This is a genomic window from Faecalicatena contorta, assembly GCF_021531895.1.
GTDB lineage: Bacteria > Bacillota > Clostridia > Lachnospirales > Lachnospiraceae > JAFBIX01.
Window position 1 is genome coordinate 1 of the sequence record NZ_JAFBIX010000022.1, and the last position, 56,520, is coordinate 56,520.

General features: G+C 40.2%; 58 protein-coding genes, 1 other RNA gene, 2 pseudogenes and 1 other annotated feature. Of the genes and pseudogenes, 50 read left to right on the forward strand and 11 right to left on the reverse strand.

Annotated elements, in window-relative coordinates:
• Window positions 1-121 precede the first annotated feature (121 nt).
• The 9 genes from JQM81_RS09640 (at window position 122) to JQM81_RS09680 (ending at window position 8,321) form a co-directional block, all read left to right on the forward strand.
• Entirely contained in the window at window positions 122-1,348 is a 1,227-nt protein-coding gene (locus tag JQM81_RS09640) for a M20 metallopeptidase family protein (protein WP_235233304.1), read from the forward strand.
• Window positions 1,349-1,394: 46 nt separating this feature from the next.
• A complete protein-coding gene (locus JQM81_RS09645; RefSeq protein ID WP_235233306.1) occupies window positions 1,395-2,105 on the forward strand; it encodes a DUF5058 family protein in 711 nt (236 codons plus the stop codon).
• A gap of 15 nt (window positions 2,106-2,120) precedes the next feature.
• Window positions 2,121-2,906, forward strand: a complete 786-nt coding sequence (locus JQM81_RS09650) for a hypothetical protein (protein ID WP_235233308.1) — start codon at window positions 2,121-2,123, stop codon at window positions 2,904-2,906.
• Between the two features lie 97 nt (window positions 2,907-3,003).
• Entirely contained in the window at window positions 3,004-3,159 is a 156-nt protein-coding gene (locus JQM81_RS09655; protein WP_235233310.1) for a rubredoxin, read from the forward strand.
• Between the two features lie 87 nt (window positions 3,160-3,246).
• Window positions 3,247-3,849, forward strand: a complete 603-nt coding sequence (locus tag JQM81_RS09660; RefSeq protein WP_235233312.1) for an SGNH/GDSL hydrolase family protein — start codon at window positions 3,247-3,249, stop codon at window positions 3,847-3,849.
• Window positions 3,850-3,925: 76 nt separating this feature from the next.
• Window positions 3,926-4,200: a binding site (T-box leader), on the forward strand.
• 121 nt (window positions 4,201-4,321) lie between these two features.
• Window positions 4,322-5,545: a tyrosine--tRNA ligase gene (gene tyrS, locus JQM81_RS09665; RefSeq protein WP_235233314.1), complete on the forward strand. Its 1,224-nt coding sequence runs from the start codon at window positions 4,322-4,324 to the stop codon at window positions 5,543-5,545.
• Window positions 5,546-5,582: 37 nt separating this feature from the next.
• On the forward strand, window positions 5,583-6,398 hold the full coding sequence (locus JQM81_RS09670; RefSeq protein ID WP_235233317.1) for an N-acetylmuramoyl-L-alanine amidase: 816 nt from the start codon (window positions 5,583-5,585) through the stop codon (window positions 6,396-6,398).
• Window positions 6,399-6,441: 43 nt separating this feature from the next.
• Window positions 6,442-6,951, forward strand: a complete 510-nt coding sequence (locus tag JQM81_RS09675) for a flavin reductase family protein (protein ID WP_235233319.1) — start codon at window positions 6,442-6,444, stop codon at window positions 6,949-6,951.
• Window positions 6,952-6,956: 5 nt separating this feature from the next.
• The gene (locus JQM81_RS09680; protein WP_235233321.1) at window positions 6,957-8,321 is read left to right on the forward strand and encodes an ADP-ribosylglycohydrolase family protein; all 1,365 of its coding nucleotides are present in this window, start codon (window positions 6,957-6,959) and stop codon (window positions 8,319-8,321) included.
• A 129-nt stretch (window positions 8,322-8,450) separates the two neighbouring features.
• Here the strand turns inward: JQM81_RS09680 and JQM81_RS09685 are convergent, their stop codons facing one another.
• Entirely contained in the window at window positions 8,451-9,758 is a 1,308-nt protein-coding gene (locus JQM81_RS09685; RefSeq protein ID WP_235233323.1) for an alpha-amylase family glycosyl hydrolase, read from the reverse strand.
• A 253-nt stretch (window positions 9,759-10,011) separates the two neighbouring features.
• On the opposite strand from JQM81_RS09685, the gene rplM reads away from it, so the two are divergent.
• The 10 genes and pseudogenes from rplM to JQM81_RS09730 all read left to right on the forward strand — a co-directional run bounded on the left by rplM (window position 10,012) and on the right by JQM81_RS09730 (window position 16,127).
• Window positions 10,012-10,440, forward strand: a complete 429-nt coding sequence (gene rplM, locus JQM81_RS09690) for a 50S ribosomal protein L13 (protein WP_235233325.1) — start codon at window positions 10,012-10,014, stop codon at window positions 10,438-10,440.
• A gap of 26 nt (window positions 10,441-10,466) precedes the next feature.
• On the forward strand, window positions 10,467-10,859 hold the full coding sequence (rpsI, locus tag JQM81_RS09695) for a 30S ribosomal protein S9 (protein WP_235233327.1): 393 nt from the start codon (window positions 10,467-10,469) through the stop codon (window positions 10,857-10,859).
• Between the two features lie 171 nt (window positions 10,860-11,030).
• On the forward strand, window positions 11,031-11,534 hold the full coding sequence (locus tag JQM81_RS09700; protein ID WP_235233329.1) for a YkgJ family cysteine cluster protein: 504 nt from the start codon (window positions 11,031-11,033) through the stop codon (window positions 11,532-11,534).
• Window positions 11,531-12,523 (forward strand): SWIM zinc finger family protein, encoded by a 993-nt coding sequence (locus tag JQM81_RS09705; protein ID WP_235233331.1) that lies wholly within the window; start codon window positions 11,531-11,533, stop codon window positions 12,521-12,523. The genes JQM81_RS09700 and JQM81_RS09705 overlap by 4 nt, the downstream gene beginning before the upstream one ends.
• A gap of 14 nt (window positions 12,524-12,537) precedes the next feature.
• Complete coding sequence (locus tag JQM81_RS09710; RefSeq protein WP_235233332.1) at window positions 12,538-13,251, forward strand: hypothetical protein; 714 nt, start codon at window positions 12,538-12,540, stop codon at window positions 13,249-13,251.
• Window positions 13,252-13,332: 81 nt separating this feature from the next.
• Complete coding sequence (locus JQM81_RS13815; RefSeq protein WP_334302618.1) at window positions 13,333-13,473, forward strand: DUF4160 domain-containing protein; 141 nt, start codon at window positions 13,333-13,335, stop codon at window positions 13,471-13,473.
• Between the two features lie 12 nt (window positions 13,474-13,485).
• Complete coding sequence (locus tag JQM81_RS09720; protein WP_235233334.1) at window positions 13,486-13,761, forward strand: DUF2442 domain-containing protein; 276 nt, start codon at window positions 13,486-13,488, stop codon at window positions 13,759-13,761.
• 294 nt (window positions 13,762-14,055) lie between these two features.
• Window positions 14,056-14,406: pseudogene (locus JQM81_RS13895) on the forward strand (IS1096 element passenger TnpR family protein); the annotation flags it as partial.
• Between the two features lie 267 nt (window positions 14,407-14,673).
• Window positions 14,674-15,744 (forward strand): DUF7309 domain-containing protein, encoded by a 1,071-nt coding sequence (locus JQM81_RS13900; protein WP_420370576.1) that lies wholly within the window; start codon window positions 14,674-14,676, stop codon window positions 15,742-15,744.
• A gap of 155 nt (window positions 15,745-15,899) precedes the next feature.
• On the forward strand, window positions 15,900-16,127 hold the full coding sequence (locus JQM81_RS09730) for a tautomerase family protein (RefSeq protein WP_235233336.1): 228 nt from the start codon (window positions 15,900-15,902) through the stop codon (window positions 16,125-16,127).
• Between the two features lie 54 nt (window positions 16,128-16,181).
• On the opposite strand, the gene JQM81_RS09735 is transcribed toward JQM81_RS09730, so the two are convergent.
• Genes JQM81_RS09735 through JQM81_RS09745 form a run of 3 tightly spaced genes read right to left on the reverse strand, consistent with a single transcriptional unit; the run spans window position 16,182 to window position 19,252 of the window.
• On the reverse strand, window positions 16,182-17,561 hold the full coding sequence (locus JQM81_RS09735; RefSeq protein WP_235233338.1) for an aldehyde dehydrogenase: 1,380 nt from the start codon (window positions 17,559-17,561) through the stop codon (window positions 16,182-16,184).
• Window positions 17,548-18,783, reverse strand: a complete 1,236-nt coding sequence (locus JQM81_RS09740) for an iron-containing alcohol dehydrogenase (RefSeq protein WP_235233339.1) — start codon at window positions 18,781-18,783, stop codon at window positions 17,548-17,550. The genes JQM81_RS09735 and JQM81_RS09740 overlap by 14 nt, the downstream gene beginning before the upstream one ends.
• Window positions 18,776-19,252: a MarR family winged helix-turn-helix transcriptional regulator gene (locus tag JQM81_RS09745; protein ID WP_235233341.1), complete on the reverse strand. Its 477-nt coding sequence runs from the start codon at window positions 19,250-19,252 to the stop codon at window positions 18,776-18,778. Before JQM81_RS09745 ends, JQM81_RS09740 begins: the two co-directional genes overlap by 8 nt.
• A 189-nt stretch (window positions 19,253-19,441) precedes the next feature.
• Here JQM81_RS09745 and greA point away from each other — a divergent pair, with 189 nt between their 5' ends.
• The 7 genes from greA (at window position 19,442) to JQM81_RS09780 (ending at window position 24,501) form a co-directional block, all read left to right on the forward strand.
• A complete protein-coding gene (gene greA / locus JQM81_RS09750) occupies window positions 19,442-19,945 on the forward strand; it encodes a transcription elongation factor GreA (protein WP_235233342.1) in 504 nt (167 codons plus the stop codon).
• Window positions 19,946-19,972: 27 nt separating this feature from the next.
• Entirely contained in the window at window positions 19,973-20,617 is a 645-nt protein-coding gene (gene thiE / locus JQM81_RS09755; RefSeq protein ID WP_235233343.1) for a thiamine phosphate synthase, read from the forward strand.
• Complete coding sequence (locus JQM81_RS09760) at window positions 20,611-21,273, forward strand: HAD family hydrolase (protein ID WP_235233345.1); 663 nt, start codon at window positions 20,611-20,613, stop codon at window positions 21,271-21,273. Before thiE ends, JQM81_RS09760 begins: the two co-directional genes overlap by 7 nt.
• Before the next feature lie 112 nt (window positions 21,274-21,385).
• Window positions 21,386-22,201 (forward strand): bifunctional hydroxymethylpyrimidine kinase/phosphomethylpyrimidine kinase, encoded by an 816-nt coding sequence (thiD, locus tag JQM81_RS09765; protein ID WP_235233347.1) that lies wholly within the window; start codon window positions 21,386-21,388, stop codon window positions 22,199-22,201.
• 1 nt (window position 22,202) lies between these two features.
• Window positions 22,203-23,381 (forward strand): putative hydroxymethylpyrimidine transporter CytX, encoded by a 1,179-nt coding sequence (cytX, locus tag JQM81_RS09770; protein WP_235233348.1) that lies wholly within the window; start codon window positions 22,203-22,205, stop codon window positions 23,379-23,381.
• 99 nt (window positions 23,382-23,480) lie between these two features.
• Complete coding sequence (locus JQM81_RS09775; RefSeq protein ID WP_235233350.1) at window positions 23,481-23,801, forward strand: MGMT family protein; 321 nt, start codon at window positions 23,481-23,483, stop codon at window positions 23,799-23,801.
• Window positions 23,802-23,919: 118 nt separating this feature from the next.
• Entirely contained in the window at window positions 23,920-24,501 is a 582-nt protein-coding gene (locus JQM81_RS09780; protein WP_235233351.1) for a DUF3841 domain-containing protein, read from the forward strand.
• Here the strand turns inward: JQM81_RS09780 and JQM81_RS09785 are convergent.
• Together JQM81_RS09785 and JQM81_RS09790 are read right to left on the reverse strand one after the other, a co-directional pair.
• Entirely contained in the window at window positions 24,498-25,556 is a 1,059-nt protein-coding gene (locus JQM81_RS09785; protein ID WP_235233352.1) for an acyltransferase family protein, read from the reverse strand. The genes JQM81_RS09780 and JQM81_RS09785 overlap by 4 nt on opposite strands.
• 150 nt (window positions 25,557-25,706) lie before the next feature.
• Window positions 25,707-26,798, reverse strand: a complete 1,092-nt coding sequence (locus JQM81_RS09790; RefSeq protein ID WP_235233354.1) for a hypothetical protein — start codon at window positions 26,796-26,798, stop codon at window positions 25,707-25,709.
• Window positions 26,799-26,964: 166 nt separating this feature from the next.
• On the opposite strand from JQM81_RS09790, the gene JQM81_RS09795 reads away from it, so the two are divergent.
• The 6 genes from JQM81_RS09795 (at window position 26,965) to glmM (ending at window position 33,300) form a co-directional block, all read left to right on the forward strand.
• Entirely contained in the window at window positions 26,965-27,678 is a 714-nt protein-coding gene (locus JQM81_RS09795) for an IMP cyclohydrolase (RefSeq protein WP_235233355.1), read from the forward strand.
• Window positions 27,679-27,688: 10 nt separating this feature from the next.
• Window positions 27,689-28,867: a phosphoribosylaminoimidazolecarboxamide formyltransferase gene (locus JQM81_RS09800; protein WP_235233357.1), complete on the forward strand. Its 1,179-nt coding sequence runs from the start codon at window positions 27,689-27,691 to the stop codon at window positions 28,865-28,867.
• Window positions 28,868-29,080: 213 nt separating this feature from the next.
• Window positions 29,081-29,659 carry a manganese efflux pump MntP family protein gene (locus tag JQM81_RS09805; RefSeq protein ID WP_235233358.1) on the forward strand — a complete coding sequence of 193 codons (579 nt, stop codon included), beginning with the start codon at window positions 29,081-29,083 and terminating at the stop codon, window positions 29,657-29,659.
• Between the two features lie 48 nt (window positions 29,660-29,707).
• Window positions 29,708-31,111 (forward strand): radical SAM protein, encoded by a 1,404-nt coding sequence (locus JQM81_RS09810; protein WP_235233360.1) that lies wholly within the window; start codon window positions 29,708-29,710, stop codon window positions 31,109-31,111.
• An 88-nt stretch (window positions 31,112-31,199) separates the two neighbouring features.
• Window positions 31,200-31,781 (forward strand): TetR family transcriptional regulator, encoded by a 582-nt coding sequence (locus tag JQM81_RS09815; RefSeq protein WP_235233362.1) that lies wholly within the window; start codon window positions 31,200-31,202, stop codon window positions 31,779-31,781.
• Window positions 31,782-31,953: 172 nt separating this feature from the next.
• Window positions 31,954-33,300 carry a phosphoglucosamine mutase gene (gene glmM, locus JQM81_RS09820; RefSeq protein WP_235233367.1) on the forward strand — a complete coding sequence of 449 codons (1,347 nt, stop codon included), beginning with the start codon at window positions 31,954-31,956 and terminating at the stop codon, window positions 33,298-33,300.
• A 27-nt stretch (window positions 33,301-33,327) separates the two neighbouring features.
• Here glmM and JQM81_RS09825 read toward each other — a convergent pair whose 3' ends face one another.
• Window positions 33,328-34,170 carry a YitT family protein gene (locus tag JQM81_RS09825; RefSeq protein WP_235233370.1) on the reverse strand — a complete coding sequence of 281 codons (843 nt, stop codon included), beginning with the start codon at window positions 34,168-34,170 and terminating at the stop codon, window positions 33,328-33,330.
• Between the two features lie 137 nt (window positions 34,171-34,307).
• Here JQM81_RS09825 and JQM81_RS09830 point away from each other — a divergent pair, with 137 nt between their 5' ends.
• The 7 genes from JQM81_RS09830 (at window position 34,308) to JQM81_RS09860 (ending at window position 40,733) form a co-directional block, all read left to right on the forward strand.
• A complete protein-coding gene (locus JQM81_RS09830; RefSeq protein WP_235233371.1) occupies window positions 34,308-35,423 on the forward strand; it encodes a 4-hydroxybutyrate dehydrogenase in 1,116 nt (371 codons plus the stop codon).
• 73 nt (window positions 35,424-35,496) lie between these two features.
• On the forward strand, window positions 35,497-36,792 hold the full coding sequence (gene eno / locus JQM81_RS09835) for a phosphopyruvate hydratase (RefSeq protein WP_235233373.1): 1,296 nt from the start codon (window positions 35,497-35,499) through the stop codon (window positions 36,790-36,792).
• 138 nt (window positions 36,793-36,930) lie between these two features.
• On the forward strand, window positions 36,931-37,173 hold the full coding sequence (gene secG, locus JQM81_RS09840; protein ID WP_235233375.1) for a preprotein translocase subunit SecG: 243 nt from the start codon (window positions 36,931-36,933) through the stop codon (window positions 37,171-37,173).
• Between the two features lie 122 nt (window positions 37,174-37,295).
• On the forward strand, window positions 37,296-39,455 hold the full coding sequence (gene rnr / locus JQM81_RS09845) for a ribonuclease R (protein ID WP_235233376.1): 2,160 nt from the start codon (window positions 37,296-37,298) through the stop codon (window positions 39,453-39,455).
• Window positions 39,436-39,903 carry an SsrA-binding protein SmpB gene (gene smpB, locus JQM81_RS09850; protein WP_235233378.1) on the forward strand — a complete coding sequence of 156 codons (468 nt, stop codon included), beginning with the start codon at window positions 39,436-39,438 and terminating at the stop codon, window positions 39,901-39,903. Before rnr ends, smpB begins: the two co-directional genes overlap by 20 nt.
• A gap of 18 nt (window positions 39,904-39,921) precedes the next feature.
• Window positions 39,922-40,161 (forward strand): hypothetical protein, encoded by a 240-nt coding sequence (locus tag JQM81_RS09855; protein ID WP_235233380.1) that lies wholly within the window; start codon window positions 39,922-39,924, stop codon window positions 40,159-40,161.
• A gap of 26 nt (window positions 40,162-40,187) precedes the next feature.
• The gene (locus JQM81_RS09860) at window positions 40,188-40,733 is read left to right on the forward strand and encodes a DUF4870 domain-containing protein (protein WP_235233381.1); all 546 of its coding nucleotides are present in this window, start codon (window positions 40,188-40,190) and stop codon (window positions 40,731-40,733) included.
• Window positions 40,734-40,867: 134 nt separating this feature from the next.
• On the opposite strand, the gene JQM81_RS09865 is transcribed toward JQM81_RS09860, so the two are convergent.
• Both JQM81_RS09865 and JQM81_RS09870 read right to left on the reverse strand, forming a co-directional pair.
• The gene (locus JQM81_RS09865) at window positions 40,868-41,290 is read right to left on the reverse strand and encodes an Hsp20/alpha crystallin family protein (RefSeq protein ID WP_235233382.1); all 423 of its coding nucleotides are present in this window, start codon (window positions 41,288-41,290) and stop codon (window positions 40,868-40,870) included.
• A 324-nt stretch (window positions 41,291-41,614) separates the two neighbouring features.
• Window positions 41,615-43,006 (reverse strand): citrate/2-methylcitrate synthase, encoded by a 1,392-nt coding sequence (locus JQM81_RS09870; protein WP_235233384.1) that lies wholly within the window; start codon window positions 43,004-43,006, stop codon window positions 41,615-41,617.
• Between the two features lie 275 nt (window positions 43,007-43,281).
• Between JQM81_RS09870 and ssrA the strand changes: the two genes are divergently transcribed.
• Window positions 43,282-43,630, forward strand: a transfer-messenger RNA (tmRNA) gene (ssrA, locus tag JQM81_RS09875).
• A gap of 688 nt (window positions 43,631-44,318) precedes the next feature.
• Here the strand turns inward: ssrA and JQM81_RS13905 are convergent.
• Window positions 44,319-44,528, reverse strand: a pseudogene (locus JQM81_RS13905) (recombinase zinc beta ribbon domain-containing protein); the annotation flags it as partial.
• 44 nt (window positions 44,529-44,572) lie between these two features.
• On the opposite strand from JQM81_RS13905, the gene JQM81_RS09880 reads away from it, so the two are divergent.
• Complete coding sequence (locus JQM81_RS09880) at window positions 44,573-44,965, forward strand: hypothetical protein (protein WP_328282613.1); 393 nt, start codon at window positions 44,573-44,575, stop codon at window positions 44,963-44,965.
• 383 nt (window positions 44,966-45,348) lie between these two features.
• Here the strand turns inward: JQM81_RS09880 and JQM81_RS09885 are convergent, their stop codons facing one another.
• Complete coding sequence (locus JQM81_RS09885; RefSeq protein ID WP_235233386.1) at window positions 45,349-45,750, reverse strand: hypothetical protein; 402 nt, start codon at window positions 45,748-45,750, stop codon at window positions 45,349-45,351.
• Between the two features lie 514 nt (window positions 45,751-46,264).
• On the opposite strand from JQM81_RS09885, the gene JQM81_RS09890 reads away from it, so the two are divergent.
• From JQM81_RS09890 to JQM81_RS09930, 9 genes are all read left to right on the forward strand, one after another.
• Window positions 46,265-48,550: a hypothetical protein gene (locus JQM81_RS09890; protein ID WP_235233388.1), complete on the forward strand. Its 2,286-nt coding sequence runs from the start codon at window positions 46,265-46,267 to the stop codon at window positions 48,548-48,550.
• A gap of 201 nt (window positions 48,551-48,751) precedes the next feature.
• Window positions 48,752-50,392, forward strand: a complete 1,641-nt coding sequence (locus tag JQM81_RS09895) for a hypothetical protein (protein ID WP_235233389.1) — start codon at window positions 48,752-48,754, stop codon at window positions 50,390-50,392.
• Window positions 50,389-51,420, forward strand: a complete 1,032-nt coding sequence (locus JQM81_RS09900) for a sensor histidine kinase (protein ID WP_235233390.1) — start codon at window positions 50,389-50,391, stop codon at window positions 51,418-51,420. The genes JQM81_RS09895 and JQM81_RS09900 overlap by 4 nt, the downstream gene beginning before the upstream one ends.
• On the forward strand, window positions 51,417-52,040 hold the full coding sequence (locus JQM81_RS09905; protein ID WP_235233391.1) for a response regulator transcription factor: 624 nt from the start codon (window positions 51,417-51,419) through the stop codon (window positions 52,038-52,040). The genes JQM81_RS09900 and JQM81_RS09905 overlap by 4 nt, the downstream gene beginning before the upstream one ends.
• Window positions 52,041-52,053: 13 nt before the next feature.
• Window positions 52,054-52,764: a hypothetical protein gene (locus tag JQM81_RS09910; RefSeq protein WP_235233393.1), complete on the forward strand. Its 711-nt coding sequence runs from the start codon at window positions 52,054-52,056 to the stop codon at window positions 52,762-52,764.
• 47 nt (window positions 52,765-52,811) lie between these two features.
• Window positions 52,812-54,065, forward strand: a complete 1,254-nt coding sequence (locus JQM81_RS09915; protein WP_235233394.1) for a hypothetical protein — start codon at window positions 52,812-52,814, stop codon at window positions 54,063-54,065.
• 273 nt (window positions 54,066-54,338) lie between these two features.
• Window positions 54,339-54,623, forward strand: coding sequence for a hypothetical protein (locus JQM81_RS09920; protein ID WP_235233395.1), 285 nt, complete (start codon window positions 54,339-54,341; stop codon window positions 54,621-54,623).
• A gap of 257 nt (window positions 54,624-54,880) precedes the next feature.
• A complete protein-coding gene (locus tag JQM81_RS09925; RefSeq protein ID WP_235233396.1) occupies window positions 54,881-55,555 on the forward strand; it encodes a hypothetical protein in 675 nt (224 codons plus the stop codon).
• Entirely contained in the window at window positions 55,552-56,334 is a 783-nt protein-coding gene (locus JQM81_RS09930; protein WP_235233397.1) for a DNA-methyltransferase, read from the forward strand. Before JQM81_RS09925 ends, JQM81_RS09930 begins: the two co-directional genes overlap by 4 nt.
• Window positions 56,335-56,520 lie beyond the last annotated feature (186 nt).

Consider the following 56,520-nt stretch of genomic DNA (forward strand, 5'->3'; position numbering starts at 1 on the left):
ATATTTAACAAAATTTACAAACAATATTTGATAATAATTGATAAATTCAGAAACCTGAATTATAATCCAAATAAAAGAACAGTTCTTTAAATATTCCTAAAATGAATTGGAGGAGAAAAGAATGGGTGCGGAACGATTATTAGAAGAGGCAAAGATGTATGAACAGCAGTTGATAGAGAAGAGACGTTATCTTCATCAACACGCGGAGACAGAATTTGACCTGCATGATACCGTGGCATTCGTGAAAGCGGAATTGCAGTCTATGGGATATGAACCACAGGAATGTGGAAAAGCAGGATTGATTGTAAATGCAGGTGGAAAAAGACCAGGGAAGGTATTCCTGATCCGCGGTGACATGGATGCTTTGCCGATGGCGGAACAGGCAGAAGTGGATTTCCCTTCTGAAACGGGAAAAATGCATGCCTGTGGTCATGATATGCATACAACGATGATGCTGGGAGCAGCAAAGCTGTTAAAAGAGCATGAGGATGAGATCGAGGGAACTGTGAAGTTGATGTTCCAGCCGGCGGAAGAGATCTTTGAAGGTGCTCACGATATGATTGAAGCAGGAGTACTGAAGAATCCAGATGTAGATGCAGCGTTGATGATCCATGTAATGGCAGGACAGCCATTCACGGCAGGAACGGTTATCGTTAGTGATGGAGGAATCAGCGCACCGGGTGCGGACTATTTCAGAATACATATTCAAGGAAAAGGTTGTCATGGATCTATGCCAAATGCCGGGGTGGATTCGATTACAGTTGCAGCGCATATTATTACAGCGCTTCAGGAAATACATGCAAGAGAATTGGGACTCATTGACGAAGCGGTTCTGACGATTGGAAAGATTCAGGCAGGACAGGCAGCAAACGTCATTCCAGATACATTGGATATGGAAGGTACTATCCGAACTTATGATGAAGAGGTAAGAGCCTTCATCAAACAGAGGATGACAGAGATTTCACAGGGAATTGCTTCTTCATTCCGTGCAGAGGCAGAAGTAATCTTTGGAAAAGGATGTCCGGTACTTAAGAATGACGGTGAACTGTCAAAATGTGCAGCTCAGTATGTGACTGAATTACTGGGACAGGGAAAAGCCTTTACACAGGGACAGCTTCTGGCAATGGCAGGCGAGGGAAAGGCACAGAAAGCGGCTGGCTCAGAAGATTTTGCTTATGTAAGCCAGGAAGTGCCGTCTATCATGCTTGCGCTTGCAGCCGGAGAACCTGCAAAAGGTTACGCATATCCGCAGCATCATCCAAAAGTAAAATTCGATGAGTCTGTACTTTCACCAGGCAGCGCAGTGTATGCGTACACTGCCATGAGATGGCTGGAAGAACATAAGTAACAAGAAGTAACAAGAAGGAACAGAAGAGAGAAGGGAAGGAAAATCTATGAAAGAAATTATTAACAGCCCATTGTTGTTAGCATTGGTAGCAGGCGGTCTTATATATATCGTACTGTTCTCACTGGCTTATCTGAAGAAGGCATACGCGAGATGTCTGGAACTTGGAATTACGAAGGAGACTTTGAATAAAGTTATCAAATCAAGCCTTGTATTCTCAATTGTACCAAGTTTATCAATTGTTGTAGGATTATTTGCACTGATTCCAGTACTGGGAACCATCTGGTCCTGGTGGAGATTATCAGTTATCGGTTCTCTGTCATATGAAACACTGATTTCCAGCAGTGTTGCAAGCGCACTTGGATTTGAGACCAGTGCACAGATGCTGGAACTGGGAACCGCAAATCAATTTGGTGTCGTTATGATTCTTATGAGTATCGGTATGCTGAGCGGATTCTTTATCTTGATTCCTCTTGGAAAGAAACTTTGTATGAGCGTTTCTAAAACAGAAAACGCAAGTACATGGAAATATGTATTGAGCGGTACATTTATGTTATGTCTGTTCGCTGTTTATGTACCAGTTCTTCTGATTGGTGATACCATTCAGGCTGCAGTTATGCTTACCGGTCTTGTGATAGCAGTTGTTCTTGGAATCCTTGCTTCAAAACCGAAGCTTAGATGGCTGAATGACTTTATCATGGCATTCTCCATGATCGGTGGTATGGTTTCATCCTTGTTATGGACAAGTATTTTACAGTAAGAGGAGGTAGAGGACATGAGTAAAGATAAGAAGAAAAATAATGTTGTAATGGATCCTTTTCAGCAATGGTCACACAGTAAAGGCCGCATTGGCACGGTGATCGCTTTGATTTATATGGTGTCAGTTCCGTTTATCGTATTAGGATATTATCATGCAATTCCTTCTCTTGGAGAAGTGTTTAATCTGGCAACGATCAGTATTCTGATGATTTATATTCCGGTCGGTATCTCTGAAGCAATCAGTTATACTCCGATCCTTGGAAGTTCGGCATATCTTACTTTTATTACCGGAAATATTATGAACCTGAAGGTTCCATGTGCGATCAACGCAATTAAATTGTCAGATACTGAGCAGAATACACCAGAAGGTGATGCGATTGCATCTGTAGCAGTAGCAGTTTCCTCTATCATGACGGTTATCATTCTGGCATTTGCTGCACTGTTGAGTTCAAGAATTGGATTCGTATTTGAGATACCACAGGTTAAGACAGCTTCAAACTACATTATCCCGGCTCTTTTTGGTTCCCTGACATTAGGTTTGTTCTCTAGCAGCAGTTCTGGAGATAAAGTAGTTAAGGGTGGAACAAAAGGTGTGATCCCTGTATTGATCATTGTATCTGTACTTTCCTTACTTGTACGTATTACTTCCGGTGGATCTCTGTTTGGAGCAATTGGATTCCTGATTATTGCAATGCTCCCGATCGCAATCATTACTTCCAGAATTATGTGGAAAAAGGGAATTATCCAGGTTGTAGATAATCCGCAGAATGTGAAGAAGGATGAGAAGAAAGAGGAAGAATAGATTTGAATCATAGAAACTTGTTTTCCTGAGTAGATTGCGATATAATAGCTTATGTACACATGAATGTACAATTTTGATGAAAAGGAGAATCTGTGATATGAAATATGTATGTGAAGTTTGCGGCTGGGAGTATGACGAAGAAGCTGGATATCCAGAAGGTGGCATTGCACCGGGAACAAAATGGGAAGATGTACCGGAAGATTTTGAGTGTCCGCTTTGCTCTGTAGGAAAGGATCAGTTCGCTGAAGCTTAAAGAACAGAAGAATAGAAGGCCTGCCATACTGATATTTTCAGTGTGACAGGCCTTTTGAAACTGCCATATGATCAGAGGAACATTTTTATGAATAAAATTATCTTTTTGGGAGACAGTATTACCGATGCGCACCATAATCTGGGCGTGGATCCTCTGAGCCTGGGAGATGGCTATGTTCAGCTGATTGCTCAGAAGCTGAGGAATACGGAACCGGGCATCCAGGTGTTGAATCGAGGTCATGATGGTTTTACTCTTCAGGGAGTATTACGCTTCCTGGGAAGGGACTGTATTCTGCAGAAACCAGACGTGGTGAGTATTCTTGTCGGATGCAATGATGTCGGAGTGATGATGAATACAGGAAAAGATCTGACAGATCAAGGATTTGCTGAGAATTATGAACGATTGCTGACTGAGATACAAGAGGAGACCGGAGCCAGAATCGTCTGCATGGGTCCTTTTCTGTTCCCATATCCTTTGGAATATCAGAATTGGATTCCGGGAATTCTGCAGGCGGAACAGATTATCCGTGAAGTAGCCGGAAGACATCATCAGTTGTTTATTCCTTTGCATGAGGAGATGCAGGAAGCGGCTGAAAGGTACGGCTATGATGCGTTGACGACAGATGGGATTCACCTGACAAGAAAAGGTGCCGGGATTGTGGCTGACAGATGGATAATAGAAGTAAAATGAGACTGTTGCTGGTATTTATCTTGACAAAATCAAGGAAATCAGGTAGGATTTTAGACAAACCTGTTTTTTATATGATTCAAAGGCTTAGAAAAGAAGAAGTAGTAATCTTTACACCCATACAGAAAGTTGCCGGTTGATGAGAGGCGCATGAAGGAAGCGGTTATGAATACATCTTGGAGCTGCACACCGAAAATATCAGATACTTTTTGTGTATGCGCAATAAAGTATCAGTAGGCTGTGACGTAAGGCACACGTTACTGTGCAAGAGTTGTGAATACGCAACTTACAGAGACTGTTTATGCGAATGGCAGTGAATCAAGGTGGTACCACGGTATATATCCCGTCCTTATCTATGATAAGGGCGGTTTTTTATAATACAGGGATTTTGTCCTAATAGAACATTTCCGCAAAGTGTGGGTCTGTAACATTTATATAAGAATCATAGAATAAAAAAAGAAAAGGAGAGAAAACAATGGGAATTTATGAAGAATTGCAGGCGAGGGGACTGATTGCTCAGGTAACAGATGAAGATGATATCAGAGAGCTGGTTAACAATGGAAAGGCGACTTTTTATATAGGATTTGATCCAACTGCAGACAGTCTCCATGTGGGACACTTTATGGCACTCTGCCTGATGAAGCGTCTGCAGGATGCAGGAAATAAGCCGATTGCGCTGATTGGCGGTGGAACCGCGATGATCGGAGATCCGTCCGGTAGAACCGATATGCGTCAGATGATGACGAAAGAGACTATCCAGCATAACTGTGAATGCTTTAAAAAGCAGATGAGTCGTTTTATTGATTTTTCAGATGGAAAAGCACTGATGGTCAATAATGCAGACTGGCTTCTGGATCTGAATTATATTGATGTACTCCGTGAAGTAGGAGCACACTTCAGTGTAAACCGTATGCTGACAGCAGAGTGCTATAAGCAGAGAATGGAAAGAGGACTTAGTTTCCTGGAGTTCAATTATATGATCATGCAGAGCTATGATTTCTACGCATTATACCAAAAATATGGATGTAATCTGCAGTTTGGTGGTGATGATCAGTGGAGTAATATGCTTGGCGGAACAGAGTTGATTCGTCGTAAATTAGGAAAGAATGCATGTGCAATGACGATTACATTACTTCTCAATTCTGAAGGCAAGAAGATGGGTAAGACTCAAAGCGGTGCAGTATGGCTTGACCCGAATAAGACTTCTCCATTTGAATTCTATCAGTACTGGAGAAATGTTGCAGATGCAGATGTATTAAAGTGCATCCGTATGCTCACGTTCCTTCCATTAGAAGAGATCGACAAGATGGATTCATGGGAAGGTGTACAGTTGAATACTGCAAAAGAGATTCTTGCATATGAATTGACCAAACTGGTTCATGGAGAAGAAGAAGCACAGAAAGCACAGGAAGCGGCAAAAGCATTGTTCAGCAAAGGTGCAGCAGCAGATATGCCTACTACAGAATTGACAGAAGCAGATCTGACGGAAGGAAATATTGATATTCTTACTATGCTCGTAAAAACAGGATTAGTTTCGTCCAAATCAGAAGCGCGTCGTGCAGTACAGCAGGGCGGAGTAGCTGTGGATGGTGAAAAGATCACGGATATCTACGCATCATTTGCCGGAGAAGATCTGAATGGCGAAGGCATTGTCCTGAAGAAAGGTAAGAAGAATTTCAGAAAAGTTGTTTTAGTCTAGCATGCTGCATGTTGTCAAGTGATAAGGAATGAGAAAAATGAAAAAATATAAAATATTTCTTTTGTTACTCTGTCTGATGTTTATCCTGTCAGGTTGTAAAGCAAAAGAGAAGCAGACAGAGGAGACAACGGAAGAACCATTGAAGATAGAATCTGAAGAGGAAGAAGAAGTACCGGAGGAAGAGGAATCTGAAGAACAGGCACAGGAGCCGGAGGAACCTCAGACAAATGGAAAGCTGATCGTAATTGATCCGGGGCATTCCGGGGTGGTCGCTCAGGGAACGGAACCAGTAGGACCTGGAGCATCTGAGTATAAAGCGGCAGATTCCGGCGGAACCTGTGGTGTCAGTACCGGGATTCCCGAGTACGAACTGACACTGACATTATCTGTAAAACTAAAAGCAGAATTAGAAAACAGAGGATATACAGTCATAATGACAAGGGAGACGAATGATGTCCCAATGAGCTGTACACAGAGAGCAAATGTAGCCAATCAGAATGGTGCGGATGCATTTGTCAGAATACATGCAAATGGTTCGGAGAACAGTGGAGCACAAGGTGCCATGACGATCTGTACAACTCCTTCCAGTCCTTATGTTCCGGGGCTTTACAGTCAGTCCCGGGCATTATCTGATTGCATTATCAACCATCTTTGCGCGGCAACCGGATGCAGAAGTGAGGGAGTATGGGAAACAGATTCCATGAGTGGAAATAACTGGAGCCAGGTTCCGGCTACCATTGTGGAAGTGGGATATATGACGAACCCACAGGAAGATCAACTGATGGCAACGGAAGATTATCAGAATAAGATTGTGCTGGGCATTGCAGACGGAATTGAAGATTATTGTTTCTGATTGCCTCATGATAATGAGGTAAAAAATAAGGAGGAATATTATTATGGCATTTCAAGAAATAGCAATTGACAGTTTGGAATTCAATCCATTCCAGAAGATTTCAAAAGAATGGATGCTGATCACTGCAGGTGATGAAATCAAAAGCAATACGATGACAGCAAGCTGGGGAGGTCTGGGAATCATGTGGGGCAAAAACATTGCAACCGTGTATATCCGCCCACAGCGTTATACCAAAGAATTCGTTGACCAGAACGATACATTTACTATTTCCTTTCTTGCAGAGGAATACAGAAAAGCATTGAATGTATGTGGAAGTGTGTCTGGAAAGAATGTGGAAGATAAATGGAAAGAAGCAGGGCTTCATCCATATTATGTAGACGGTACAACAGCTGTAGAAGAAGCGGATCTCGTATTCGTCTGCAAAAAACAATATCATCAGACTATGAAACCAGAATGTTTCGACGTCACTGAAAATGATGACAAATGGTATCCAGAGAAAGATTATCATGAAATGTACATGGCAGAGATTGTAAAGGTTCTGAAGAAGGGATAGCTGATATGTTAAGAGATAAGATGCTGTGGATATTCCCAAGTGATATGTTACGGGATGAGTATCGTCAATGTGTGGATGAAGGTCGCCTGGTAGAAGAATATGCTCCCGAGATTGAAAAAATCCTTGCAATAGAGGAGGAAGATAGTCGAAACGCACAGGCAAAAAGACTGTTGCTTCAGATGGAACAGGCTCCGATAAAAGAAGATTTTGAATATCTGGAGCCAGTGTCTTATGAGGAGATTCAGCGATGTCTGAGTGAAGAAGCAAAGCAGAATTATCCGTACGATACAGATCATCTCAAAGACCATGTATTAGGTGCAGTCTATGGAAGAATTACGGCCTGTGTACTTGGAATTCCTGTGGAGGGATGGCCACGCAAGAAGATAAGGGAATATCTGGAGGCAACAGGTCAGATGCCTTTAGCATATTATATTTCCTCAACGAAGGATGATGCTGTCAGGGAAAGATTTGATCTCCGGGAAGAAGATGCAATGACGTCTTATGACCGTCAGAAAGTAGAATGGTACGATAATCTGAATGGGCAGTTTCCGAATGATGATGATATTAACTATACCGTAATTGCGCTCAAGATCCTTGAACGATATGGAAGAGACTTTACCATGGAAGATGTTGCGGAGGCATGGCTTCTTGGAATCCCTGCATTCCATGCCTGTACCGCAGAGCGTGCAGCTATCCGTAATCTAATGAATGGGGTATTACCGCCGAAGTCAGCTGTGGAATGCAATCCTTACCGGGAATGGATCGGAGCTCAGATACGGGGAGATTTCTTCGGCTATGTGAATCCCGGTCATCCATTCGAAGCAGCAGAGATGGCATACCGTGATGCATCGGTGTCCCATACGAAGAATGGTGTCTATGGAGAGATGTTCATTGCAGCCTTGATCAGTCTGTGCTTTGTTCCGGATATGACGATGATAGAGAGAATCTATACAGCATTGCAGCAGATTCCGCCCAAGAGTCGGTTAAAAGAAAGTCTGGATGAAGTGTGTCGGTGGTATGAACAGGGATGGACATTTGATACAATGGCCGAAACAGTGCATCAAAGATATCACGAAGAAGAGATGTTTGACTGGTGCCTGACCATTCCGAATGCTATGCTGGTCGTTGCATGCCTGCTCTGTTATGATAACTTTGACGATGCAGTGACCGCTGCAGTGCTGTCTGGATTTGATACGGACTGTAACGGGGCAACCGTAGGTTCCATTATGGGAGCGATTCATGGATTGAAAGGCATAGATCCGAAATGGTATGAAGCATTCGATGGGATTGCCCGTACCAGTGTGCATGGATATCATGAGATACCATTGCAAGAATTGGCAGAGCGGACAATCTCACTGATAAAAGAATAGATGAATATAGTTGGAAAAAGATAAACAGCCGGATTGCATAGAATCTCATGGAAACTATGTGTCCGGCTGTTTGGATGATCGAGTTGTCATGGCATTAGAAAGTATTTTCTGTAGAAAGCCATATAAGGATTATTGTTTCAGATATTGAATGCTGTAAGGAGGTAATTCCAGCTCTCCATTCATGGAGAGTTTTCCATGAGTCAGTAATTCGACCGCATCTCCCTGAAGATCCTGATGCCTTGCAGTATAAGGGGTATCTGCTGCATTGATCGCAACCATCACTCGTTCAGTATCTGAAGAGCGCTCAAAGATTAGCTGATGATTCTGGATCAAGACATTTCGATAAGTGCCATTGCACAGAGCGTCGCTGTTCTGGCGGGTACGAATTAATAGTTTCATAAAGTCTGTCAGTTCATTGGGCTTTGGCGCATCGAAACAAGGGCGCAGTGAATAGTCGTTATCCGGCGCTTTTTCTCCGGGTTCTCCCCATTCACTCCCATAATACAGGCATGGAATCCCCGGCATCCCCAGTAAAAGACCATAGGCCAGAGGAATGTGTTCCTTGTTCGTTAATATACTTGCAAGTCTCGTGACATCATGATTATCCACAAAAGTCATCAGATGCTTGCCACGATAGATACACCAGGGATCAGCTCCAAATTGACGATGCAGAGAATGTGCAATCTCAAAAAGGTTCATGGAGTTAAAGCTTGAGAAAATCCCCTTGTAACATTCATAGTTTGTACAGCTGTGAAGCATATCATCATTCACAATCAGATTATAGTCTCCGAATAATACTTCTCCGATCAGAGCAAAATCAGGTTTTAATTCCTGAACATAAGAACGGAGCCTGCGCATAAAATTATGATCCAAGCTGTAAGCAACATCCAGTCTCAGACCATCAATATCGAATTCATCTACCCAGAATCTGACACACTCCAGCAGATATTCTACAACAGACGGATTCTGAAGATTCAGTTTGACCAGCTCATAATGGCCTTCCCAGCCTTCATACCAGAATCCGTCATCGTAACAGCTGTTTCCGTCAAAGTTGATATGAAACCAGTCTTTGTATGGAGAATCCCATTTCTTTTCCTGTACGTCCTGAAATGCCCAGAAACCACGTCCTACGTGGTTGAATACGCCATCCAGGACAATCTTGATTCCATGTTCGTGAAGACAGTTACAGACTTCGGAAAAATCTTCATTCGTTCCAAGCCGGCAGTCGATCGTTTTGAAATCACGGGTGTCATAACCATGGTTGTCGGATTCAAAGATTGGATTCAGAAGAATAGAATCAATTCCCAGGTCGTCCAGATAATCCGTCCATTCCATTAATTTGCGGATTCTAGGAACACATTCTCCGTCATTGTGAACAGGAGCGCCACAGAAACCTATGGGATAGATTTGATAAAAAACACTATTGTAGGTCCACATTTTATACCCTCTCTTCCTTGAAATAATCATTCAGTTGTAGTATCGTAAGAGATGCCTCAAGGCAGAGACACTTACAGCAGTTATTATAGCAAAAATCGGAAGAAAAATCAAAGAAAATGGTTGACACACGTGGCACCGTATAATATAATAATTCAGTGTGAAAAAACGAGAAACAGCACGAAACCAAAGCCCCGGAGTCTTGCTGATTCTGATATAATTATTACAATGTTAATGATTCATAGGAGGTAAACCAATGAAAACTTATATGGCTAATCCAGATAAGATTGAAAGAAAATGGTATGTAGTTGACGCTGCGGATTATACATTAGGACGTTTAGCATCAGAAGTAGCTAAGGTTTTAAGAGGAAAGAATAAACCGGAATTTACACCACATGTTGATACAGGTGATTATGTAATCGTTGTAAATGCTGAGAAAGTAAAAGTAACAGGTAAGAAGCTGAATCAGAAGATTTATTACAATCACTCTGATTATGTAGGAGGAATGAAAGAGACTACATTAGCTGAGATGATGAACAAGAAACCTGAAAAAGTGATCGAACTTGCTGTAAAGGGAATGCTTCCAAAAGGACCTTTAGGAAGATCTATGATTAAGAAACTTCATGTATACGCTGGACCAGAGCATGAACAGCAGGCTCAGAAACCAGTAGAACTGAAATTTTAAGGAAAGGTTGAAAGGAGGATATTACAGTGGCTAAAGCAAAATTCTACGGAACAGGAAGAAGAAAAAAATCAATCGCAAGAGTATATTTAGTACCAGGAACAGGTAATATTACTATAAATAAAAGAGATATCGATGAGTATCTTGGACTGGAAACATTAAAAGTTGTTGTACGTCAGCCATTGGTTGCTACAGAGACATCTGACAAATTCGATGTAATCGTTAACGTAAAAGGCGGCGGATACACAGGACAGGCAGGAGCAATCCGCCATGGTATCGCAAGAGCACTTCTTCAGGCAGATCCAGATTACAGACCGGTTCTGAAGAAAGCTGGATACTTAACACGTGATCCACGTATGAAAGAACGTAAGAAATACGGTCTCAAAGCTGCACGTAGAGCACCGCAGTTCAGCAAACGTTAATCATTCGTTCGAGACTACAAATTATATACGACGCAGAACGTCACAAGACGTTTCACGACCTCTCAGGACATTTGTTCTGGGAGGTTTTTAGTTTATCAGAAGTGAGAACTGTGGTAGAATGTAATCAGGTTCATATGTAATATTATTTTCATAAGAAAGAGGATAAAAACAATGTTGGCGCCAAGGAAAGTGAAATTTGAAGCTCAGAAAAGAGAAAGGGAAAATCTGGAATTTCGTACATTTTTGAAGTGTAATGCGGATGAAAAAGAACTGGATGAGCAGTTTTTTAAATTGCATGACGAGTTGTTTGCACAATATGATTGTAATAGATGTAGAAATTGCTGCAAGATGTATCATGGAAGTATTCCGGAGGAGGATGTTGAGAAAGATGCGATGTATTTAGGAGTAACCGCTACAGATTTTGCTGAACAATATTTAGGCGGAAAAGATTCTGAGGGGAATTACAAGACAAAGCATAAACCATGTGATTTTTTGATGGAAGACGGGAGTTGTAAATTGGGAGATTGCAAGCCTGAAAGCTGCAAAAAATATCCGTATACGAATCAACCAGAACGTCTGTGGAGCTTATATAGTGTGTTGGATACTGTGTCTGTTTGTCCGGTGGCTTTTGAAATCTATGAAAGACTGAAGAAAGAATATGGGTTCAAAAAATGAAATGGTATACATTATTTAGACAACACATTTTAGACAGAGGGATTGAATATTATGAAGATGGTCATGGCGTAGATTTTAGCTATTCTGATGACGAAATTATAGCACAGGTAGATGGAGCGGATGTATATGATGTTCAAATTACGTTGGATGAGGAAGACGTAATAGATATGTACTGTTCCTGTCCATATGCAGCGGATGGAAGGAATTGCAAACACATGGCGGCGGTTTTGTTTCAGTTTGAGGAAATGCTGGCTGGAAAGGATGCTGAAATAGAAGATAACGATACAGAAGAAGAGGTTTCATTACAAAGAGAGGACTTTTTCCAAAGGTATCAAAGGGAAAAAGAAGAAGTAATAGAGCTTATTTCAAAAATACCGGAAGACAAAGTAAGAGAATTGTTGGTCGGCTTTGTTTTGGCAGATGAAGGATTAAAGCATAAATTGCAAATGCAATATGAATTTAAAATGAATAGTAAGTTAATGCTGGAACTTCGGACAGAAATAGATCACATTATATATCGACATAGCAGGGGCGGGTATGTGGATTGGTATCATGCCTCTGAATTCACATCCGAGTTAAGTTATTTTTTGAATACGAAGGTAATGCTGTTAATTGAAAAGAATTGTTTAAAACAAGCATTTGAGTTGACAAATCTGGTGTTCCATTGTATTGGAAATATTGATATGGATGATTCGGATGGAGGTTCATCTTTTGTTGCAAATTCCTGCTATGAATGTTGGAAGCAAATTATTGAAAAAAGTGATGAGATTTATAGAAATGAGATGAAATCATGGTTCGAAACGCATCAGGATGGGTACGTAATTGATATTTATGAAGAATATATGGAAGAAATCTTGTTTGAATTTTTTGCAACAGAAGAAAAGATAACAGAAGAGATTAAAAACCTGGATAATTTCATAAATAAACGTTCGGGATCCGATTGCGGAAAAATATATTCGGTTCACTACGATACGAAAATCCGATATTAAAAAGGATAGAATATATGAAAAAATTGAACTATACTGCTGAGCAAATCGAGGAGTATAAACAAGCAAACCGCAGGTTTTTTGTGATTCGAGAATTGGAAATCTCAGAGGCAATCAAGAATAATGATTATGATACAGCTATAAAGGTGTTGTTAGAAAGCAAAGAACTTGATGCTGGTAATACCGAGCAGTTGGAAAAATATTGCGAGCAATTAATAGAAATATACGATAAATTAGGGAAAACAGAGGAATATATTGAGGAACTTATACGGTATGTTACATCTTTTTGGCAATATGATTTAACCTATGTTAAGATGTTGAAAGCATGTATTGTGAACCCGGATCAATGGAGTCAGATGGTTGATGATATCGTGATGAAAAGCCGTTATGAAGATTTTGTATGTCAGTTACTCTATGAAGAAAAACGATATGATGAGTTGATGAGTAAGATTGAAGAGAGTTCCAATAAAGTTAGTCTTCTGGATTCATATGATAAAATTTTGCGCAAAATAATGCCGGAACGAGTAATAAAAATATATTCTGCTTATTTAAAACAGGCGGCTGAAATGGCGAATGAAAGGAAAAAATATAAATATCTCATGCCATATCTTAAGAAGATATCTAAATGTGATGGAGGAAAAACTGTAGCAGAAGATATTGCGGCTACATGGAGACGAGAATACAAACGTAGAACTGCAATGATGGATGAACTTCGAAAGGCAGGTTTTTAAATTGCTTAAAAATAAAAGAATTGTTTTGCAAAATCCCCTGGTGTGGTAATATATATAAGATTGGCTACGGAGGTGTTAGATATGCCAGAAATTTCTTTGTTTTATGAGATTCGTGTTACAATGTATTATGAAGATCATAATCCACCACACTTTCACGCAGAATATAATGGAAATCAAAGATGGACTTCCATTGAATCGAATCAATTCTTTGGTTTAATATGAGAGGGGATGAATATGTTTCCAAAAGTAGTGCAGGTAATCCCATATAGGGACTATAAAGTAGATGTATATTTCGAGGATGGAAAAATAGTTTGTTATGATGCAAGTCATCTCTTAGAAAAAAAGGTTTTTGAACGATTAAAGGATATTGATTTTTTTATGAATGCATGCACAATATTAAATGATTCATTGACTTGGGATGTCACTGGAACCAGAGATGAAAGCAAATGCTTAGATTTGGATCCGGATATGCTATATGAATTAGAAAATGTAAAGGAAAAAATTGCTTAAATATTTGTCCGAATACTTTTTCAAAAAGCCAGATACCATCGCTGATATCTGGCCATGAAGAGAAGTGCTAAGTTGTGATAAGCTGCTGTGGGTTAGTAGCAAGTATGCAGCACACATATGTTTAAACAGAACGAAGGAGAAAGCTTTCGAAAAGATCGCACAAAAACAATTGAAATAGAGAGAGGTAATCATATGGCGAAGCAAACAAGAGGAGTCTGTAAATTTTGTGGCAAAGAGTATACGAGAGGTGGAATGCTCAGGCATTTGCCGACGTGTAAGGCCCGAGAGAAAAGAATGGAACAGGAGAATGGCAAACCAAGATGTGGATGGTTTGAATTAGTAATCTCAGATAAATATGATTCTGCATACTGGTTAATTGTAGAGATAAGGGAAACAGCAACATTAAAAGACTTAGATGCATTTATTCGTGATATCTGGGTAGAATGTTGTGGACATCTTAGTGCGTTTGAGATTCAGGGAATAAGATATGAGTCTTGCCCAGATACAGATAGCTTTTGGGGATCGCCTGCAAAGAGTATGAATTATAAAATGAAAGACGTACTTATTGTTGGTGATTCAATAAATTATGAATATGATTTTGGCTCTACAACAGAATTGGTGATCCATGTGCATGATTATTATGTGGCAGCTAGAAAATCAGAAAAGATCACCTTGTTATCGCGGAATAATCCACTTCAGATTCTTTGTAGTCAATGTGGAAGTAATGTGGCACAGTGGGTGGACCCTGAAGGAGTGTATGAAGGTAATCCGTTTTGGTGTAATGAATGTCTGGACGAAGCTGATATAGGAGAAGATACCTTCTTCTTACCAGTATGTAATTCACCGCGAATGGGTGTCTGTGGGTATGAAGGAAGTAACCGTTATCCAGATCAATTTGTGCCAGATGGTAGCATGGATGAAGAAGAGAAAAACTTTGAAGATTCTGGAGATTTTGTGCCATATGAAGAGGGCAGGAAAGAAGCAACAATCATACAATGGAAAGAATTATATGAAACGGCAACGAGAATTCAAAAACTAGAACCCTGGAAAAAATTCTGGGATATGGATATCATTGGAATCAGAAATGGTGCTGAAGAAGATACTACATTTTTCAGCATCCTTGGCCGTGGTGGTGATTGTTATGGAATTGTGGTGTATGAAGGGTATGAAGGACTCAATGATTTTATGATGCTTACGATGCAGGAACAGTTGAACCTTCCGGTTGATTATGTGATGTTTTCGCAGAGAAATCTGACGTGCTATTGGGGGAACAGAGATGAGCTGTCGAATGAGCAGAGAAAGATTATAAAAGAACTGGGGTATAAATATAGAGGGAAAAATCAGTGGCTGTATTTTCTGTCTTTTGAACCTGGATATTTCCCATATAATTTCAATCAGGATGAAGTGCTTCGAATGACAGAATATCTGCAAGATCTGGAAGTTGCTTTAGAACAATATGAAAAACAGAAGATGTCTGTAGATTTTGAAAAAGGTAATATGCTTTCTTTGGAGTTTGAAGCGGATAAAAAGACTTGGGAGCTTAGTGCAAAACCTCTTCCGTTTGTGTCATTCCAATTTCGGAATCTGATCATAACAGATGAAGAGCTGCTTGCTGATTTATCCCGGGCACCAAAGTGTAAGATGATATTAGAGATAGATGTTTCTATACCAGGATTTCGAATCAATGATGTAGAATATGGCCGACCGGCGAATCCAGCGATGTACATGATTGCAGATGCCTCGTCGGGAATGATGCTAAGATGTGAACTACAGGAACCGAAAGAAGATGCGGTTGCGTCTATAGCAGAAGAAATCGTTGGATTTATTTTACAATGCGGTGCGCCTGATGAAATTCGGGTATCCAACATATTGGTAGAGGCCGGTCTTGAACAGATTTGTGATGTATGTGGAATTAAACTTCGCAGAGTTAAGCGGTTAAAGGCATTAGATGAATTCAAAAAAGGGATGAAAGATTTTCTGTAGTGTATGGATAATAAATTAGTTGGAGATTTCTATATGTTAAAAAGAAAAATTGTGTTAAAATCTATTTAAGCGGAAATATAGTATCAGGTAATTGATATTACGGCTCAAATCTAAGATTCTCATAATTGAGAAGGAAATTAAAGGAGGGAAATGATATGCCACATATCAACGTAAAATTATATGCCGGAAAAAGTGAAGAGATGAAGGAAAAGCTTGCAAAGGCAGTAAGAAAAGCTCTGGCTGAGGAGTCCGGAGTCTGGAAAGAAAGCGATATCTCGGTATCTATGGAAGAATATTCACCAGAAGAGTTTGAAGCAGCAACAAAAGCAAGTTTTCAGAAAGAACAACTTGTATTTGATTCAGACTATATTAATTTTAAATAATAGCACAGCCTCCCGGTGATTATCTGGGAGGCTGTTTTAGAATATGTTTATAGATTATTTTAAGAAAATATGGATTAATTTGTTGTTGAGTTTTTTATATGGCTGATATCGCATCGGAAGATCCAGCCATGTTTTTTTGTCTATGATACTCTTGTAATGGGAGAAGGTATCAAAACCGTCTTTGCCATGATAAGAGCCCATGCCGCTTTCTCCAAATCCGCCGAATCCCATTTCGCTGGTAGCCAGGTGGATGATGGTATCATTGATACAGCCTCCACCGAATCCACAGCGGGAAGTGATTTTTTTCGCTACGTACGAATTATTTGTGAAAATGTATAATGCCAATGGATGTGGCATTGCATTGATGTTACGGATGGCTTCATCTAGAGAATCATAGGTCAGAATCGGCATGATCGGACCGAAGATCTCTTCCTGCATTACGACATCGCCAAAGGTGACATTGTCCATTACTGTAGGCTCAATACGTAAAGTGGCACGGTCAAAGTTCCCGCCGTGTACAATCTTGGCAGAATCCATAAGTCCAAGAATCCGGTCGAAATGCTTTTCGTTGATAATCTTTCCATAATTTTCTCTGTTTAATGGCTGTTTACCGAACTGCTTTTGAATCTGTTTCTTGATTTCTTTGACCAGACGGTCTTTGACCGAGCGTTCGCAGTAAATATAATCAGGAGCAACACAAGTCTGGCCGCAATTCAGATATTTACCGAAGACAATTCTCTTTGCTGCAAGCTTCAGGTTGGCATCTTTATCTACGATACAAGGACTTTTGCCGCCTAACTCCAGAGTGACCGGCGTTAGATGAGCAGAAGCCTGCCACATGACTTCTTTACCGACTGCCTGGCTTCCGGTAAAGAAGATATAGTCGAAATGTTCGCTTAACAGGCAGGTATTCTCAGCCCGCCCGCCCGTTACGACAGCAACATATTTTGAATCAAAACATTCCTGGATCATTGCCTGGATGATTTCACTGGTGTGAGGAGAATAAGCACTTGGTTTCAGTACTGCAGTGTTACCGGCAGCGATAGCATCGACCAGTGGATCGATAGTCAAAAGGAATGGATAGTTCCATGGGCTCATGATCAGAACTACGCCATAGGGAGATGGCTTTTTATAGCTCCTGGAGTGGAACTGAGCGAGAGGAGTATGCACCGCCTTTTCTCTGGCAAATGAATGAATATGCTTCAGCATATAGCTGATTTCGCTTAACACAAGTCCGGTTTCGCACATATAGCTTTCAAATGCACTTTTTCCAAGATCTTTTTTGATTGCTTCGTTGATGTCTGCTTCGTGTTTTAGAATACAGGCCTTTAATTTTTTCAATGCCAGGATGCGGGCGTCAATACTGAGAGTTGCGCCGGTATAATAATAGGTGCGTTGCTCCTGGACGATTTTTTTAATCTCAGTTTCTGTCATGATCAGCTTCCTCCTCTATATCTTCTTCCATCAAGAGATAATAAAAATCCTCTAATTCTTCTGCATTCATTAATACTGGAACCGGATAAAGAGGATTTGCTTCTTTGTCAGCGTAATGTGCCAGTTTTGGAATGTCCTCCTCCTGGATTTCTTTTACTGTATCTCCGATGTGAAAGCGCTTCTTCATATCTTTGATGGCATCAATAAATGCTTTTGCTGCTTCATCGTATGGAGTTCCTTCTTCTACGATTCCGGCTTCCAGAGCCAGACGGTATAATTTTTTATGAATGCTGGTGCCATAAGCTTCTAATACAAATGGCAGCAGGATTGCATTTGCAAGTCCGTGCGGAACATTATATTCTCCGCCAAGAGAATGTGCGACTGCATGGACATATCCAACATAAGATTTGGTAAATGCACATCCGGCATAGAATGAAGCGTGGAGCATATTCCTTCGTGCATCCACATTTTTACCATCATTATACACGATATCGATATTTTCGAAAATTAATTTTACAGCTAAAAGAGCATCTTTTCGAGTGCCAGGCGTAGTAGAATTGCCGATATATGCTTCCACAGCATGGGTCAGAGCATCCATACCGGTTGTCGCAGTAATGAATGGTGGAAGACTTAACGTAACTTTTGGGTCTAATACTGCATAACGCGGGATTAGTGGAAAATCATTGATTGCATACTTGTGCCGGGTCTCTGCATCTGTGATAACAGCAGCCAGGGTGGTCTCGCTTCCAGTTCCGGCAGTTGTAGGAATGGCAATTAGAAGAGGAAGTTTCTTATGTACTTTCAGGATTCCCTTCATTTTTGCCAGAGACTGCTTCGGTTTTGCAATTCTGGCTCCGACTGCTTTGGCACAGTCCATACTGGAACCGCCCCCGAATCCGATCAGCGCATTACAGCCGTTGGTCTGATACAATTCCAGAGCTTCTGCAACATTGTCAGTCGTTGGATTGGCAACCGTCTTGTCATATATGGTGTAGGCAATGTCATTTTCGAACAGTGCGTTTTCCAGACGCTTCGTCAGGCCGAGCTTCATAATGCCGGCATCCGTAATAATAAGCACATGGTCACATTTTTTCTTCTTAATAAAATCCGGCAACGCTTTCACACTTCCCACAATCTTTGGTTTGCGATATGGAAGAAATGGCAGTGCAATCTTAAAGGCAGTCTGAAACGTTCTACAATATAGTTTTTTAAGTTTATTCATAATCGTATCCTTTCTGCTGTTGTTCTAATTCTTCACATAGCTTGTCTAGATTATTCGCAATCTGGAATAAGACACGGTAAAAAACCTCCCGGTCTTCATCGCTAAGACCTTTGCCTCCCATCAGTGTTGCGTGAAGAATTAAATCAGTTACTTTCGATGCATATTCATTTCCTTCTTCCGTTAACACCGCTTTGGTTCGATATTTTTTCCCCGTGCCAGATTGGTCATACTCAATAAAATGATGACGCTCAAGATCCGCTAATATCCGGGAAATCCCCGCCTTGTCTTCCCGGCAGAGACTGCACAGTTCTGTAGCAGTAAGACCCTCCGGATTCTGATGCAGATAATAGATACACATGGCATGTGTTCCTTTCAATCCAAGAGAATTCATACGAGCCTTCTTAATCTTCTGGATATCCTTGTATATCTGCGAGGTACCAAGCGTAAGCATTTCAAATCTTTCAAGCATTGAGAATCATCTCCTTAATATAGAAGTTGACAAATCAACAAGTAACATAATGAATATAGCATCAGAAAGTTGATTAGTCAACAGGTGGGAACGGGGGTTTTTTCATTTTCCCCCGTCCCCACCTAGACAAAAACCTGGTCAAAGGATAGAATAGAGGATAAATGAATTGACAAGGAAGTGGAGAATGCTATGGGAGAGCAACTGACGCAAAGTGACGTACAGAAGATTAAGGAAGAGATTGAATATCGGAAGCTGGTGGTTCGCAAGAGGGAGCTGGAAGCGGTGAAGGAAGCAAGGGCTCAGGGGGATTTGAGTGAGAATTTTGAATATAAGGCAGCGAAACAGGATAAGAATCGGAATGAGAGCCGTATCCGTTATCTGGAGAAGATGTTGAAGAATGCAAGGATTATATCGGATGTTTCGAGGGATGATGAGATAGGGATTAACAATACGGTGGATGTCTATTTTGAAGAGGATGACGAGACGGAGACTTACCGGCTTGTGACCAGCGTGCGTGGTAATTCACTTCAGGGATTGATCAGTATTGAATCCCCGCTTGGGAAAGCAATAAAGGGACATAAGGTCGGCGATCGGGTCAAGGTTAAGACCAACGGTGAGGATGGATACTATGTGATTATCAAGAAGATCGATAAGACGACGGATGATTCTTGCGATACTTTAAGAAAATACTAATGATTAAATTAGAGAGGAGACATCCAGATGAACTGTAAAAAAGAAGATATGTTGTTATATGCTATTACAGATCGTAGCTGGCTTGATGGGAAGACATTATACAGCCAGGTCGAACAGGCGCTGGAAGGCGGCGTTACTTTTCTGCAATTAAGGGAAAAGGAGTTGGATGAAGAGCATTTTCTGGAAGAAGCCAGAGAAATAAAAGAATTATGCAGGAGATATCATGTTCCATTCGTCATCAATGACAATGTGGATATTGCAGCTGCTGTGGATGCAGATGGGGTCCATGTGGGGCAGAGTGATATGGAGGCTGGAAATGTCCGTGAAAAACTTGGCCCTGATAAGATCATCGGAGTGACAGCCAAGACGGTGGAACAGGCGTTGCTTGCTGAGAAGAGAGGAGCCGATTACCTGGGAGTGGGTGCGGTGTTTCACACGGATTCGAAGGCAGATGCCAAGGGAATCAGCCATAAAACATTAAAAGCAATCTGTGACGCCGTAAAGATACCGGTGGTGGCAATTGGAGGAATCAGTAAGGACAATGTATTACAGCTTGCTGGAAATGGAGCAAGTGGAATCGCAGTCATTAGCGCCATATTTGCACAGAAGGATATAAAAAACGCAACAATAGAATTAAAAAAGTTAACCAAAGAAATGGTGGAATCATGTTAAAAGGAATCATTTTTGATGTGGATGGAACACTCCTGGATTCAATGGAGATCTGGCAGGATGTAGGCGTGCGTTATCTTGAGAAGCAAGGAGTGAAACCAGAACCAGGACTGAGCGAGATATTGTTTCCCCTTGGAATTGAAGAAGGCGCAGTATATTTAAAAGAGCATTATCATTTAGAGCAAAGCGTAGATCAGATGATTGCAGGAGTGCTGGATACAGTGCGAGATTTTTATTATAATGAAGTTCAGTTAAAGCCCGGTGTGACAGACTATCTGGCGAGCCTGTACCAGAAGGGCATATCGATGGTCGTGGCAACATCCAGTGAAAGAGAACTGGTGGAGGCAGCATTCAGGCGACTGAATATAACGAATTACATTGAGAAAATATTTACCTGTTCGGAAGTCGGAGCAGGAAAGAATCGTCCCGTTATCTATCAGAAGGCCAGTGAATATCTGGAGGCAGGACCCGAGGAGATCTGTGTATTTGAGGATGTGCTTCACGCACTTGAGACGGCAAAAAGAGCAGGCTTTCACACGGTAGGCGTGTATGACAGATTTAGTGCGGATGATAATGAAAAGATCCAAGAGACGGCAGAGCTTTATCTGGAAGATATGACGGAAGTTGACAGATTCTGGAAATATGCATCTGGGATATGAATAAAAAGATGGAAATGAATTTCAGATGCTTACTTCAGCGGCAAATTGGGGGCACCACCTTATGTCGCTATAAAAAATTAATGCTATCAAAAGAAGAAAGGAAGAATGAGAGATGAGAACAGCATTAACAATCGCTGGCAGTGATTCCAGCGGAGGCGCCGGTATTCAGGCGGATATTAAGACAATGATCAGTAACGGCGTATACGCTATGAGCGCAATTACAGCTTTAACAGCGCAGAATACAACTGGCGTGACCGGAATTATGGAGGTGACTCCTGAATTTTTAGCAGAGCAGTTAGATAATATATTTACCGATATCTATCCCAATGCAGTGAAGATCGGCATGGTATCAGCGAGTCCATTGATTACGACGATTGCTGACAAATTAAAAGAATATAAGGCTGAGAATATAGTGGTGGATCCGGTCATGGTCGCGACCAGTGGCGCAAAACTAATTAGTGATGATGCAATTGCTACATTAAAAGAATGTTTGCTGCCGATGGCGTGCGTTCTGACTCCGAATATCCCGGAAGCAGAGGTTCTGTCCGGTATGTCCGTGAAATCAGAAGAAGATATGATTGAGGCAGCCAAAGTGATCAGTGAGACTTATCATTGTGCAGTGTTGTGTAAAGGCGGTCATCAGCTGAATGATGCTAATGACCTGTTATATCGCGACGGCGCTTATAAATGGTTCTATGGCAAACGAATTGACAATCCGAATACCCATGGTACCGGATGTACACTTTCCAGTGCAATTGCTTCGAACCTTGCAAAAGGATTCGATCTGGATACTTCGGTGGAACGTGCCAAAGCATATATTTCCGGGGCACTTGGCGCAATGCTTGACCTTGGCAAAGGCAGCGGTCCAATGAACCACGCATTTAATCTGACCGGAGAATATGCAAAAACTGCGGAGGAGGTACGATAGTATGGAAGAAAAACGTACTTCTATCTTTGAAAATGGGATGATCTGGTTTGGTGCAGGTGTTTCCATTGCAGAGATTCTGACAGGTACTTATCTGGCGCCGCTTGGATTTGGACGAGGTCTGGCGGCGATTATCGTCGGACATATCATCGGATGTCTCATGTTATTCCTGGCCGGAGTAATCGGCGGAAAAGCCAGAAAGAGTGCTATGGAAACAGTGAAAATGAGCTTTGGACAGAAAGGAAGTCTTTTGTTCTCTGTGTTAAATGTGCTTCAGCTTGTGGGATGGACCGCAATTATGATATATGATGGAGCCCTGGCGGCAGACGGGATTATGAGTACCGGCAGATGGATCTGGTGTCTGATTATCGGAGCATTGATTGTGCTCTGGATCATGATTGGAATTACCAATCTTGGCAAGGTAAATGTGATTGCCATGACAGCATTATTTATCCTGACACTGATCTTATGCAAAGTTATCTTCTTTGACAGCGGTGCTGTAGGCATGGCGGCAGATGAAAGTATGACATTCGGAGCTGCTGTAGAATTGTCGGTAGCAATGCCGTTATCCTGGCTTCCGTTGATCAGTGATTATACCAGAGAAGCGAAAGAACCAGTCAAAGCAACAGCAGCCAGTGCCATTGTGTATGGAATTGTGAGTTGTTGGATGTATGTCATTGGAATGGGTGCGGCAATCTATACCGGAGAATATGACATTGCACAGATTATGCTGAAGGCAGGACTTGGCGCAGCAGGACTTCTGATCATTATCTTTTCCACAGTTACTACAACATTTCTGGATGCGTATTCTGCCGGAATTTCCAGTGAGTCCATTGTATCAAAATGGAATGGAAAGCATGTGGCAGTTGCAGTGACGGTTATCGGAACGGCTGCAGCAATCGTATATCCGATGGATAATATTACTGATTTCTTGTATCTGATTGGTTCTGTATTTGCACCGATGATTGCCATTCAGATTGCAGATTTCTTTATTTTGAGGAAAGATCATAGCGTGAGCATGGTAAATGTACCGAATATGGCAGTGTGGGTCATTGGTTTTCTTGCATATCGAGTTCTCATGAATGTTGATATGATAGTGGGAAATACACTGCCGGATATGATCATTACGATCATCCTTTGCCTGATTGTAAACAAGATTATAAATTCTGTTTCTAAATCATAGATTTTTATTGCCCGACCATGATATTTGTAGAACATGATGAGGTATTTCAGGAGAAGACTGCAACAAAGATAATCAAGTTGTGAGAGATGGTATGTAGAGATGGAGAATCAGAACACATTTGAAAAAATCTATGATATTGTCCGTCAGATTCCCAGGGGAACAGTGGCTTCTTACGGACAGATCGCGGAATTGGCAGGAAATCGCCGCTGGTCCCGAGTAGTGGGATATGCTTTACACGCGGTCCCTTTCGAGAGTGATATACCCTGTCACCGCGTTGTGACAAAGGAAGGGAGAACTTCCAGGGCATTTGGAGGAACCGATGGAAGCCTCCAAAAAGAGCTCCTGGAGGCTGAAGGGGTAGAATTCATTGATGGGCATGTGGATATGAAGAACTATCAGTGGACAAAGAGAAGAGTTTGAAGGGTGATGAACAAGAAGTTACAGTAGCGATCGCAAGGTTTGGCTTGACAAAAAAGGAAGAAATAGTAAGAATAAACTTATAATTCACAGGAAGAGAGGTTCATGTATGGGGCAGGAGATGATTAGACTTTATACCCGGCAGAATGATAAGACGTTATATCAATTGGAAAGGGATGGAAGAATCATTAATCAAAGAGTGTATGTAGAGATGCATTTTGGGGATATCGCACCACTTTTTATGGAGAGTTATGACTGGTTTACGAAAGAAGCGGCAAAAAGAGTGCCCAAGCCGGATGATGTACAGGCACCAATCTGGTGCTCTATCAGTGAAGAGAACTGTCTGAGACCGATTCCTGGAACGGTGGTTTATGTTCTGGAGGTCCCTAAAGAGCAGGTAATGTATTTTGACGATGTGAAATGGGATTATGTGCTGAATCGTATCTATCTTCCGAAGGATGAGGAAGATGCGGCTGCTTATAAGCAGCATCTGAAAGATCTTGGAGTTGCGAATGGGTTTGAGTTCATTGAAGGCAGATATAAAGGAATGTATCCGGAAGAAGAACAGCGGATAAGAGAAAGTTGGAAGAGATGTTTTGAGATTGATAATTGGACTATTTTTAACGTGTGTGGCAATCTCTGGGAGATTCGAAAAGAATGGGTAAAAAAGATTGTCAGGCCAGGAGAAACAATCGCAGATTAGTGGGCTAATCTGCGATTGCTGTATCTATACACATGTTCCGGTAATATAATATTGTAATCGGTTAGATGTGCCATAAAATCCCTCAGATGCAAGTTGGAAATTGTATTGGTAAAAGTAGTCAACTGTGAGGAAGATAAAGCTATCGTTAGTAAAATACAAAAAAGAATCAGTAAAATAGATTCAAAAAGTGTGTTTACATTTTGCAGGATGTTAGTGCATCCTTTCAAATAAGAATAAATTAATCCGTGGAACAAATAAACTGCCATGGTGCGTGTGCCAATATAAGAATATTGATTTTTCTTTTCAGATATTAAAAGTGCAATTGCAAAAGTCATTCCAAATCCAATTGCGTAACAAATCATTCGACAGAGAATTCCTTCCAGGGAACCCTGTCCAAGATAATTGTAATTGTATCTTCCGTAAAAAATCTTTGGTGACAGATTCTTGTGCAATGGTTCTAATATTAGAAAAGAGGTAAAAGCAATAATACCAGTCAATGCCAGAAACTGGTTCTTACGGTTACGAAGTCTTGTTAGAATATCGCGGTCGAATAAAGTCCCAGCCAGGAAAAAAGGGAAGAAAACCAGAACTCTTGGAATGCTTAAAAAATTATCTGGAATGCTGGAACATCCGATAAGAAGCCCGGCTGTAACAGAAAGCATCATGTAGTGTGGAAGCTTCTTAACATAAGGAGTGAGCAGGCGCCAGATAAAGAGAGCCAGAATATACCACAAAGAGAATTTTGGGTACATTAGATAAAGTCTGGTTGATTTATGGATAATTATAATATACAAAAGATAATAAATTAGTTCATATACAATGTAAGGAATTACCAGTTTGCGAAATAGCGTTTTAAAAGAGAGTTCTCTTTTGGAAAAGTATCCTGATATAAAGATAAAAGCTGGCATGTGAAAGGATACAATCAGCCATTTTAATGTATATAAAAATGAGTTATATTCATAGCTTTGTTCAATAAAATGTCCGATAACGACTAATACAATTAAAAAAACTTTATAATTATCGAACAGATAATCTCGTTGTTTTGTTGTTTTCATATTTAGTCCCCTGTTCATGAATTTTTAAAATGTCGTTTTTAACTTCATACATTTTAACTCAGGCAAAAGCAGGGAACAAGAAGTAAAGTATATAAAAAAATTCAAAAAATATTTACAAATTTGTTACATTTTATTAAGCAGATCAGAATTTTACTCTGGTAAAGGAAGTATTGTAGCTGCCAGATTGGATAATTCAGAATCATCATTTCCTGCATTTAGTAAGGAATTCATATTAATTGGAACATTTAAGACGGTTTCTGTACCATAATCAGGCGATGCACTATATTTTTCCATTGCCTGTACAAGACCCAAAGAAGCTTCGTCAATGGAATAATAGGTTCCTTGTTCGAATTCCTGAAAAGCGTTGAGCAGACTATTGTTGGGAATTACGGTAACATCTACTGTGTAGCTATAGATTCCGGATTCTTTTTGAGGAATGCCTACGGTGTATTGACATTGCTTCATAATTCCTTTTAAAGCTTCCTGATATCTGGACACATATGCAAAACTTAAGTCTGAAGGAGAATCAAAAACATCTGATTCATACCATGCGAGAGCTTCTTCTTCAGTACGGCCAGTATGTTTGGCAAATTGTACAACATCACCTTTAAAAGATGCGTCAAGGTAAGCAGTAAGAAAATCCTGCGCATCAAATAATTCACAGACAATGTTGTATGGTTCCATATATACATAGAGCGCCTGAGACAAAAATGTAAACATACTGTCTTCATCAATGGAATATCCGTCAGCATTTTGGGTCAGCTTTACGGTGGATATAATCTCATCATTATAAACTGGAGAATCAGCAAGTATCTTACAGTCCTCTTTTAATACAGAAGAAACTGCCTCTGTAAGACTGGAACTTTCCAGAGAAGAGGTCAGCTCAGTATTTTTGGAACTTAATGTTTCTCCAATATTGACAGGGGTATAAGTAATCTGGACAGAATAGCTTCCGTCATCATTTTCTTTGGCTTTGGCCACTTCAAACTGGATTGTCTGAAAAGAGGATTGCAGGAATTCGAGATAAGGTTCTTTTAACTCTTCAGGGAACTGCAATACATAGGTTTCGTTACTTTTTGCAATCCCATCATCCAGAAGGGAAGCAAAACTTTCGGGGGCAGAATTTTTCATAGTAGTGATCTGTTCGCCAACATATTGATCAGCTGTATCTTTACTTTTACATCCTGAAAGCAGTATTGCCAATAGAATGCAAAAAAGAATAGATAATTTTGAATTTCTCATAAAAATATTCCTTCCTTTTAGAATTGTCTGATTATAGACATTGTATCATTATAATTTAAGCGCTTCAATAGAAGGGCTAAGAAGTTTGAAATATGACTGGAAAAAAGGTCGTATATTATATATAATAGAATAACAGTTCAAAACCAACGAAAAAGGAGATGTATTCATGGAAATGTTATCAATCGAGAAAGAATTACAGGGAAATTCTTATCCTGGACGTGGAATTATCATTGGAAGAAGTGCAGACGGAACTAAGGCTGTGACTGCTTATTTTATTATGGGAAGAAGTGAGAATAGCCGTAACCGTATTTTTGTTGAAGAAGGAGAGGGAATCCGCACACAAGCGTTTGATCCGTCAAAACTTACCGATCCAAGTCTGATTATCTATGCACCTGTTCGTGTGCTTGGCAATAAGACGATCGTAACGAATGGAGATCAGACGGATACGATCTATGAAGGTATGGATAAGCAGATGACATTTGAGCAGTCATTGAGAAGCCGTGAGTTTGAACCGGACGGACCGAATTACACACCAAGAATTTCAGGTATCATGCATATTGAAAAGGGTAACTATAATTATGCGATGTCCATTTTAAAGAGTAATAATGGTAATCCAGACAGCTGTAATCGTTATACATTTGCATATGAGAATCCAGCAGCAGGAGAAGGTCATTTCATCCATACATACAAGTGCGATGGCAACCCATTGCCAAGTTTTGAAGGAGAACCGAAGCTGATTGCAATTCCAGATGATATGAATGCATTTACAGAGATGTTGTGGAACAGCTTAAATGAAGATAATAAAGTTTCCCTTTTTGTGCGTTATATTGATATCGCAACAGGAACTTACGAGACAAAGATTGTAAATAAGAACCAGTAAGGAGGATAACATGAAAGAATTAGAGTTAAAGTATGGCTGTAATCCGAATCAGAAGCCGTCAAAGATTTATATGGCAGATGGAAGTGACCTTCCAATTCAGGTGTTGAACGGGCGCCCGGGTTATATTAATTTTTTAGATGCATTCAACGGCTGGCAATTGGTCAGTGAATTGAAAAAAGCGACTGGACTTCCGGCAGCAACGTCTTTTAAGCACGTATCACCAGCAGGGGCGGCGGTTGGACTTCCTCTTTCAGATACATTGGCAAAAATTTACTGGGTAGATGATCTCGGAGAATTATCTCCTCTGGCATCTGCATATGCAAGGGCAAGAGGTGCAGACCGTATGTCTTCATTTGGCGATTTTATTTCTCTGTCAGATGTCTGTGATGTAGATACTGCAAGACTGATTAAAAGAGAAGTGTCTGATGGTGTGATCGCGCCTGGTTATGAACCGGAAGCATTGGAGATCCTGAAGCAGAAAAAGAATGGAAATTACAATGTGATTCAGATCGATCCAGATTATGAACCGGAACCGTTGGAACACAAAGATGTATTTGGAATTACATTTGAGCAGGGAAGAAATGAACTGAAGATTGATGATGCATTTCTCGCAAATATCGTAACAGAGAATAAAGAGCTGACTGAGCAGGCTAAGATTGATCTGGCGATTTCTATGATTACATTGAAATATACACAGTCTAATTCTGTATGTTATGTAAAAGACGGACAGGCGATCGGTATCGGAGCAGGACAGCAATCCAGAATTCATTGTACTCGTCTGGCAGGCCAGAAAGCAGATAACTGGTGGCTAAGACAGTCTCCACAGGTTATGAATCTTCCATTTGTTGATTCTATCAGACGTGCTGACAGAGATAACGCTATTGATCTGTATATCGGAGAAGATTATATGGATGTACTTGCAGATGATGCATGGCCGAATATCTTCAAAGAGAAACCAGAAGTATTTACAAGAGAAGCCAAGAGAGAATGGTTAGATAAGATGACAGACGTTTCTCTTGGATCTGATGCGTTCTTCCCGTTCGGGGATAACATTGAGCGTGCGCATAAAAGTGGTGTGAAATATATTGCACAGCCAGGCGGCTCTGTGAGGGACGATAATGTTATTGATACATGTAATAAATATGGAATGGTGATGTCATTTACCGGACTTCGTCTGTTCCATCATTAAAAAAATAAAAATGGGGACGTAGTATTTTTGCAAAATACTACGTCCCCATTTTCATTTTACGGTGTACCCAAATGAAAAGAGGGGTGTACCTTTTTGATATGTTTTCGCTACAAATCTTCAAAATTGTAGCATTCTTAAAACGTTCTCAATTCTTTGTAGATTCAATTTTTCGACATTTCCCGATAAAATATCATCTAAAGGAAGGTGATGCGAATGTCCGTTGTAGAGATTTTGCTGGTCTCAGTGGGACTGTCTATTGATGCATTTGTGGCAGTTGCCTATATCGGTGCGGGATTTTCCAAGATTCAAATAAAAAATATGGTGGGGTTATGTTTTTTATTTGGAGGGATGCAGCTTGGAACGTTATTGATTGGCAATCTGATTACATTGCTTCCGATGTTCTCGTGGGCGCATGCGCAAGATATGGCTGACAGTTGGGAGGGACTTACGGTTCTGATCTTCGCAGGACTCGGCATATACATGATCTGTAAGGGCATAAAACGGGAGAATGTACTGGAAAGGCGTCAGGATACTATTGACTGGAAGACAACAACGATTTTGTCAGCACTTACCAGTATAGATGCTTTTTTTGCAGGAGTTGGATTAGGATTTTTGGATACAGAGATGATTTGTCAGGCACTTACATTATTTCCGGTAACTGTATTAGAAGTAATATTCGGAATTATTGTTGGTTATCGGTTGGGATTAAAGCATAATCGTCATGCTTACTGGATCGGAGGTGCATTGTTATTAATCTCTAGTGCAGATGTGATGTTGCACTATTATGTTTAATCGGATGTTTTATATCATTTTGATGGAAAAATAAAGGAGGAATTTATTATGGGTACATTAACACACAAAGCTGCAAGAAGTGCTTATGGAGCTGCTATTGATCTGGCTTTAAAGCATGTTAACAAAGACAGAGAAAAAGGATTGTTGCAGATTGTAGATCTGACAGAACGGTATATGGGAGATAATTTTTCGACGGAGAGTTATGAGGCAGCTCGCCGGTTGATTCGCAATCCAGAGAATAAGTGGATGAAGTATGTTGATCGGGCCTTGGATGAACTTGATTCTCATGTAATTCGGCAGACTGCACTGAATCTGGGGTATGAAGCAGCTTTTCATGGGACGAAAACGATTCGTGAGATGAGAAAGAAATATGATTGCAATATCCCATGGTTGATCTTAATGGATCCAACCAGCGCCTGCAATCTTCACTGTACTGGCTGCTGGGCGGCAGAATATGGCAATAAGTTGAATCTTACATACGACGAGCTTGATAGTGTTATTACACAGGGGAAAGAATTAGGAATCTATTTCTATATGTATACAGGTGGGGAACCTTTGATCAGAAAAAATGACATTATAAAGCTGTGTGAGAAACATAACGATTGCGCATTTCATGCATTTACCAATGCGACACTGGTAGATGATGCGTTTTGCGAAGAGATGAAGAGAGTTGGAAACCTGTCTTTATCCATCAGTCTGGAAGGATTTGAAGAAGTGAATGATTTGAGACGTGGCGCAGGAGTATATGATAAAGTTATGCATGCGATGGATTTGTTGAAAAAGCATGGACAGATCTTCGGAACATCTATCTGCTATACAAGCAAAAATATAGAAACCGTAACTTCCGACGAATTTTTAGATTTGATTATTGAAAAGGGTTGCCGTTTTACCTGGTATTTTCATTATATGCCGGTAGGAAATGAAGCAGCAGTTGAGTTACTTCCTACAAAAGAACAGCGAGAATACATGTACCACAGAGTTCGGGAAATCCGTTCGATGGAGGGTGGAAAACCAATATATGCTATGGATTTCCAGAACGATGGAGAATTTGTTGGAGGATGTATTGCCGGTGGAAGAAATTATTGCCACATCAATCCGAATGGTGACGTAGAACCGTGTGTATTTATCCATTACTCAGGGGCTAATATTAGAGAGGTGTCTTTATTGGATGCTTTAAAACAGCCATTGTTCATGGCATACCGAGATAACCAGCCATTTAATAACAATCATCTGAGACCGTGTCCAATGCTTGAGAATCCGGAGATATTGCAAAGGATGGTAAAAGAAACAGGGGCAAAATCAAAAGATCTACAATCACCGGAATCTGCAGAACACCTTTGTGGAAAATGTCTGGAATATGCACAGAACTGGAAAGAATCTGCAGACAGAATATGGGAAGAACATCCATATCATAGAGAAGGATACCAGAATTATAAATCTGGAAATAAGTAAAAACATCAAATCTTCTCCAGAGAAGTTCACTTGCTTCCAAGAGATGTAATGTGCTACAATATCCAATAATAAAAATTAAGGTGATAAAATGGAACGTAAGAGCGAGATGACAAAAGCTTTGCTTGGTGAAAAATTTAAAAAATTAGTTATCGAAAAGTCTTTTGAAAAGATAACGATTAAGATGATCACCGATGAAGCCGGCGTTATCAGGCCAACATTTTATAATTATTTTCAGGATAAATATGAAGTAATGGAATGGCTTCTCTGGGAAGATGTATTCAAAAGTGTGACAGAACTCGTTAATATGGATATGGACAAAGAAGCTCTGAAAATGCTTTTTCGAAAATTCGAGATAGACAAAGAGTATTATGAAAAAGTGTTTACTATAAGTGGCCAGAACTCTTTTGAAGAGATGTTATATAATCAGATTTATGATCTGGCAAAAAGAATGTTGGCAGAGCATCCGGTAAAAATCGAAGACCGTTCCCAGATTATAAATGAAGAAATATTTACAAAATTTCAGGCAATCACATTGATGAATGGAATTAAAAGCTGGATACTATACTCTGGGAATCAGATATCAGCGGATGATGCTTTGAAATTCTATGAATTTCTTATGACACATTCGTTACTTGATATTGTGGAAGATGGAGAAAAAGTGATCAAATAGGTACACCACATTTTTCAAATAGGGACGTAGTAAAATGCAATTTTACTACGTCCCTATTTGAAAAATGTGGTTGTATCTTATATCAAAAAACTATATAATAATAAAGATATATGTGATGATTGTGCAAAAAAAATGGTAAATAAGCCAAAATTCATAAAGGAGAAGATTTATTATGGGTAAATATTTTGGAACGGATGGGTTCCGTGGGGAAGCAAATGAGGTCTTGACGGTTGAACATGCATTTAAGGTGGGAAGATTTCTTGGATGGTATTATGGTCAGGATCATAAAGCAAAGGTAGTGATTGGTAAGGATACAAGAAGAAGCAGTTATATGTTTGAGTATGCGCTTGTTGCAGGTATCACGGCGTCTGGTGCTAATGCATATTTATTGCATGTAACTACAACACCAAGTGTATCATACGTGACGAGGACTGATAATTTTGACTGTGGTATTATGATTTCTGCAAGTCATAATCCGTTTTATGATAATGGAATTAAGGTTATTAATGGAAAGGGACACAAGCTGGAAGCTGAAGTGGAAGAGAAGATTGAGGCATACATTGACGGTGAGATAGGGGAACTTCCGTTGGCTAAGAAGGAAGATATTGGCCGTACCGTTGATTATGCAGCCGGAAGAAATCGTTATATTGGATATCTGATATCTCTGGCAACACGTTCTTTTGAGGATATGAAGGTTGGTCTGGATTGTTCTAACGGAAGCGCATTTGCCATTGCAAAGAGTGTCTATGATGCATTGGGGGCTAAGACATATGTGATTAACTGTGAACCGGATGGAACGAACATTAATACCAATTGTGGTTCTACGCATATTGAAGTATTGCAGCAGCATGTGAAAGACAATCATCTGGATGTTGGATTTGCGTATGACGGAGATGCGGACAGATGTATCGCAGTCGATGAAAATGGAAATGTCATTGACGGAGACCTGATCCTGTATATTTGTGGAAAATATATGAAAGAAAATGGGCGTCTGAATGGCGATACGATTGTGACTACGATCATGTCTAATCTGGGCTTATATAAAGCTTGTGATAAAGTTGGATTAAAATATGAAAAAACGGCTGTCGGCGATAAATATGTATATGAAAATATGGTTCGTAATAATTTCTCACTTGGTGGAGAACAGTCTGGACATATTATCTTTAGTAAGCATGCGACAACAGGAGATGGAATCCTGACATCTCTTATGCTCATGGAAGTAATGCTGGAGAAAAAGCAAAGCCTGGCAAAACTTGCAGAAGAAGTTAAGATATATCCGCAGTTATTGAAAAATGTCCGTGTGGCTGATAAGAAGACTGCCAGAGAGAATCCTGCAGTGATCGAAGCTGTCAACGCAGTGTCAGAAGCTTTAGGTGACGATGGACGTATTCTGGTAAGAGAAAGTGGTACAGAGCCTGTGATTCGTGTTATGGTTGAGGCGGCTACAGATGAGTTATGTGAGAAATATGTAGACCAGGTGATTGAAGTGATTAAAGCAGAAGGCCTGATTGTTGAATAAAGTTTTCTGAATACAAAGGGTTCCACTCTAGATTGAGTGGAACCCTTTTCCTATGATCTCACTGGTATTTGATATCAATAAAAATGCATCTGGAGAATTCTCCTTGATAAAATTACGAAGTTTTATAGCTTCCATCCGGTTTAATGCCGTAAGCAAAATGTATTTATCTTCGCCGGAAAATGCACCTTGAGCCAATACAATAGTTGCACTTCGGTTAAGATCATCTCTGATAAAATCACAGATTGGTTTCGGATTGGAACAGACAACGTTAAAATACTTGGAAAGATTCAGACTTTCGATAAAACCATCAATCATAAAAGAACGAAGTGCCAATCCCAGGAAAGAATATAATCCTGTCTCTATATCGAAGACAAAACAACCAGCTAATGTAACGATAAAATCAGTAGCAAGCAATGCTTTTCCGATATCCATGCTGGTGTATTTCTTCATAATCATAGCAACAATATCCGTTCCACCGCTGGAAGCACCAATGTTGAATAATACTGCAGAGCCAATAGAAGGAAGTGCGATTGCAAATGCAAGTTCCAAGATTGGCTGATCAGTTAATGGATGGGACATAGGATAGATGCGTTCTAATGCCGATAAAGTTACAGATAATAAAATACTGCTATATGCTGTTTTAGCTGCAAACTTTTTCCCCAGGATAATAAAGCCAATCAGCAATAGAATCATGTTGGCGATAAAAGAAAAATCACCGGCAGAAATTGGGCATAATCTGGCGACTAAGACTGCGAGACCTGTAATACCGCCAAAAGTAAAGTTGTTGGCAAATTTAAAGAAATAGATGCCAACTGCCATAACCAGTGTACTCAGAGTTAATAAAACAAAGTTTTTCAGTTGTGATTTCATAATACATTCCCCAATTATATTATTTATTAAAGGATCACCCTTGATACCACACCGATTGTAACGCTCAGGTATAGAAAAGTCAATGAAAGAATGCTATATTATACCTAGAAATCATAATAGGAAATGAGGAGAGAAGATTGAAAGTTTTTCAACAAAAATCAAAAATTCAAAAATTTGCAGATGCGGAAGAATTTGTGAGGGAATATCAGATTGGAAAGGGTGATTTTGTTCTGGCAAGTCGGCATATATATGAGACTTATTTTGCTCCATTAAAGATTGAAGCACATGTGGAGTATAAGAGTAAATATGGAGCCGGAGAACCGACAGATGTTATGATAGATGGTCTTCTTCAAGATTTTGCAAGAACTGAGTGTACACGAATTGTTGCAATTGGCGGCGGTGCAGTCATAGATATGGCAAAGATCTTGGTTTTAGGTGGGAATTATAGAGCAGAAGAAATATTTCAGCGCAAAGTACCGCTTCAAAAAGTTCGCCCATTGATTGCAGTTCCAACAACCTGTGGAGCAGGATCGGAAGTGTCCAATGTATCGATTACGGAATTAACCAGCCTGCATACGAAGCTGGGCTTGGCGGTTGATGAGATTTACGCAGATGATGCAGTGCTGATACCGGAACTTTTAAGAGAATTGCCATATCCATTTTTTGCAACCAGCGCGATTGATGCATTTATTCATGCGATTGAATCTTATGTGTCTCCGAAAGCAAACTTATATACAGAAATGTTCAGTATGAAAGCCATGGAGATGATTATAGATGGATTTCGTAAAATTGTTGAAAATGGACCGGAATATCGATGGAATCTTCTGGATGAATTCCTGACAGCAAGTAATCTGGCTGGAATTGCATTTGGAAATGCTGGTACCGGAGCAGTACATGCCATGTCGTATCCATTAAGTGGTGTATATCATGTGACACACGGCGAAGCAAATTACCAGTTCTTAACAGCCGTATTTGCAGTGTATCAGGAGCTGAAACCAGAAGGAAAGATCCAGGGACTGAATCATTTCTTGGGCAAGCTTTTGGATTGTGAGGAAAGACAGGTCTATACAGAATTAGAAAAACTTCTGGATAAAATTATTTCCAGAAAGCAGTTACATGAATATGGCATGACAGAGGATGAAATCGAAAGCTTTGCCAAGAGTGTTGAAGCAAGTCAGCAGCGTCTGTTGAATCAGAGTTATGTAAAGCTGTCTTGGCAGCAGATGGCAGAAATATACAAAAAATTGTACTAATTATATGAAGGAAATCCCGCATTATAAATCCGGAATTGGCAAATAATATTTCCCAAAAAGGAGGAAATGTCTCATGTATAAATATTTGCCAATTACGGATGTATACGCAAGAGAAATATTAGATTCTCGTGGAAATCCTACGATAGAAGTAGAAGTACTTGCGGAAGATGAGTATTGGGGATGTGCCAGTGTTCCTTCTGGCGCTTCGACCGGACAGTTTGAAGCTGTAGAATTAAGAGATCGTGAGGATAGATACGGAGGACTTGGTGTTGAACGTGCAGTGGATCATGTGAATGCACGGATTGCCCCTGAAATTATAGGAATGAATGTATTAGATCAGGCAGCTATCGATACAATCCTTATTCAATTAGACGGAACGGAAAATAAGTCGAATCTGGGGGCCAATGCTATGCTTGGAGTGTCCATGGCAGTTGCAAGGGCAGCGGCATCTGCACTGCGTCAGCCATTATATGCGCATCTTGGAGGGACGAATGCCAAACGGATGCCGGTTCCGATGATGAACATTATGAATGGAGGAAAACATGCCGATAACACGATTGATATTCAGGAGTTCATGATTATGCCTGCCGGTGCAGTCTGTTTTCGGGAAGGCCTTCGAATGTGTGCAGAAATCTATCATACATTAAAAAAGTTGTTGAAAGAACAAGGCTACAGCACTGCAGTCGGAGACGAAGGTGGATTTGCACCGAATCTTCCAGATGCCAGAGAAGCGTTGCACTTTATTACAGATGCAATCAAAAGATCCGGATATAGACCAGGAGAAGAAGTTGTAATTGCACTTGATGTAGCTGCTTCAGAATTATATGACAAAAGATTTAAAAAATATGTATTCGAAGGCGAAGGAAAGATGAAGAACAAAAAGATTGTTCGTTCGGTTGAAGAACTCATCGATTTTTACGCAGACCTGGCAGAAGAATTTCCCATTGTATCTATTGAAGATCCATTGGATGAAGAGGATTGGGAAGGGTGGGAATTACTAACGACAAGACTCGGGTTAGACCTTCAGTTAGTCGGTGATGACCTCTTTGTCACCAATACCCATCGCTTGAAAAAAGGAATTAAACGAGAAGTAGCCAATGCGATTCTCATAAAAGTCAACCAGATTGGTACTCTGACAGAAGCTTTTGACGCAATTGAAATGGCAAAAAACGCCGGATACAAGACTATCATATCCCATCGCTCCGGCGAGACAGCAGATCCAATGATCGCAGATATCGCAGTAGCATTTAATGCAGGACAGATTAAGACAGGAGCTCCGTGCAGATCCGAACGAGTAGAAAAATACAATCAATTATTGCGAATCGAAGAACGGCTTGGCGATGTCGCCGAGTATGAAAATCCATTTTAGTGTCAAAAAGGTACACCACATTTTTCAATTGGGGACGTAGTAAAATTTAATTTTACTACGTCCCCAATTGAATTTTCCTTGCCATTTTGTCTTCCTTATGCTAGAATAAGTATGGTTTATCCGCAGGAGGTGTAGAAAGTGGAGATTTTAAAAACGGTATTAATGATTATATTTGCAATAGACTGTATCGCATTGACGGCAATCGTATTAATGCAGGAAGGTAAATCAGCTGGGCTTGGAACAATCAGTGGTATGGCAGATTCTTATTGGGGTCAGAACAAAGGTCGTTCTATGGAAGGTGCGCTGGTGAAGTCTACGAAGTTCCTTGCGATCCTGTTTGTTGTATTGGCAGCAGTGTTGAATTTAAAAGTATTTGCATAAGATAAGGCATATTTTTATGAGAATGGTGGGACACTCCTGTATGGGAGTGTCTCTTTGTGTATATTTGATGAAAGTGACATCGTTTCTTGTGGAAATATTCTTAAATGGAGGACTTGTAAGAGATGGACAAGACATTTGAAAAGCGAAAAAAGGTAATCTATGATTTGATCTGTGATGATTTATATGTGCCTATGAAGTTCAAAGAACTTGCAATGCTTCTGCAGGTTTCCAAAGATCAGAGAGATGCTCTGCGGGAGGTATTGGAATCTTTGGAGGAGGATGGAAAAATCTATCTTTCTAAGAAGGGCAAATATTGCAAAGGAGAGGCGAAACGTCTGACTGGAATCTATCGCGCGAGCCTGAAAGAATTTGGATTTGTTGTAATTGAAGGTGAGGATTCAGATATATATATTGATGAGGAACATGTAAATGGTGCATTTGATGGCGATGAGGTAGAAGTCGTAATTACAAAGGAGCCACAGGGAAGAAGCCGGGAGGGTAAGATTGTAAGGGTTGTATCCAGAGGCTTGACAAAGATTGTCGGACTGTATCAGATGAAGGCGAACAAGAATTATGGATTTGTGATACCAGATAATCAGAGATTCGCGCAGGATATCTTCATCCCGGTTGAAAAATCAAAAGGTGCAGTGGATGGTCATAAAGTAGTAGTGGAATTGACTTCATATGGTGAACAAGGACGCAAGCCTGAAGGAAAAGTAATAGAGATTATAGGACATGTCAATGATCCGGGAACAGACATTATGTCTATTGTAAAAGGGTATGATCTGCCAGTAGAATTTTCAGAAAAAATTTTAAATCAGGCTGAGCGTGTGGCAAAGGACGTTAGCGAGGCTGATATGGCTGGCCGTAAGGATATCCGGGACTGGCAGATGGTGACGATTGACGGAGAAGATGCGAAAGATCTGGATGATGCTGTCTCGATTGAACGTGATGGTGACAATTATATCCTGGGGGTTCATATTGCAGATGTGTCGAATTATGTACAGGAAAATAGTTCGATTGACCGGGAGGCTTTGGAACGTGGAACGAGTGTATATCTTGTGGATCGTGTCATTCCTATGCTTCCACATAAGCTTTCGAATGGAATCTGTTCGCTGAATGCGGGAGAAGATCGTCTGGCGCTTAGCTGCATCATGACAGTGAACCCGAAGGGGGTTGTAATCGATCATGAGATTGCAGAGACGGTTATCCATGTCGATGAAAGAATGACTTACACAAGTGTCAAAAAGATTCTTGTAGACAGAGATGCAAAAGAATGCGAACGGTATCGTACTTTGATTCCCATGTTTGAATTGATGAAGGAATTGTCAGGAATTCTCCGGGAACGCAGAAAACAAAGAGGATCTATTGACTTTGATTTCCCAGAGACAAAGATGGTATTAGATGAAAATGGAAGACCAGTTGAGATAAAGCCATATGACCGCAATGTGGCGACAAAGATTATTGAAGACTTCATGCTGCTTGCAAATGAGACTGTCGCCGAAGATTATTATTGGCAGGAACTTCCTTTTGTGTATCGTACACATGAAGCACCGGATGAAGAGAAGATTCGTGCTTTGGCAATATTTATTAATAATTTCGGCTATTCAATGCATGTTGGTGTAAATGAAATCAGACCGAAAGAAATTCAAAAGTTGCTTGCAAAAGTAGAAGATACACCAGAGGAGGCGTTGATCAGCCGTCTGGCACTCCGTTCTATGAAGCAGGCCAAATATACACCGGAGAACACCGGACATTTTGGACTGGCAGCTAATTATTATACTCATTTTACCTCTCCGATTCGCCGATATCCGGATCTGCAGATTCATAGAATCATTAAGGATAATCTGCGGGGAAGGATGAATGAGAAGAAGATGGAACATTATCATCAGATCCTTCCTGACGTGACAAAGCATTCCAGCGAGATGGAGAGAAGAGCAGATGAGGCGGAGAGAGAGACGGTTAAATTAAAGAAAGTTGAATATATGCAGCAACATATCGGTGAGATCTTTGAAGGAGTCATATCCAGTATTACAAAATGGGGAATGTATGTGGAACTTCCGAATACTGTAGAAGGTCTGGTGCATGTTGCGAATATGACAGATGATCATTATGAATATTTCGAAGATCGTCATGAAATGGCAGGTGTGCATACGCATAAGGCATATAAATTAGGACAGCAGGTGACCGTTCGGGTGATTGATACGGACAGACTGCTCCGAACGATAGATTTTGAATTAGCAGATGAAGGAGATATGGAAGATGGCGAAGACGAATGGTAAGATGATAGCTAACAACAAAAAGGCATATCATGATTATTTTATATTAGATACTTATGAAGCCGGCATTTCTCTGCACGGCACAGAGGTGAAGTCCTTACGTATGGGGAAATGCAGTATTAAGGAATCATTTATCCGAATTGAAGATGGGGAAGTCTTTATCTATGGTATGCACATCAGTCCTTATGAAAAAGGAAATATATTTAATAAAGATCCATTGCGTGTCCGAAAACTTCTTCTTCATAAGTCAGAGATTAATAAATTACTCGGAAAGACAAAAGAAAAAGGGGTAGCAATCGTACCGCTAAAGGTGTATTTTAAAGGTAGTTTAGTGAAAATAGAGATTGGTCTTGCCAAAGGTAAGAAATTATATGATAAACGCCAGGACATTGCAAAAAAAGACCAGCAAAGAGAAGCGCAGCGGGATTTTAAAGTGCGTAACTTTGGATAGCAAAGCAAGGAGGGAAACATGGTACCAATAAAAAAAGAAGATTTAAGAAAACTGGTGACACAGACGACGGTAGAAATGTATGAAGAATTAACGCCACAGTTAATTCAGCTGATCGATCAGACGAAGCATGATGATACATTGACAGAAGCGCAGAAACAAGATGAGATATCTTTACATATGTTGGGTTATGTAAAATCCTGTACAAATGAGATTATTATTGAAGTTCTGGCGGAGATACTGGGACTGGAAGATGAATAATTCACAGGAAAGAGAGGAAAATTAGAATGGCATATTGTGTAAAATGTGGTGCGAAGGTGGATGATGACATCCGATTCTGTCCGCAGTGTGGGGCAGAGATCCCTCGGCAGACAAGCCAGGAACAACAGTATACATATGGTCAGCAGACGGGCCAGGAACAACAGTATACATATGGTCAGCAGACAGATCAAAAACAACAGTATACATATGATACGGAAGAGTATTTTGATCCGCAGGAAGTACGCGGAAATAAAGGGATGGGTATACTCTCCTATTTTGGAATCCTGGTATTAATCCCATTGTTAGCCGGAGATAAGCGTTCGCAGTATGTAAGATTCCACGCAAACCAAGGACTGGTTTTATTCCTTGTTTCGTCTATTATAGATCTTTTAGATGGAGATTGGGTGTGGGGATTGCATTCTGTCATCAACTTTGGAGAAAGCATCTTTTCGTGGGCATTTGATATCTTAAGTTTTGCATGTTTTATCCTGATGATTATGGGCATTGTTGCTGCATGTAAAGGACAGAAAAAAGAATTACCTTTGATAGGAAAGATTAAAATATTAAAATGATTTTATATAAATGAAGCAGTTGTCAGGTTGACAGCTGCTTCATTTATATATGAGATTTATAAGATAGGATCATCTATATAAGAAAGGGAATAATTCCCTGACAACGTGGGACCTGGTCCCTTTATAATTAAAGATTACTCAATGGTAATCAATTTTGGCTGTTCTTCCTGTCTCTGTACTTCCTTCGGGAATGTCAGATGAAGGACCCCGTCTTTGAATGCGGCTTTAATGTCTTCTTGGCTGATCTCGTCACCTACATAGAAGCTTCTGTTGCAAGTGCCGGTGTAGCGTTCTTTGTGGATGCATTTTCCTTTTGCATCTTTTTCTTCTTTTGTCTCATTTTTATGAGCTGTAATGGTAAGGTAACCATCCTTTAAATCAGCTTTGATGTCTTCTTTGGCATATCCTGGAAGTTCCATTGCGATCATGTAGTTCCCGTCTTTTTCATGAATATCTGTCTTCATGATCTGTGTAGAAGTACGGTCATATGAAGTGGTGAAAAATGGATCATTGAACATGTCATCAATTAAATTAAATCCTCTGTTTGTAAGTAACATAAGTCATTCCTCCTTAAATATATGCCTGACCGGTGAAAAGATATCCGTTTTGGTTTTATACGAAATCACCGGTGGTATTTTGCTTTGTTTTATTTGTTATAGTTATTATATAACATATATTGTTAGCAGTGTCAATAGGTGAGTGCTAATTTTTTATAATTTTTAAATTTATGATACCAAGGACAAAAGATCTAAACCCATATGAGCTTGCTCATAGGTGGGGCGTTTGATTCCCAACATCATTTTATTTGAGATTTCAATAAAAAAGAGAGCAGAAAATCTGCTCTCGTTGTAATATCTTATGTTGAATAATAATTCTATTCTTTAATTCCGTTCTTCAAGCGGAGTGAAATCTTCATGTGTTCCCACATATTTATAAGCAGGACGAATAATCTTGCCGGCGTTGATTAATTCTTCTAAACGATGAGCACTCCAACCGGGCATACGTGCAATTGCAAAGATTGGGGTAAATAATTCCTGTGGAATGCCTAGCATAGTATAGACAAAACCGCTGTAAAAGTCTACGTTGGCGCAGACATTTTTGAACAGTTTGCGGTGTTCCATGATTAGCTGTCCGGCCAGGCGTTCTACCAGTTCGTAAAGTGCAAATTCTTCCATTAATCCCTTTTCCTCGGCAAGTGCTTTGGCGAATTTCTTCAAAATGACTTCACGAGGATCGGAGAGTGTATAAACAGCATGCCCCATACCATAGATTAGCCCAGAGTGATCAAATGCTTCTTTATTAAGAATCTTTTGCAAATATGTGGCTACTTCTTCTTCGTTGGTCCAGTCATTGATATGAGCTTTGATGTCGGCAAACATATTCTGGACTTTTAGATTGGCTCCACCATGACGAGGTCCTTTTAATGAACCGATAGATGCAGCGACCGAAGAATAAGTGTCTGTACCAGAGGAAGTGACAACATGGGTTGTGAAAGTAGAATTGTTACCACCGCCGTGTTCGGCATGAAGAATCAAAGCGATATCCAATACTTTGGCTTCCAGCTCGGTATATTGACTATCCGGACGTAACATTAGCAGAATGTTCTCGGCCAAAGACAGCCCTTTCTGTGGATTGCGGATCAGTAAAGTCTCGTCCTTACGGAAATGTCGATATGAATGATAAGAATAAACAGCAATCAGAGGAAGCTTGGCAATTAGTTCCAGAGACTGGCGAAGTACATTTCCAGGAGTGATACTTTCTGGATCAGAGTCATATGTATAGAGCGTAAGAATACAGCGCTGCATGGCGTTCATGATATTCTCGTTTGAAGCTTTCATGACAACATCACGGACAAATCGACCGCTTAAATTCTGTAATTCAAACATAACATCAAGAAACATAGAGAGCTTCGTTTTGCTGGGAAGTCTTCCAAACAAGAGAAGATAAATGGTTTCTTCGAATCCAAATTTGCGACCTTTCAGACTGTTTACAATATCATTTACATTAATTCCCTGATAGTATAATGCACCTTCAGCAGGAATCTGACGTCCATTGATGAGATTATAGGCACAGACATCAGAGACTTCCGTCAATCCTGTTAAGACACCCTTTCCGGCGGAATCACGCAGACCACGTTTGACATCATATTCAATATATAAGTTAGGATCAATCCGGTGATTTTTCATCAATTCTTGTTCTAATTTTTCTATGTTCTGTTTTAAAATGTCTGTTTCGTGTAAGTCTTCAAGGTACATCAATTCATTTTCAGCCATACTCATTCCTCCGCTTCTCCGAGATTTAAATGAAAAAACACCTATTACAATTTATCATCACGTCATCGTAATTGGTGTTCGTTATACATAGTATATTAAAATATTTTACACGAAAGAGGATGATAATACAAGAATTTTCTTGGGATTTCTTTGGCTTTGAAATTTTTTATTAGAAAAAAATGGCATTTATATGCTCTTGACAAACATAGTTTCGATTTCTATAATAAAATATATCTAACAAAAGATTCGTTTGCAGACCAGAGAGCATGAATTCAGGGCTTGTACTGGTTTCGACGGGGGTCTGGAAGTTGGAGAAGCCATCCGTAGCGGGACACTACGATAAAAGTTCCAATTAAATATAAACGCAGACGAAAATTTAGCGTACGCTGCCTAATATCGGCAGCAGTCGGTCTTAGGTCATCCGCTGCTTAAGTAACCGGCTTCAACAAGGCGGAGCACTTCGTTTCCAAAGCTTTGAGGAGATGGAAGAACTTATGAAGCTACTAAAGTCAGTAACCTGTCATTAGGTGACTGACGGAGGGAATGTCAGAATAATGACTGTGATGGGAGATGCTCTGGTGGATGGGCTTTCGGACGCGGGTTCAACTCCCGCCAGGTCCACCAAAAAGTCCTTACTCGAACTTTTTACCATAAAAAAATTTGGTTCGTTCGATGTAAGTTCAGAATACATTGGATTTGGAGAATCTGAAACATGAAAATCACATCCGTAGATATTGCGGATGTGATTTTTTGTTATCTCAATTAATTCACTCAATTTTTTAAGTTCATTTCTGCGTGCTTGGTTAACTCGTGCAATAGTATCTTTTATTGGCTCCAATATGGTGTCGAAGGGAGCTTTGAATTCTACATTAATATTGAGTCCATCATTTCCATTGGATACTAAAAACCTAGATACAAGAGATTGGTTTATTAGACGCTTAGTCATATCGCTGGCGGCTCTATAAGTCGTGCCACAGTTTTCGATAAGATCAAGGGCTAAATGTAGGTTGGCTAAAATATTTTCAAAAGTCACATTATGCATATTGATTTCATGTTCAACACTTGCTAATTCTTTAGCGATCTTTTTCTGTTCACTTTTCATTAAGTCTAGCGGAATGGCGTCAGAGTAATGCGCTTCAAGCAACTTTTGGCGTTTATGTTCCAGGGATATTTTTGTGCGATTCAATCCATCAAGCTCCGAGTTGAATTTTTCTCGCTCTTTCAGGATAATTGCTTGTAAATATTCCTCCAGATATTGGCGTAATTCTGGCGTAAGCTGATAATTATCGTAGATTTGCTCTATTTTCTTTTCGACCACATCAATTAATACAGCCTTCATCTTACAATCCTTTACTCGTTTGCTGTGTCGTCCTGCACAGACAAAGTAGGGATATACATCTCCATTCTTTTTCTTCTCGTTACTAACCATTAGGCGCGAACCGCATTCTGCGCAGTATACGCTACTTTTTAGGAAATGTGGGTGCTTTACTGTCCGTTCACCATTTATTCTAGAAGCAAGGATGGGTCAAACTACTACTTGATGTCCGAATAAAGAAAGAAACTGATATAAAATGGGGAACAAAAGTCCATGCAGAGCCTGGCGAATGTGTTCGTTTTCGCATAGGAGTCCAAAACATGAGTTCAGAGATGTTCAGAAACCTAGTACTTCGGGATCTTTTGCCAGATGGCCTATCATATGTAGAAGGCAGTACTATGATATTTAATACAGCACATCCCAAAGGAGTAACACTTAGCGATAAGATTATCCATGATAATGGCATAAATATCGGTGATTATGCTCCGGGAGCTAACGCATGGATTTACTTCAATGCAGTTACATCAGAAGAGCCAAGAGATAGAAATATGATTTATAGAAATGTCATTCAGGCAACTGTAGGTTCTGGTACCAGCAAGGAGATTTTCGTTGATGTTCTTATAGAAGCAAGTGAAGCACTATGAAGAAGGATGCAAGAAATAAATATACAAAAAATCCGCCAAGACTTTTTCGCATCTTGGCGTATTTCTTTTTTGTTCTTTTTATTTTTGCATCCTGTGCTGTTTTAGGCCGCACTGTTCGCCTCTTCGCCGTTCCGCTACAGGATCGCAGTTATTTTGTTATAGTGCCTAAATCTATATTTCTTCCATTCTAAGTTTCCTAACAACCCTTCAATCCCCACTACCAACCCATAGAAGAGAATGCTTTGGTTTAGGATGTTAATGATCTAAATGTACATTCTTGTTGGCAAAATAGCATAAAATTGTAAAAATGTCAATAGTTTTTTCGTGTAATTTGCATAAAATCAAGAGCGTAACAGAGGTGGTGAAATTATGTGTTTTTTAATCTATCTCGCATTTATTCCATTTACAAAGGCTAAATAACAAGCAAAATCTCCGATTGATTTCCGGTTATAGCTGTCGTCCTCTTCGTAACCAAGTTCATCTCGCCATGCAGCAGTTTTTTCTTGTTGCTTAAGATATCTGGCGAGCATATTAAAATGTGTAATCACCGAATTGTGACAGGATGTCCGGCTGGGGTCTTGTTTCATTTTTTCTTCTCGGCTCATCAATAGCCAATTTGCCCTAATGGCTGCATAGCGTGTCGCTACTTTTATAAGATCATCATATAATTCCAATGCATCTGAATCATTCCCGACTTCTGAAACGATTTGCTTATGGATAACCTGCATCTGCTCAAGAGACAGGGATTTTGGAAGTTTTGTATATTCTTCATAAGTACTAATCATGAGTATTTCCCCCTTCTTATTTTTTGGAAGTATATTTTAAATCTAAAATAGCACTTCGTCCAGTAGAATCTGCATTATCTTTCTGGTAAATAGTATGCGGATAGGTTCAGCTCATTTTCTTCATGAAAGTCCAATTCAACCCATTAATCTCGGACGAAATATGCCCTATAATAATTTTGTATCGTTAATTTTCTGAGGTGGATTTCTTGACGATCCACGTAAATTCATAAGCTTCACCGCTATCCAAGAAGCCCCTTGAGGGGGTCTACTTAAGTAGTGTAAAGTTGATGATCTTGGTCAGTTTCCCTTTCTCATCTTTAGTTTTCAGCGACAACATTCGTGAACATGGTACTGATTTTTGATCTTATTTTCCAAAAAAGAACAGTGTGGACATATTTTTTAATTATTTTTCAAAAACTACCTGATTGTGTGGGGTGCTTTCTTTTTAGAAGTGTTACTATAAAGTAGCTTAAACAGGCTTTTATCTTATACGCACAAAAAGGAGGAGTTTTTGATGAAACTAAAAAAATGGGGAGCGCTCTTGCTTGCATTATGCATGATAGTCATGGTGTTCCCGACAACTGCCATGGCAGACGAAAATACCCTGTCAGGGCCAGATGCGGAAAAGAAGAAAGTTATCGAGAATGATTTAATCGTTCAAGCGGGTTCAGCAGACAAACTGATTGGCCAATCACCCACGCCTGGAGATCTGCCACCTGTTATCTCAGATCCAGAGTGGGAGTATGATACTATTCTTTCTTATGTCAAAGCCACTGAGGATTATTATGATAGCACCGGTAAAAAAATGACAGAGGCTGATACATTTCAAAATGACAGTCGTTACACGTATAAAGTGACATTCCAATCTTTTGAGTCGTATCATGGAGACTATTATTATGTACTGTCTGGAAATAATAAAGTTTATATAGATATGAATGGCCAACGCGATTCTATGGATGTTTCCGTATCTGAGGATGCAAATGGCAATACAGTCATCATTGCAACTTACAGTTTCTCGATTGGCACGCCTCCGGAAGAACCGGTTAATGCCTATGAATGTTCTATTTACAACATGAATACCAACGTAAATCAGACAGGTGAAACAGCTAAGATGGATGTTGTTATTGGAGGAACAACCCAATATAGAGTTCAACTCTTCACGACTGACCCTAATGGATTAAAAGAGTATGTAACTACAGATTCCATGCGTTTTGATTACACTACTGTCAAGGATCTCAGTCAGTATGTAGATATAAGTGTTGAGACGGAATATAATTCGTATGTAGTTTCTCTTACAGGAAAACAGATGTTAAATGATTACTCTGGTTGTAATTTCTTATTCAACAACATCGAAGGAAATACCCTTCTTGGGGAAGCTGACGTGACATTTAACTTCATCGAACCAACAGATATTACTTTAAACAAAACATATAAACTATCCGATCAGACATGGCAGACTTTATATTATCGTTATCAGCCTGAACCAAATGGATCTCAGTACTATACCCTTCGGACAAATAATGTTCGGGATTGTACTCCAAACGATGGTCACGGAAAATATAGTATCTATAAGAGTACTGATAAAAATCCAATTATATTCATGCTTTCTCGATTGACAATGGATGAGGAATGTGAATTTGAGCTTGTTAAATATAAACTTCCGACAGAGATCAAAATCCTGCCAATACCCGATAGTATTATTGAAGATATAGAAAAGAATGGCAAGGAGGCTGATTTAAACGGTATTAAGTTTACAGTCACATACGATGACGGAAGTACTTATACGCATGAGTTGAATGGAGAACGAATGACTATATCAGAGGGAGACAATTCGTTTGTTCAATATGAAATGGACTGTTGGGATTTAGATAAAAATAAATACTGTTGCATTCCTGACTTTGAAAAAAATACAATAACTATTTATTCCTATACTTTTTTGAATACTTCTGATGGTCCTTATATTTCTGCTTCTGATGAGATTACATTCTCGGTACGGCAAAAAGTCAACATTACCAAAGGTCTCAGCGAAGTACCCGGCGATCTGGGAGATACGGAATATAATACGGTTGAAAAGATTGAAGATAAACTGACAGAAACCATCATTTCCAACGAAGGATATTCGGCTGATAATACTGTACTTTATGACATTGAGTTTGTAACAAGTGAAGATGGCGGCGAAACATGGATTCCTGTTACTGCCGAGAACTTCCCAGAAGAAGGAATTGCGGTAACACTTCCTTATCCGGAGGGAACCAATGCTGCAGATTATGACTTTACCGTTGTCCATATGTTCGATGAGGAAGTGAACGGTCATCATGCCGGTGAAGTGGAGACCCCTGCAGTAACAGAGGGCGAAAACGGCATCTCCTTCCGCCTGATGGGAACTTCTCCTGTTATGGTCGGATACAAAAAAGCTGCGGTTCCCCATACGCATTCTTATGGAAAATGGACAGACTGTAAGGATGGCAGCAATCATCAGCGCTCCTGCGCCTGCGGAGATGTTCAGAAGGAAGCCCACGTTTGGGATGAAGGGAAAGCCACAAAAGAATCCACCAAGGATGCCGAAGGGATCAAAACCTATACTTGCAAGACCTGCGGTGCAACAAAAACGGAAAGCATTCCTAAATTAACTTCCGATACGACACCATTTAAACCCGGCGATTCTGCAAATCCGAACACGGATACAACATCACCAGAGACCGGAGATTCAGCGAACATTGCTTTGTGGATAATAGTTATGCTCGCATCTGCGGCTGGATTAAGCAGTACTTATTTTGTAAGACGCAAAAACAAAATCTAATCATCAATCAAAAATAACATGTCCACAGGCGAAAGGATATTTCCTATGTCCCACGCTTGTGGGCATGATTTTTTATTCGTTACTCCTATTCCAAGAAACTACACTTTTGTGTGGGGCAGATTTTGTCTTTCATGCTATAATATTCTTATCGTTATCTAACTGCGCAGATTGGTTAGAATCATTTTTCTAAGGGGGGATAAAATGAGCGAGCGAAAAAAATCCGTTGTCCGGCTTTTTGCGGCTACGGCGTTGCTTTTTGCAGTCTCCGCATACCGGCAGCTTAGTATGCGGTATTGGCCAGAGGATTTTCTGCGGCCATATCTTGTCTGGGCTGTTTATATGCTCCTGCTTCTTCGCTGGCAGTATACCATCACGACGAAAATTACGCAGAAAGCTATGCATTGCCATTTAACTGCGCAGAATATCGTGAGTATCCTGTATTTAACCGTTCGCTTCATCCAGGATGCTTTCCTCTATGTTAATATTCCATGGATGCGCTTTACCGGATACTTCATCAATATCGCGGCTATTTTCATCCCGCTGTTCGGTCTTTACGGCTCATTCTATCTTGGCAAGGCAGACGATTATCGGATCAGCAAAAAGTGGTATCTGCTTCTGATTCCGGCGTGCCTTTTAAGCGTACTGGCGCTGACGAATGATCTGCATCATTTTTTCTATTACATTATGCCGGAGGAATCCCAGCCAAATTTGTATTTCCACCCCTACATCGGAACATATATCGTCTATATTTGGGGACTTAGTATCATCAGTTATCAGGTATATGTGATCTACCGGCGCAATGTCACGACGAAGTCTGATTCGCTTTACCGGAAGCTGATTCCCTTCTATGAGCCGATTTTACTGCTCCTGTTCAGCATCCCCTATGCGGCAACGGCATACGTTGTTCGATTTGAGCTTGTGGAATATTCAGCGGGACTGATTTTCATTCTTGTGCTTTGCTGGGAGCTCTATATCCTGACCGGACTGATTCCCGTCAACACGCAGTACAGTGAAGTATTCCGGCGTTCTACAGTGGCGATGCAGATTCTTTCACCGACCGGTGAGCGGATTGCAGTATCGGAAAATGCGGCGGAAATCACGCCTGCTATGCTGGAAGCTCTAAAGCAAAATCAGCATTTTTCTGCTACGGAAGATATTACCATGAACCTGCACCAAATCCCGGGCGGGTATATGGTCTGGCAAACCGATCTCTCGCAGATCAATCAGGCTTTACGAGAGCTTCAGAGACTGAATGCGGAATTGGAAGAAGAACAAGATCTGCTGGCACAGGAAATTCGAATTCAATCGGATGAGACAAGTATTCAGGCACGCAATGATATTTATGACAGCCTATCCTCGGAGGTGTCTGGGCAGCTTACCTTGCTGACAGAACTTTTATCAAAAGAATCCCTTTCAGAGAACGACTGGAACCGCATTTGCCTCATCGGCACGTATATCAAGCGGTTCTGCAACTTGCGGCTCACTTATCAGGAGCAGCAGACGATTCCGATGGGTGACTTAGCCATTAGCTTGCAGGATATGGCGAAATGCATGAAGAATCTTGGAATCATGACAAGTTTGGATTTTTGCCCCACATTGAATTTAGAACCAGAGCTGATTCTTCTCATTATGAAAGCCTTGGAAGAGATTTTAGAGGAGGCAGATTTTCGTCTGACTTCTGTGGCAATCCAAATCAGCGATACGGTTTGCTTTGAGATTACCGGTACAGCCTGCGAGTTTGTTTCCCATTCTTTGGAAGGCGGATATAGCCTTCAGACAGAGAAAATTCCGGCAGGCTATCGGCTTCTACTTTTGAAAGAAGGAGAGGTGGGGCAGTCATGAAAAAGAATATGTCAGCGAAAATGATTAAAAAAGCCATCGACTCTTACCCCGGCGGAATCTGTTTCTCCGCATTGGATGGGCGGGTCATTCTTGTCAATGAGAAGATGAACAAGCTGGCGCTGGAGCTGACTGGACATACAATTCTAAACGCAAAGGCGGCATGGGATGAACTCGCACACTTTGCCAATAACGGCAAGGCGGAAAAGCTAGACCAATCCTGGCTGCCGAAAGAGCCGGACAATGAAAATGGGGGCACTCATCAACAGTTGTTCTTCCGCTTCTCCGACGGCTCGGTCTGGCGTTTTGAGCTGAGATTTCTTGATTCCAATACCGTTCAGATTGAGGCGGCGGAAATTACAGAACTCTACCGACTCAGCGAAGAACTGTACGAGAACACCATTCGGCTGCAGGATATGCAAAAGCGTCAGAAAGCCTTGCTGGACAGTATCGTTGAAGTCAATTTGAATAAAGAGATTCTTGCGGCGAAAATGCATATCCATGATGAACTTGGGCACTGTCTGTTGGCTACCACCAAAGCAATTACGGAAGACAGTCTGGCCGAGAACGCCGATGTACTGCGGGAAAATTGGAACAGCACCATTCGTGATTTTTCCAATATTCCTATGGCGTGGACAGTTCCCGATTCCTCCTTGCAATCTGAACTGCTTCAGGTGGCGGAGCTGATTGGCTGTAAGGTTGTATTCCTTGGAGAACAGCCCACTCAGCGCAAAACCTTACAATTATTATATGCCGCTATCCGAGAGGCGCTCACCAATGCGGTACGTCATGCGAATGCCACGGAATTAATGGTAAAGGTCGAACAAAACAAGCAGGGTTATTACATTGAAATATCCGACAATGGTTGTGTATCTGTTTCAAGCATTACGGAAGGCAACGGCCTTAGTGCATTGCGGCAACGATTAGAACAAGAAGGAGCCTCCCTAAAAGTGCTCTGCGACAATGGCGTTTCTCTCATTGTCAATATTCCCTTTGATTTTGACGAAGCTCAGAAAGGAGGGCGAACATGATACAGGTTTTAGTAGTAGAAGATTCCAGGATTACCCGGGACGCCATTGAAAGTCAGATCGCCAAATCAGAAAAATATGTTTTGTACGCCTCCATAGAAAATGCAGCGAATGCAGAAATAGCCTGTCTTCGTGGGCACGTTGATTTAATCCTGATGGATGTCTGTACTGCCGATGAAGAATCCGGCTTGAAAGCTGCGGCAAAGATTAAGCAATACAACCCTAAAATCAAGATTATCATTATGACCTCCATGCCGGAACATTCCTTTATTCAAAAGGCAAAAGCATGTGGTTGTAATGGCTTTTGGTACAAGGAATATGGCAGCACTGCTTTGATGGAGGTTTGCGACCGGGTGATGAACGGCGAATTTGTTTATCCCGAGGACACGCCGGTGATTCGCATTGGGTACAGCAACAGCACCGAGTTTACCAGTCGGGAATTTGATATTATTCGGGAGCTTGCACAAGGCAGAAAATACGAGGAGATTGCGGCGGATCTTGGCATTACACCTAATACCGTCAAGTACCACATCAAGAATATTTTGCAGAAAACGGGCTACCAGAATACTTTACAGCTAGTGGCCGAGGTCGTAGAAAAGCGATTGATTCTGCCGAAATATTAAGGAGGATAAGCACATGGGTAGTTTAACAGATAAATATCAGCAGTTAAGAAAAGAGACAGAGGAAAAGCAGCGGATCGAGCAGGAGATGCAAAAACAAGAGGCGTATTATGGCAACATCATTAACCGGACAAAATTTGTGTGCAAAGAACATTGGAAAACAAATATGTATGAAGATATTAGCAATGCTTCTGTATATAAATCTACTTTATTATATAAATCTACTTTATTATCAAAGTTCGACCCGCAAAGGCAGGCTTTGTTTCAGGAGGCAGCAAAACTGATTCGTGAAGATAAGTGGATTTCATGGAAGATGCCCGGCAAAAAAGATACGTCTGTAATTAAACACTGTTATTCACTCGGCGAACATGAGATTTATTACGAGCTAGGATCTTACATAAAAACCAAATGGGCGGACGGGAGCATTCATGTTGGCGGTCACAAGAGATATTTCAGTAGAAAGTATGAAGTATTAGGTGGCTTAATGGATGATATACGGAAAATGGTAGCACAAAAAGCGGCCTATCGAGAAATGCAGGAATATTTCAGACTTATCAGTAATGCTGCTGTAGGTGCTTCCAGCTATGTGGAACTAAAGCATAGTAATCGAAGTATAGTCTTATTTAGAGATGGAGATGTACTTTATCGGGGACAGTATATTGAAAAAATGTCTATAAAAGAGCTTGAGGATTTTTTGGCAGAATCCGTGAATAGAATTAACAAATGATTTCTATATTCTTTTAGCTATCAATATAGAAAGAAAGGTGGTTTTTTATGAAGAAATACCATTCCGAAAAAGATCCCTTCAGAGATCGCACAATTATATACGATGAACACGGCAAAAAAGTCGGTTATAGCGAAAAGGCAATCTTTGGTGATCATGTCAATGTCTATGACTCAAAAGGAAATAAGGTTGCCAGACAAGAAAAATCATTCTTTGGAGACCATATTAATGTCTATGATGCTAAAGGGAAAAAGACCGGTGAACAACATCAAGCTCTCTTTGGAAATCATACTAATGTTTACGATGCCAAAGGGAATAAGGTTGGAGAAAGTCAACCGTCTTTCTGGGGCTCCGGTACAGATTATTACAGCCGGGAATCGGCAGCCTCACTACCCTCTGCGGCCATAGACCCGAGCAATTCATGGAATTTTGAGAACAGAAGTGCTCCACCGGCAAGCACAACATCCCAACACACCGTGCTATCTAACGAAATGTACTCAAACATATCCGAGGAAGAGCTTGCGCAGGCTGTAGCTACGAGTCATGAGTTAACCGTGGAAGAAGCCGCATCTTACGCAAAACTCTGTGTAAGCTTATTTGAAAAGGTAAATATCAAAACAGACGGAACCATTTTCACGAAAGAAGAATACAAGAAAAAGGTTCGCTACGGCTTCCTTAAACTCAAATCCTATGAAACAACCAAAACAAAATATGTTCCGGGAGAGACATATTGGTTATTAAAACGCCGAAACGAAAACGAAGAACGTGTAGGATGTTCTCGTGAGGAAAAATACATTTTGGTTCTCACTAAAAGTGGCAAGTTCTATGATGGAGAAATACGGGAAGAATACCGCCATAACGGAACCTATGTCATGCTGAGAAACGACTGGAAAGAATGTTCCACATATCAGTTGCACGAGCTTATTCCGCTTTTGGATCTTCTTTTGAAAAAGCATAGCATTAAGATGTCCTCCGGCCTGTATTGGACGCAGCTCCATCCACAAAAAAACGTAGGAACATCGCCGTCTTGCACTGAAAAAAAAGCAGATACCTCTCCAAGTGCTTCAACAAATCAGCAATATAAATATGTTCTGACGGCCTTAAAATCCGGAAATCAAGCGGATTTAGTGAAAGCAATTCGTACCCTATATGGCTGTGGACGGGATGAGGGCAAGCGGTGGGCAGAATCATCGCAGCTTATTATCATGCAAACCAATGATAAGAATAAAGTGACGGAAGCCGTAAATATTTTTGAAGGCGAATACGGTATCAAAGTTACTATCAATGGCAAATCAAAGCCATAGACTCTGACGGAAGAAGAGCAGGAAAAGTCAAAGATTGACGTAATAAAACAATATAGCTTTTACAAAGTACTCAATTCAATAAAGCATCTTGGTGGAGATCATTATAAATACTTATCCGGTGACTGTGTAAATATGAAAAAAACAGCAAATGGACAGATTACTTATGATGAGCTTATTGCAGAACCGAGAAGAAGCTATGGAGTAAGATATAAGCAGATAAAAACTTAATGCACGGCTCAAATTTGTCAGCTTAAATTGGGGGGGATAATATTAATGAAAAAATGCATGGCCGATGCTAAAGAATGTATTGAACGGATTAATGCAATGAGCAAGACCGATTTTCATCAAAGAATCTTGCGAGGCGTTGCTGCCAGTGAGGAGTTTTCTTGTTTGGTATCTATCGGCATTAAATATCCGACGCAGAGTCAAAAGCAGCATATATGCCAGATGTTGGTGCAGGCAGGAATTCCATTCGAATTCTCCGATGATCCGGATTTTGACGAGAAACTAACTAGAATAGCTTTTGCAATCACTACCAGTGCGGTTAAAGTTATTTAAATCTGAATAGTCGGATAAAAGCAGACAAGAAATGCGAATGGCTCTTGTCTGCTTTTGTTATTTATAATAGGTTCTTAATAATCGCGTTTAGCCATGCTCACTATATTCAGCGTAGTTACAAAATAAAAAACATCATTTTTTCAATATACGATTATTAGAGTTAATTCATGCACATCCACTAATAGCTCAAGCGATTTCTTTTTGCTTTTAGTCGTGATAATATTCTTAGCAGTTAGCATATAAGAACTAGGAATAAAATGACTGAAGGTGATATTTTAGATGAAGTAATAAAAAATGTTAGTATATGTTACGATAATGAGCAGCGTAACCTTGCCAAGATTGCAATTTCGGCACCGACCGAAGGCGTAATAAGAGATGCTGCCGGAAAGTTAGTGGAAAACGTACTTCAGAATATTATAAATACTATCAATGCATGTGTCCCTAATTATAAAATAGTATCAAAAGTAGGAAGTACTGATTACTTGTCTAAAAGTATTAATTATAAAGGCTCGTTATATAGTATGAATACCATCCAGGTAGATAGGCATGTTTTTTCCAATGGCAAAAGGATTGCCTTTATAGAAAATAAGACATATTTAGACTCGTGCTACTATGATCGAGCACTGGCTGACTTTAGAAAAATCATTGAATCGCTATCACAACATGGGCACAAGATAAGTGACTTAGATTTCGTTGTGTTTGCTGGGCAAAATGCGGCGAGCGAGAATACATTAAAAATGTACGAAGCTGATTTCTGGAACTTTACAAGGCATTATACGGATGGCGTAGGGATAGAGCCTAAAACTTTCTTTTTTCTAAAGGGCAAAAGATCCTCCAGTCATCCTTTATACAAAGAGAAACATCCACTAAACGAAGAAAATATAAAAGATCTTGCACGTATGCTCTTAAATGATGCTAAAATGTGTTCATGAATGACTTATTTCTAGATGGCAACATACAGATTATCAATTGCGATATGTTTGATGAATGCGGGCTATCATCTATTACAGATTGCGCCATCGATGCAATAATTACTGACTTTCCGTATGGAACACTAAATAAACGCAATGGCTGGGATAAGGTAATTGACTACGAAGAGTTCTGGAGAATAGTAAACAAAAAGAAGAAAGAAAATGCGCCCGTAATATCGACAGCTCAGATGCCATTTACAGCGTTTCTTGTTTCAACAAATTACAGGGACTTTAAGTACACATTAGTGTGGGAAAAGTCGAAAGCAACAGGATACCTTAATGCTAAAAAACAGCCTTTGCGTGCGCACGAAGATATAGTGGTGTTTTACAAAAAGCAATGTTGCTATAATCCACAGATGACGCAAGGAACTCCTTATAACAAAGGAAAAGCCATAAGAGATACTTTTGCGTATGGAAAGCAAAAGAAGGCAGTATTGGTTAAAAATGATACTGGTATGCGATATCCACGCTCTGTACAATATTTTGTTACCGCAGAAAGTGAAGGAAAACATCATCCGACGCAGAAACCAATTGCACTGTTTGAATGGTTAATTAGAACATATACGAATCCTGGGGACTTGGTCGTAGATCCGTGTATGGGATCTGGAACTACAGCATTAGCTGCCATTAGGACAGGAAGAAAGTTTCTGGGATATGAAAAAGAACCCGAATACTACGAAAAGGCAAAAGCTAGAATAATTGAAGAGGTAGATATGCCTCATCTTTTAGATGCTAGCTAATCTAGAAAATTATCTTTTCTAATTGTGTGTATTTATTGTTTATTACGAAGAATGGGCAATGTTGGGATACAATAGATAGGTAACAAATAAAAAACAAGGATTCACTTCGATATGATATATTGGAGTTGACGAAAAACCAATGATCTTAACGAAAGGAGAATCCTTGTATGTCAATCTTATCACAAC

Bases quoted from the DNA above. Each gene is read 5' to 3' on its own strand.
- JQM81_RS09640 (WP_235233304.1), top strand. From the start codon at position 122: ATGGGTGCGGAACGATTATTAGAAGAGGCAAAGATGTATGAACAGCAG.
- JQM81_RS09645 (WP_235233306.1), top strand. From the start codon at position 1,395: ATGAAAGAAATTATTAACAGCCCATTGTTGTTAGCATTGGTAGCAGGC.
- JQM81_RS09650 (WP_235233308.1), top strand. From the start codon at position 2,121: ATGAGTAAAGATAAGAAGAAAAATAATGTTGTAATGGATCCTTTTCAG.
- JQM81_RS09655 (WP_235233310.1), top strand. From the start codon at position 3,004: ATGAAATATGTATGTGAAGTTTGCGGCTGGGAGTATGACGAAGAAGCT.
- JQM81_RS09660 (WP_235233312.1), top strand. From the start codon at position 3,247: ATGAATAAAATTATCTTTTTGGGAGACAGTATTACCGATGCGCACCAT.
- tyrS (WP_235233314.1), top strand. From the start codon at position 4,322: ATGGGAATTTATGAAGAATTGCAGGCGAGGGGACTGATTGCTCAGGTA.
- JQM81_RS09670 (WP_235233317.1), top strand. From the start codon at position 5,583: ATGAAAAAATATAAAATATTTCTTTTGTTACTCTGTCTGATGTTTATC.
- JQM81_RS09675 (WP_235233319.1), top strand. From the start codon at position 6,442: ATGGCATTTCAAGAAATAGCAATTGACAGTTTGGAATTCAATCCATTC.
- JQM81_RS09680 (WP_235233321.1), top strand. From the start codon at position 6,957: ATGTTAAGAGATAAGATGCTGTGGATATTCCCAAGTGATATGTTACGG.
- JQM81_RS09685 (WP_235233323.1), bottom strand. From the start codon at position 9,758: ATGTGGACCTACAATAGTGTTTTTTATCAAATCTATCCCATAGGTTTC.
- rplM (WP_235233325.1), top strand. From the start codon at position 10,012: ATGAAAACTTATATGGCTAATCCAGATAAGATTGAAAGAAAATGGTAT.
- JQM81_RS09700 (WP_235233329.1), top strand. From the start codon at position 11,031: ATGTTGGCGCCAAGGAAAGTGAAATTTGAAGCTCAGAAAAGAGAAAGG.
- JQM81_RS09705 (WP_235233331.1), top strand. From the start codon at position 11,531: ATGAAATGGTATACATTATTTAGACAACACATTTTAGACAGAGGGATT.
- JQM81_RS09710 (WP_235233332.1), top strand. From the start codon at position 12,538: ATGAAAAAATTGAACTATACTGCTGAGCAAATCGAGGAGTATAAACAA.
- JQM81_RS13815 (WP_334302618.1), top strand. From the start codon at position 13,333: ATGCCAGAAATTTCTTTGTTTTATGAGATTCGTGTTACAATGTATTAT.
- JQM81_RS09720 (WP_235233334.1), top strand. From the start codon at position 13,486: ATGTTTCCAAAAGTAGTGCAGGTAATCCCATATAGGGACTATAAAGTA.
- JQM81_RS13900 (WP_420370576.1), top strand. From the start codon at position 14,674: ATGGATGAAGAAGAGAAAAACTTTGAAGATTCTGGAGATTTTGTGCCA.
- JQM81_RS09730 (WP_235233336.1), top strand. From the start codon at position 15,900: ATGCCACATATCAACGTAAAATTATATGCCGGAAAAAGTGAAGAGATG.
- JQM81_RS09735 (WP_235233338.1), bottom strand. From the start codon at position 17,561: ATGACAGAAACTGAGATTAAAAAAATCGTCCAGGAGCAACGCACCTAT.
- JQM81_RS09740 (WP_235233339.1), bottom strand. From the start codon at position 18,783: ATGAATAAACTTAAAAAACTATATTGTAGAACGTTTCAGACTGCCTTT.
- JQM81_RS09745 (WP_235233341.1), bottom strand. From the start codon at position 19,252: ATGCTTGAAAGATTTGAAATGCTTACGCTTGGTACCTCGCAGATATAC.
- greA (WP_235233342.1), top strand. From the start codon at position 19,442: ATGGGAGAGCAACTGACGCAAAGTGACGTACAGAAGATTAAGGAAGAG.
- thiE (WP_235233343.1), top strand. From the start codon at position 19,973: ATGAACTGTAAAAAAGAAGATATGTTGTTATATGCTATTACAGATCGT.
- JQM81_RS09760 (WP_235233345.1), top strand. From the start codon at position 20,611: ATGTTAAAAGGAATCATTTTTGATGTGGATGGAACACTCCTGGATTCA.
- thiD (WP_235233347.1), top strand. From the start codon at position 21,386: ATGAGAACAGCATTAACAATCGCTGGCAGTGATTCCAGCGGAGGCGCC.
- cytX (WP_235233348.1), top strand. From the start codon at position 22,203: ATGGAAGAAAAACGTACTTCTATCTTTGAAAATGGGATGATCTGGTTT.
- JQM81_RS09775 (WP_235233350.1), top strand. From the start codon at position 23,481: ATGGAGAATCAGAACACATTTGAAAAAATCTATGATATTGTCCGTCAG.
- JQM81_RS09780 (WP_235233351.1), top strand. From the start codon at position 23,920: ATGATTAGACTTTATACCCGGCAGAATGATAAGACGTTATATCAATTG.
- JQM81_RS09785 (WP_235233352.1), bottom strand. From the start codon at position 25,556: ATGAAAACAACAAAACAACGAGATTATCTGTTCGATAATTATAAAGTT.
- JQM81_RS09790 (WP_235233354.1), bottom strand. From the start codon at position 26,798: ATGAGAAATTCAAAATTATCTATTCTTTTTTGCATTCTATTGGCAATA.
- JQM81_RS09795 (WP_235233355.1), top strand. From the start codon at position 26,965: ATGGAAATGTTATCAATCGAGAAAGAATTACAGGGAAATTCTTATCCT.
- JQM81_RS09800 (WP_235233357.1), top strand. From the start codon at position 27,689: ATGAAAGAATTAGAGTTAAAGTATGGCTGTAATCCGAATCAGAAGCCG.
- JQM81_RS09805 (WP_235233358.1), top strand. From the start codon at position 29,081: ATGTCCGTTGTAGAGATTTTGCTGGTCTCAGTGGGACTGTCTATTGAT.
- JQM81_RS09810 (WP_235233360.1), top strand. From the start codon at position 29,708: ATGGGTACATTAACACACAAAGCTGCAAGAAGTGCTTATGGAGCTGCT.
- JQM81_RS09815 (WP_235233362.1), top strand. From the start codon at position 31,200: ATGGAACGTAAGAGCGAGATGACAAAAGCTTTGCTTGGTGAAAAATTT.
- glmM (WP_235233367.1), top strand. From the start codon at position 31,954: ATGGGTAAATATTTTGGAACGGATGGGTTCCGTGGGGAAGCAAATGAG.
- JQM81_RS09825 (WP_235233370.1), bottom strand. From the start codon at position 34,170: ATGAAATCACAACTGAAAAACTTTGTTTTATTAACTCTGAGTACACTG.
- eno (WP_235233373.1), top strand. From the start codon at position 35,497: ATGTATAAATATTTGCCAATTACGGATGTATACGCAAGAGAAATATTA.
- rnr (WP_235233376.1), top strand. From the start codon at position 37,296: ATGGACAAGACATTTGAAAAGCGAAAAAAGGTAATCTATGATTTGATC.
- smpB (WP_235233378.1), top strand. From the start codon at position 39,436: ATGGCGAAGACGAATGGTAAGATGATAGCTAACAACAAAAAGGCATAT.
- JQM81_RS09855 (WP_235233380.1), top strand. From the start codon at position 39,922: ATGGTACCAATAAAAAAAGAAGATTTAAGAAAACTGGTGACACAGACG.
- JQM81_RS09860 (WP_235233381.1), top strand. From the start codon at position 40,188: ATGGCATATTGTGTAAAATGTGGTGCGAAGGTGGATGATGACATCCGA.
- JQM81_RS09865 (WP_235233382.1), bottom strand. From the start codon at position 41,290: ATGTTACTTACAAACAGAGGATTTAATTTAATTGATGACATGTTCAAT.
- JQM81_RS09870 (WP_235233384.1), bottom strand. From the start codon at position 43,006: ATGGCTGAAAATGAATTGATGTACCTTGAAGACTTACACGAAACAGAC.
- JQM81_RS09885 (WP_235233386.1), bottom strand. From the start codon at position 45,750: ATGATTAGTACTTATGAAGAATATACAAAACTTCCAAAATCCCTGTCT.
- JQM81_RS09890 (WP_235233388.1), top strand. From the start codon at position 46,265: ATGAAACTAAAAAAATGGGGAGCGCTCTTGCTTGCATTATGCATGATA.
- JQM81_RS09895 (WP_235233389.1), top strand. From the start codon at position 48,752: ATGAGCGAGCGAAAAAAATCCGTTGTCCGGCTTTTTGCGGCTACGGCG.
- JQM81_RS09900 (WP_235233390.1), top strand. From the start codon at position 50,389: ATGAAAAAGAATATGTCAGCGAAAATGATTAAAAAAGCCATCGACTCT.
- JQM81_RS09905 (WP_235233391.1), top strand. From the start codon at position 51,417: ATGATACAGGTTTTAGTAGTAGAAGATTCCAGGATTACCCGGGACGCC.
- JQM81_RS09910 (WP_235233393.1), top strand. From the start codon at position 52,054: ATGGGTAGTTTAACAGATAAATATCAGCAGTTAAGAAAAGAGACAGAG.
- JQM81_RS09915 (WP_235233394.1), top strand. From the start codon at position 52,812: ATGAAGAAATACCATTCCGAAAAAGATCCCTTCAGAGATCGCACAATT.
- JQM81_RS09920 (WP_235233395.1), top strand. From the start codon at position 54,339: ATGAAAAAATGCATGGCCGATGCTAAAGAATGTATTGAACGGATTAAT.
- JQM81_RS09925 (WP_235233396.1), top strand. From the start codon at position 54,881: ATGACTGAAGGTGATATTTTAGATGAAGTAATAAAAAATGTTAGTATA.
- JQM81_RS09930 (WP_235233397.1), top strand. From the start codon at position 55,552: ATGAATGACTTATTTCTAGATGGCAACATACAGATTATCAATTGCGAT.